The organism is Alloacidobacterium sp. (genome assembly GCF_035631355.1).
In the GTDB taxonomy this organism is placed as follows: domain Bacteria; phylum Acidobacteriota; class Terriglobia; order Terriglobales; family Acidobacteriaceae; genus Alloacidobacterium.
The window spans coordinates 1-40515 of sequence record NZ_DASQIX010000080.1; the positions used below are offsets into that span (position 1 = coordinate 1).

Sequence of the window (40515 nt, forward strand, 5' to 3'; positions counted from 1 at the left end):
GCCCCGATGTCCGTCTGCGCTGGGCGGGTGTTGGTGTGCTCTTAGTGCTGCTTTCCGCTCTCGGATGGTTTGTGTGGCATTACGTGAGCAATCGCGTTGCGACAGCAAACATAGGCGTTCATCAACCGCTCTCCGCATTGGGAAGCAATACTCTAGCAGTCTCCTCGACCGTTCAGGCGAATTCCGGCAACTAATCACTAAAATTCGTTAGCAGGTCTCTTAAAGAAAAACTGGTCGCGCCTGCCGAGAATGGAGTATCCAAAGGCTGGGTGCCAATGAGGAACGCTCCCAGCGCTCTCACGCTTTTGCCCGCGGCAGTTCCCGGCAATTGCGCCTGCGCGAAAACCTGGCGCAGCGACCAGTCCGCGAAATTGGGCCCAGGCAGCAAAGAGTCCCCAATCAGTTTTTTTAGCTTATTGATGATTATCCAGAAGTTGCGAAGTCCTACCGCAACATAAACAGCTTTTGCACGTTTCATCAGGCGGATCTGCAGCTTATTGAAGACCGCCGGATCGAAGATGACATTAGTAGTGGTGAAATTGATCTGATAGCTGTCCCCAATTGAACTGAAGCCGGAAAACTTCTCGACGGCGCCATATTCAATAAGCGCCCCAGCGAGAGGCGGCGGCATCGAGCCTGATGCATAGATGAGCCTCAGTCCCGGTGGACGCGGCGGTGGTGCCCCTCCAACAGGCGCAGGACACGCGGTTTGCTGCAAGCCTATCCCTCCAGCGGTCCAGTTAGGTGGAGAGAGCGGGGTAAACCCGTTCTGCATGGTTTGGTCGTGTTTTGACTGCAGCGTGGTTGCAGCAGACCTAAGCACATCCGCGTAGTTGACGGCGAAGTTCGGATCCAGCGCAGCCCCGACAGCAAGGAAAATGCAAACGCCGTACAGGTAAAGTGGCAGACTATTGACGGGGATAAATACAGTGCCGTCCGCATTCAGCGGGGCGTCCAACTCGCCATATCCCACATCTACCGACGGAGCATTCCAACCGCCCCCCACATCAAGGTAGTAGCAAGTGCTCTCATATTCCCCCACGTCCGTCCAGTAAATCCATGAGCCTGATGGCATATTCCATACGAGGTCATCCTGGCCGCTGAAATCATTCAGCGCCGTAATACACGGGCCAATATAGGAAACGACCTGCGCCGGGGTGGGGTTTGTATTGATGAATGCCGGCAGCGACTGTAACTGGGTCTCAGCTGGACTGATATACCCCTGAAGAGTCGTGTTTCTCTGCAGGATTTGAAATGCAATATTCTCCGCGCTCAACTTCGCAAAATCATTATTGATTGTGGTTTGAATGGTCTGAACAGCGGTTTGAATTTCATCAGGTTGGCCAGAGTTTATAAAACCGAGAACGAGGGAGACGACCGAGCCTATCCCTCCTATAGCGCCAGCGGCGTCTGCTATTGCTCCAGTTATGTCGCTGATCGTGTTTATAGTGCTGTTCTGAACCTTGAAGATGTCGTTCAGCGCGCTGGCAATATTTCCCGAAGGTTGTTGCGGATCGGCCATGACAATACACTTCCATGCGTCATTTATTGGAGAGCCACCAATATGGGGATAAGACCGAGACCACCTTGCAGAGGCTTCAGCGCCTTCCCCAACACCGCCCCGAAAGCTTTGGCAGCGTCGGTCGCCTTCATAGCACAGCCGGCCGTCGGCGAGGTCGTCAGCAAATCCCCGACATTGATCGACGAATACTCAGCTGAAACCTTACAAAAGACCTTGCCGACAAGTGCGACTGGAATCCGACCGGCTTGTGCCCGCTTATCGAGAACAAGACCGTGCTTGTATTCGCCAGCGCCTGAAACGACGCCTGCAACCCCCTTGTCGTATGCTTTGCGGCTCTCCCTCAGCGCGCCGGTTTCATCAATCACAACCACCGTGCCCGGCTCAGGCAGTAGTTTGTCTGACGCGTCGAAGTGCTCCGCGCAGTCAGCACCGGACAGGAAAACGTCCCCGCTCACCGTGATGTCGCCAATCACATGCAGTTTGCTGGCGGGCACGCTGGTTCCAATACCAACCGAACCGCTCGCCGTAACGCGCAGCAACTCATAGCCGTTCAGGATGCCGCCGATGCCCAGGCCGCCGTTGTTCGAGATCGTAAAAAATGAAGTGGGATCAATTTCCAGGGTTACGCCCGAGCTGCCAACCCCGAGGCGCACGAATTTATTGTTGTCCGATCTGCTTATAGCCAGCGTGGACTGCTGATCGCTCGCGCCCTGAGCGTGCAATCTGGTGATTGGGTTGCCAATTCCGATCCCGACATTGCCAGAGTTCTGTACAACAAACCGGCCGTTAGGCATCCCGTATGCGTCGATGCCAAACGTTCCGTTTCCGCCGAAACTAAAATAGTCAGCGCTGTCGCTTGCGCTTGTTCCGCCTTCGATTCGAAGTGCCTTTCCTGCCGGCAAATGCAAGGGGTGGGCTGGCGCAGTGGTCCCGATCCCCACGTTGCCGTTTGTATCGATGCGCAGGTGCTCGGTACCACGGGTCCTAAATGCAAGGGGTTGAGCGTCGGTTGTCCCAAGGAAATTGTTCGCTGGGTTTGTACCAGCATTGCCGCTTAGAGACCAGGCTGGTGTAGCCATAGTGTTTTCCTCCCGATATTTGGAGGCCCATTAGGTGAGTTTGTCGACGGGGTCGTTTCTTTCCGGAGGAACTCCGTTCACTGGAGCGTCGACTCCATCCAACATGACATTGGGCTGCCGAATCTCTTCCAGCACCTGTATCGCTCCACTGATACGCAACATTGTCTCGCGAAGCGACCTGAGTTCGCTTTCAAGCTGCTGCAAACGCAGCTGTCCCTTTTCGTACTCGGCTTTCAACTCAGAGAGTCTTTTTTCTAGTTTTTGAGTCATATGTCCCTGTTTTATGGGGAAGCCCCCATGTTTCTGATTTGTCCAGGGATCTGGGCATTGTGCCCTATAAGTGTGGCCGCTTAGCCTCACCAACGGTCTTCAACTGAGACTGGCCACAATGGACCTATCTTAGGTGGGCTGTCAAGCAAAATTTGGTGCTGGCGAAAGCAGAGAAGCCATTCACTGGACTATTTCCCCGCTGAAATCTCCCTCATCCCCTTTGGGTGAAGGACTTTGCCCTGCTCCGCGCGGTCTAGTACCATTTAAGACCAGATACCTGTGTGCGGCCCTGCACGATCGACGCCGCTTCCCTACTCTGTGAGCAGGCCATTCGCAAAATCCAAGGAGGACTGTTTTGTCCGCACGCGACAAGTTTTTATTCACCTCTGAGTCGGTGACTGAAGGACATCCCGACAAAATCGCAGACCAGATTTCCGACGCCATTCTCGACGCCTGTCTCGAATCCGACCCCTACAGCCGCGTCGCCTGTGAAACGCTGACCGCAACCGGTCTCGTCGTCATTGCCGGTGAGATCACCACGAAAGCCTATGTCGATTTCCAGACGCTGGTACGCGGTGTGGTGGCAGCTATCGGATATGACAACGCGCTCTACGGCTTCGATTCGAACACCTGCGCTGTGATCTCGTCGATCAATAAGCAGTCAGGTGATATCGCCATGGGCGTGGACACGGGCGGCGCTGGCGACCAGGGCATGATGTTCGGCTACGCCACCAATGAGACGGAAGAGTTGATGCCCGCCGCCATCTCGCTGGCCCACAAACTCACCCGGCAGTTGAGCGAAGTCCGCAAGAGCGGCAAGATGCCGTATCTCCGCCCCGACGGCAAGAGCCAGGTGACGGTTGAGTACAACGCTGAAGGCAAGCCGGTCCGCATTGACGCCGTCGTGATTTCGACTCAGCACGCGGAACACGTCTCCAACGAAGAGCTTCGCGCCGACATTCTGAAGCACGTCATCCAGGCAGTTCTTCCAGCCGAGCTTCTGGACGAAAACACCAAGTACCACATCAACCCAACGGGCCGCTTCGTCATCGGCGGGCCGATGGGCGACTCGGGCCTCACGGGCCGCAAGATCATCGTCGACACCTACGGCGGCATGGGCCGTCACGGCGGCGGCGCTTTCAGCGGCAAGGACCCGACAAAGGTTGACCGCTCGGCTGCCTACATGGCGCGCCACATCGCCAAGAATATTGTGGCCGCAGGCCTCGCCGACCGCTGCGAAGTGCAGCTGGCCTATGCCATCGGCGTGGCTGAACCGGTCAGCGTGCTGGTGGACACCTTCGGCACCGGCAAGATCGAGGCCAGCAAGCTGCAGGAACTGGTGCGCGCCAACTTCAAGCTGACCCCCAAGGGCATTATCGAAAGCCTGAACCTGCGCCGTCCTATTTATCGCAAGACTGCGGCGTATGGGCACTTCGGCCGTTCCGACAAGGACTTCACTTGGGAAGCAACAGACAAGGCATCTGCTCTGCGTGAGCAGGCGGGGGTGAAGGTCGCCGTAGCGGTGAAGTAGCTATCAGCAATCAGGTAAAGGGCAAGCCGTCTGGCTTGCCCTTTACCTTTTTCTCTCGAATCTCAGAAGATATCTCTGGAATCGAAATGAGGATGGCAAAAAAAGAAAAATTTGACGGCAAGAAGCGGAGTGCGGCTATAAGTTCCTCAGCCCGAAAATCAGAACAGCATACGGAGGAAGATATGAGTGCTGTTCAGGTTTCGCATCAGGTATGGGACCGGGCGTGGCAGATGGTCGAGGAGCGCAAGCCTGCTGCAGACATGCTTTTTGTATATGCCGTGCGTACGACGGGCGTGTATTGCCGCCCATCCTGTCCCAGCCGCAAGCCGCTTCGGTCATCGGTTGAGTTTTTTGCCACCAACGAACTTGCAGAGCGCGCCGGATATCGGGCATGCAAGCGCTGCGCGCCGGGTGAGGCGCATCCGCAGGCGCACATGCTGACGCAGGCGTGCGACTTCATCGAGCGGAACATCGACAGCACTATCAAACTCGACAAGCTAGGCAAGGTTGTCGGCCTGAGTGCTTTTCATACGCAGAGACTCTTTCGCCGCTATCTCGGCATCTCTCCGCGGCAATATCAGCAGGCCAGCAGAATGGAACAGTTCCGGAATAAGCTGCTTACAAATGACAGCGTGACGACGGCGATGTACGAAGCGGGCTTCACATCGAGCAGCCGCCTGTACGAAACCGCCAATGAACATCTGGGCATGACTCCGACCGAGTACCGCAAAGGCGGCAAGGGTGTGGCCATCCGCTACACGATTGTTGATTCTCCGTTGGGAAAGATGCTGATCGCCGCAACGGACAATGGTTTATGTTTAGTGGCCTTTGGATCGCTGGAAAGCGAGCTTGAAGATGAGCTGGCTTCGCGCTTCTACGCATCCAACAGGAAACGCGACGAAACTAACCTTGGCTCGATGGTGAAGCAGATATTTGCACAGATGACCGAGCACCCTGTAGCGCTCGAGCTGCCGCTTGACGTGCGCGCAACCGCATTCCAACGCCGTGTGTGGGAGGCACTCCGGAGGATACCGCGTGGCCAGACTCGTACATATTTGCAGATTGCGCAGGAGATCGGCCAGCCGACTGCAGTGCGCGCCGTGGCCCGCGCTTGCGCGACGAATCCTGTGGCAGTAGTAGTCCCGTGCCATCGCGTCATCGGCAGCAACGGCTCCCTAACCGGTTACCGCTGGGGAGTAGATCGCAAGAAGAAACTGCTGGAACTAGAAAGCATCCAGGCAAACTAAAGAGGGCCGCCGCTTCAAGCGGCCCTGATTTTTACCGCAAACCGCCGGAAGCTACCAGTAATTCACCCGTGAGCCAGGCTGAATCCGACGAGGCCAGAAACGTTGCAATCGAAGAAATATCGTCCGGTTGACCGATACGGCCAAGTGGAGTTTGCGCCTCAAACTGCTTTTGAAAATCGCTCCCAATGAATCCAGCGGCATGAACACCTTCCGTTTCCACCATGCCCGGATTGATTGAGTTGACGCGGATCTTCTTCGGTCCGAGTTCCTTTGCGAGCGTGCGGGTAATAGCGTCCACAGCGCCTTTGGTTCCCGTGTAAACCGAGCCGTGGGGCGGCGTAAGCGCGGTTACCGCCGAACCGATGTTGATGATGCTTCCGCCGTCTCCGTTGAAGTGTTTCAATGCTTCCTTCGTCGTCAGCAGCAGTCCCAGAACGTTGGTGCTGAAGGTGCGATGGTATTGCTCCTCCGTTACTTCTTCAATCGGAGAAAACTCATATACGCCGGCATTGTTCACCAGAATGTCCAACTTGCCGAAGGCCTTCTTCGCCTCGGAGAAAATGCTCTCGACATCCCCAGTCTTCGACACGCTGCCTTGAACGGCAATCGCCTTGCCGCCCTTGCTTGTTATTTCTTTCACGACGCGCTCCGCGCCTTCTTTGCTGGAGGCATAATTAACCACGACTGCTGCTCCTTCCGCCGCCAGACTTTTCGCGATGCCCGCGCCGATGCCCTTCGAGGCGCCGGTAACAACAGCGACTTTACCTTGAAGCTTGCTCATATCTTTTGCTCCCTTGTCTCGAAATGGTTAGTTTGACATTTCGATAATTGTCTAATTGATGAGCCGAGCCTGTAATAGTCGCAATTCTCTTTTGTTAAATTGCAGCCAGTTGATCGAGGTATGCCTGCCATACCTCGCGATTAAGCGAAAGATTGGCGAATTTCCCTTCGCGCTCAATCTCAATCAGTCCTGCCATCTCCAGTTCCTTGATGTGGTGAGACAGAGTCGCCGCGGTGATGGGCATGCACTCCCTCAGGCCGCTGCAGGGAAGCACTTTTCCCGAAGCGCTGATCTGCTCCAATATCTGGAAGCGGCGCGGGTCGGCAAGAGCTCGTGAAATCAATGTCATTTGACGCGAGCTCAACCGCGAACCTTTGCCGGAAGTCATACGAAAATGTTACAGGACTTTTATCAGCACATCTTCCGTGGGTCCCCTGGAAATGACGGCCTGCGATGGTATTCTCTATAGAGCACCGCGAGGGTCTGCCCCTGACGTTTTGACCAGGTGACTTTGGAGAAAATATGGCGACAACCACCGCAACTTTGCACCACGTAAAGAATCTTGACCTGGCCGACCAGGGACGCAAGCGCATTGAATGGGCAAACCAATCAATGCCGGTCTTACAGACCATCCGCAAGGAATTTATCAAGCACCAGCCGCTCAAGGGCATTCGCGTCGCAGCCTGCCTGCACGTAACCACGGAAACGGCGAACCTGATGATCACGCTGCGCGATGGTGGGGCCGACGTGGCCCTCTGCGCATCGAACCCGCTTTCCACACAGGATGATGTGGCTGCATCTCTGGCGCGCGATTTCAACATCCAGACCTACGCCATCAAGGGCGAGGATAACGACAGCTACTATTCGCACATTCTTGCAGCCATTGACCACAGGCCGCATCTGACGATGGACGACGGCTGCGACCTTGTTCACCTGCTGCACACCAAGCGTCAAGATGCTCTGGAAGGCGTCATCGCCGGAACCGAGGAGACAACCACCGGCGTCATCCGCCTGCGCGCCATGGCCAAGGACGGCGTGCTCCGCTACCCGGTGATCGCCGTAAACGACGCGCTGACCAAGCATCTCTTTGACAACCGCTACGGCACAGGCCAATCGACCATCGACGGCGTAGTGCGCTGCACCAACGTGCTGCTGGCCGGGTCGAAGTTCGTCGTCGCCGGCTACGGCTGGTGCGGACGCGGGCTAGCGATGCGCGCGCGTGGCATGGGCGCGGAGGTCATTGTTACCGAAGTTGATCCGACCAAGGCGCTGGAAGCGGTCATGGACGGCTTCCGGGTGATGAGTATGCACGAAGCAGCCAAGCAGGGCGACGTTTTCGTCACCGTGACCGGCAACAAAAGCGTCATTCGCCAGGAGCACTTCGAGATCATGAAGAATGGCGCAATCATTGCCAACTCCGGCCACTTCAATGTTGAAATCGACATTCCCGCGCTTGAACGCATCGCGTCGTCCAAGCGTGCTACACGCGACTTTGTTGATGAATATGCGCTGCGCGACGGCCGCAAGATTTACTTGCTCGGCGAAGGCCGCCTCATCAATCTCGCCGCCGCTGAAGGCCACCCAGCCTCGGTGATGGACATGAGCTTCGCCAACCAGGCGCTCTCGGCAGAGTACATGGTCAAGAACCACGCCAGCCTGGAAAAGAAGGTCTACGCCGTTCCGCAGGAGCTCGACAAACGCGTTGCGCGGCTGAAGCTCGAAGCGATGAGCATCGGCATTGATCGCCTGTCGCCTGAGCAAGAAGAATACCTGGCCAGCTGGTCCGAAGGCACCTAGTCTTCCGTGTGAAATCCCCAGGTCTCAAAATCGAGACCTGGGGTACCTGTTCCTATAATCGCCTCGATCATTTGGTCGAGGCGTTTCTTTTGTAAGAGTGAGACAGTCCTTGAAGATAGGAGGCCAAAAGCAGGATGATAAATCCATCGGGGCATTTTGACCGGCAACAGCGTCATAAAAATATGGCCTACCAGCGTTTCATCCGCGGCATCCTGGTTCTTTCAAGTACCTGCTTTGTTTTATCGGGAGTTGCCTGCAGCCAGCAACCGGCTGCCCCGGTTGCAAAGCCGGGAGTGCAACTCATCCAGATGAAGGCACCTGACGCGAGTGTTCTTTCCTCACGAAGAGGCTCCTATACCTTCAAAGTGCCCGCCGGGGACTGGACCGACACAGGAGTCACCGTAACGTTGGGCGACCAGCTCGACTTTACTGCAACTGGGACAGTTACAGTTTCCGACGGCCATTCTTCTATTCCCGATGGAAATGCGCGCGGCTGGAAAGATCTGGTTCGCCAATTTCCCCTCAATAGCGCCAATAGCGGCGCGCTGATTGGACGCATCAGCAACGGCGACGCGGCTGTTCCCTTCCTGATCGGCGCGACCAAGCAGATCGACGTAACCACTACGGGCAAGCTGTATCTCAGCGTGAACCTGAGCAGCGACCTCAGCGGTGACGGCAGCTACTCGGTCAAGATGAACCTTTCCAAATCACAAGCGGCGGCAACGTCCGCGGGCGCAGCCATCAATCTGGCCAACGCGCTTTCTCCCGATCTCTTCGCGAATATCCCGCGACGTGTCCAAGACCAGCAAGGCAATTCCGGAGACATGGTCAACTTCGCCATTATCGGCACACAGGACCAGGTGCAGAAGGCGTTCACCGCCGCAGGCTGGACGGCAGTCGATAAGTCGACACAGGATGCCATTGTCCACGGACTGCTGGCCACGCTCTCGCATGAGGCCTATACGGAGATGCCAATGAGCATTCTCTATTTGTTCGGACGTCCGCAGGATTTCTCCTTCGCCCGTGCCGACCCTCTCGCCGTCGCCGCAATCCGACACCATCTGCGCGTATGGAAGTCAACGGAAACGGTAGACGGAAAACCCCTGTGGGTAGGCTCGGCTACGCATGACAACGGCTTTGAGAAGGATCAGCGCAACGGCAACGTGACCCACCACATCGATCCCAACATCGATCAGGAGCGCGATTTCATTGAGCAAAATTTTGCTGATGCCGGTGTAATCACCGCCGCTGCTTATGTCACTCCCTCGAATCCGCTCAAAACGGCGCGTACTGCAACCGGTGGCAGTTTCAACTCCGATGGCCGCATCGTAGCAATGGCCCTGCGCTGACCGCTCTTCGCGCGTGACGCACAAAAACAGGATAGGATGAATGGCTGAACTGATCTGAAAATTTGATCCTATGCGAACTCTTGACCTGCTGTTTGGCCGCCCCGTAGCCACATCAGACGAACGCGCCGAGCAGATCGGCCCTGCCGCCGGTATTCCCATCTTCGGTCTCGACGCCCTTAGTTCAGCCGCGTATGGGCCGGAAGCCGCGCTCACGCTGCTGATCCCTCTTGGAATTGCCGGCATTCACTACATCGTGCCGGTAACTACGGCGATTCTCATTCTGCTGGTGATTCTTTATTTTTCCTATCGGCAGACGATTGAGGCTTACCCGCACGGCGGCGGCTCGTATACCGTGGCCACTGAGAATCTTGGCGATAGAGCAGGCCTTCTCGCCGCGGCCGCGCTCATGATCGACTACATCCTGACCGCCGCCGTCGGCATTTCGGCAGGTGTTGGCGCGCTGATCTCCGCAGTTCCCAGCCTGCAACAGCATACTTTAATCATCTGCCTGGGCATTCTCGCCATTCTCACGCTTGTCAATATGCGCGGCGTGCGCGATACCGGCGTCGCCTTCCTCATCCCGACATATCTCTTTCTGGGAACGCTGCTTATTGTCATCGTTCTAGGCGGTTTTCATGTGCTGCTGCACAAAGGCCATCCCGTACCCGTTGTTACGCCTCCAGCGTTGCCGCCTGTGACAGCCGCACTCTCCGGGTGGCTGCTGCTCAAGGTGTTCTCAAGCGGCTGTACCGCAATGACAGGCGTGGAAGCGGTCAGCAACGGCGTAATGGCTTTTCGCCAGCCGACGACAAAGAATGCGAAGACCGCGCTGACAATCATCATTGCGTTCCTCATCATTCTGCTGGCGGGCATCGCATTGCTATGCCGCGCTTACGATATCGGCGCAACCGACCCTGGCAGCGCAGGCTATCAGAGCGTGCTCTCACAATTGACTGCAGCTGTCGCAGGAAAGGGCGTCTTCTACTGGGTCACTATCGGATCGATCCTGCTCGTGCTTTCGCTCTCGGCGAACACCGCGTTTGCTGACTTCCCGCGTCTCACACGCGCCATCGCACAACGCGACTTTTTACCGCACGTCTTTATCCTGCGCGGGCGCAGGCTCCTTTACTCGCACGGCATCTTCGCCCTGGTGGGATTCACTGCAGCGCTGCTGATTCTCTTCGGCGGCGTCACCGACCGCCTCATTCCGCTCTATGCAATTGGCGCATTTCTTGCCTTCACCTTGTCGCAGGCGGGCATGGTGGCGCACTGGCGCAAACAGGGCAACGCAACAGGCCGCATGATCGTAAACGGAATAGGCGCAATCGCAACCGGTATCACACTGCTGGTAGTGCTGGTAGCCAAGTTCCTTGATGGCGCATGGATAACAGCCATCCTCATCCCTGCGCTCATCATGATTATGAGCCTCGTCCGCAGGCACTACGACCACACCGCGAAGGAAACAGCCAGCCCCGAGCCGCTGAAGATTGATGGCCTGCAGCCTCCGCGCGTGATCCTTCCCATGGACAAGTGGAACCGCATTAGCGAGAAGGGCCTGCGCTTCGCCCTGGCCATGTCTCCTGAGGTCGAAGTAGTCCATGTCGAATGTAGTGACGGAGACGACATTAGCGTCTGCCAGGTGTGGGACAACATGGTACTTCCACCGATCCGCACTGCCGGCCTGCCCGAGCCGCGGCTGACCATCATCAAATCGCCGTATCGTTTCTTCGTCCAGCCATTCGTGGACCACGTTCTGGCGGAGCAGAAAAAATCCGATGACCGCCAGATCGCCGTTCTTGTGCCCGAACTAGTAGTGAAGCACTGGTATGAAAACCTTCTGCACAACCAACGGGCCAATTTGCTGAAGCTCTTTCTGCTGGTAAAGGGCAATGAAAATGTCGTCGTGATCAACATTCCCTGGTATCTGCACAAATAGGCGCTATCCCTTATCACGGAGGCGGCGCATACGTCGCTCCGACGCAATGTAGACCGCGACGCCTGCACCCACTAGAAACAGTGTTGATCCGATTACCTTTGCAATCGCAAGCGGCTTGTTTGGTTCTTCTTCCGGGGGAATAACGGAGAGCACAATCGTCAGCAGGGTCGTAAGTAGGCCAAGCGAAGCCAGCACAATGGCAACCGGCCTGCCTCCCGGGACGCGTATCGTTCCCGCCGCGGCGGGCTCACGCTGCAAACGGAGCATCGAGGCAAAAAGAAACGCGAAGGGAATGAAGTAGGTGATGATCGACATGCTAACAAGCACGTCATACGCACTGCGCACTGTGGTTCCCGCCTGGCTGAGCAGCGCGCACAGCGTTCCGGCAATGCCGTAGGCCCCAATCGCAACCCACGGCGTATGCCAACGCGGATGCACATGCCCGAAAACTGGCGGCAGATAACGATCAATGCCGGCCACAAACGGCAGCCGCGAAGTTGAAGAAAGGAATGTCGCCGCGCCGCCAACACTATTGAGCACGACCAACAGCGCGACAGGTGCGATCAACCATCCCAGGCCGAGCTTCGTACACATCAGGTGAATCGCGCTGGCAAACCCGCTCACGCCGCTGACGGAGGCACTGGGCAAGGCAATCAGCATAGCAATCGTTCCAGCAATGTAGCACGCGGCAATCAGAGTACCGGCGATGACCAGCGAGCGCGGAATCGTACGGCGCGCATCTTTGATCTCTTCTCCCATGAAGGAGCCGGTTTCCACGCCGCCGAATGCAAAGAAGATTGTCGACCAGAAAATCGCGTTCTTCAGATCGGAATGAGGTACAAGGTGTTGCATCGAAAAGCTGGTCGCCGATCCATGACGCATGGCGAAGACCGCGGCCAGCCCAAGCAGAACCGCAACCGGGATCCACGCACCCAGCGAGCAGCAATTGTTCAACCATTTGCCCTGCTTCAATCCCAGAATGTTCAGCAGGATAATCAGAGCGAGCCATCCGAGCGCGAACAGCAGGTAGTACGTGGCATTGTTGGTGAGTTGATCGCCGCGTTTGCCCATCGCGAAAAGTGCGCTGCCTGCGCCAAAGTAGAGCACCGCGGGAAAGTACGGAAGATTGCTCATCCAGTATGTCCACGCCGCAATAAATCCGGAGAAATTGCCGAAGGCACGCTGCGTCCACACATACAGGCCACCTTCCTGGGGATAACGCGACGACAGTTCAAGCACGGATGCCGCCAACGGCACGAAGAAGCACAGGCAGGCAAATATCCAGATGATGATGGTGCTCGGGCCGGCCGCAGCGGCGGTTGCAATCCAGCGAAGACTCAATCCGCTTGCAAGATAGTAGAGAACAAGGTCAGCAACGCCGAGTTCACGTGCGAGCGTGGGCGTGGATGTGGTTGTCTTTTCCGGCATGACTGCGCGCAGCATACCTGCTGAGGACGCGCTAAGACCAGAACTATTTCCGCGCCATGTCCTTTAACACGGCCATCGCGGCATTGCGGCCGTTGATGCCGATCACACTACCGCCAGGATGCGTGCAGGCCCCGCAGAGATAGACGCCCGGCATGGGCGTTCGCGCACTCAGGCGGTTTGACCACATGTATTGTGGCAAACACTCTCCCTGAAAGATGTGGCCGCCGGTTAGACCTACCTTCTCTTCGATATCAGGAGGGCCCAGCACCTGTGCATCGATCACCGCCGAATCCATGTTGCTGCAGAAGCGGCCAATCGAATCGACCGCCAGCTTTCGTACCTCAGCACGGCGGCTGTCCCATGTGCCTTCCCCAAAGCCGTAAGGCACATATTGCGCGAAGACACTCATCGTGTGCTGCCCGTCAGGAACGACGCTGGCATCGTGCACGCTCTGGAAGTACAGCTCGCACCATAGATGTTCCGGAAGACGCCCGACGCGCGCCGCCGAGTAGCTCTCCTTCCATTCAGCCTTCGTGAGCGGTGCATTGATCTGCCCCAGATGGTGCGCTTCGCGCGTTCCCGGACGCGAGGTAAAGTTCGGCAGCTCACTCAAGAGCACATTGAGCTTGACGGTACAGCCCTCAATCGGCACCGATTCGATTTTCGCCTTCCATGCGGTATCGGCGGCATTGCCGAGCATGCCGAGTGTGCGGCGCGGATCAGCGTTACAAATTACGACTGGCGCGGAGATTCGCTCACCACTCTCAAGAAGCACGCCTTCGCCGGGAATGATGCCGGCAACGGAAACTCCTGCAGCCACCACCGCACCTGATTCGCGCGCTGCATCGCAAAAGTAGAAGGAGACCATGCCCATCCCACCTTTTACATATCCCCACATACCCGGCATTCCACCGAGCCGCCCGGATGAGTGATGGAAACGAATTGAAGCCGTCCCCGCGTCGAATGGGCTGGCGTTCGTGCCGATTACGCCTTGCCCGAGATATGCGACCTGCAGGCGCTCGTCTTTGAGATAGTGCTCGACAAACTCCGCCATGGACCACTCGAAGAGCAGCTTCATGGCTTCTTCGTCGTTGCCAATTCGTTCTTCAATCTGCTCCCTCGTCGGCGCATCACCAATCCACACGTCGCCTTCCCCAGATGGACGCAATGCATCGCGCAACCGCCGGATGACGTCACTCATCGCGCGCCAGCCTTCGACATCACATTTGCTGAAGCGGCGAACCTCCTCCTCGCACTGCGCGTCGTCATCCCAAAGCTGAATGCTACTGCCATCAAGAAAAGGCACGAAGAGACCGTTCACCGCAGGTGTCCAGGCAAAGCCGCGCGCCGGCAGTTGCAGTTCTTCCACGATCACCGGATGCAGCAAGCCGGCCAGGTATGCGCACGGCGACATGCGCACTCCGGGAAACGGCTCTTCAATGGTGCAGGCGCCCCCAATGCGTTCGCGGCCCTCCAGCACCAGGACGCGTTTGCCCGCCCGCGCCAGATATGCCGCGCACGCCAAACCATTGTGGCCCGCGCCGACGATGATGGCGTCCCATGAACGCTGAGCCAGTTCTTTAATCGGCGCTGGAAGGCCGATCTTTCCAAGAGAATTTGCCGCAGATGAGAAATGATTGCTGGTCATTGAAATTGCAGCTTACATCAGCGAAAAGCGCTCGCGCACCTCATACCTCGATCCGGCAGGGCCAGTGAAGCTCTGGTAGAGAAGAAATTCCTTGGCCTGGAATGAAGGCAATTTCAGAACTGGAGTCAGCCTCACGGCTCTTTGTAGCCGCGTAAAGTCCGGCGAAGGCCCGCGCCCTTTTCTGCGCGCCAGCGTAATGTGCGGGGCGAAGGCGCGCTCTTCCGGTTCAAAACCGCAGGGCAATAGTGCCTGCTCTATTTCGTCGTGCAGCGCCACGAGCGAAGATGTTACGCCGACAGCGATGTAAAAGACGCCGGCCCGCTCAAAAAAGCCTGGTTCCGAGAGCTGAACGTCAACGACTTGTGCACGGACCTTCCGTAATTGCTCGACAACGCAGGAATAGGTTGCTTCATCCGTCTCGCCCAGGAATTGCAGCGTGACATGCCAATGTTCGGGCTGCGACCAGCGCAAGCGATGAAATGCTTCCCGCAACTCTCGCGTGCGTGTCGCGATTGCCTGCTGTGTTTCATCTGAAAGACCGATGCCTACAAATAGACGCACAGCTTTACTTTACCTGCCACTGAATATCCGGCGACAAGGTTTCAGGCAGCGCCTTCCGGCAAATGAATTTGCCTGCGGCGCACAATCCAGAGCGCAACCCCTACCAGGGCCCATGCTGTACCCGCGATGCGCGCAATCGGGCCAAGATTGGTCCAGATGAACAGGCAGGTCAAAAAACCTGCTGCCGAGATCAGCATGGGAAACCAATGCGTGAGCCTGCCGCTACGCCAGCCCAGCGCCACAGACGCTACATTCACACCCATAAAAGCAAGCAGCGCTCCATAATTGAGCATTTCCGTGCCAAGTTGATAGCTGAAGAACAGCGCGCCTACGAGACAGACGATGCCAATCAGCACAACGTTATTGCGAGGAATGCGGTTCCTGGGATGAATCGCGCCAAAGAAGCGTTTGGGCAGCGCGCCGTCCTGACCCATCGCCAGCAGCAAACGGGCCGCGCCCAGATGCGAAGCCATTCCCGAGCCAAAGTTCGCCAGCAGAAGTGCTGCGTTCACAATCATGAAGAGAATTGGTCCGCCTGCGCGGCCTGAGATGTGAACGTATGCAGTATCGATATCGGGAAAAGCTTGTCCGCGAGGCCAGACTAACTGCCCCAGATAGACCTCGATAGCGGCCAGCACACCGGTAGCAAAGCAGGCCATCACAATAGCGCGGGGGACGCTGCGCTCCGGGTCCTTCGCCTCATCGGTAAGCGTAGAAATGCCGTCAAAGCCGATGTAAGAGAGCACGGCAATCGAAGTGCCGCGTAGAAGGCCGCCGCGCGAAAATGTGCTCGGATCGTAAAACGGATGCGTATAAAACGATGATGGTTGCGGCGGCAGATGAATCAGATAGCGCACCACCGCAATCACTACCAGAATGACGACAAGACCAAGCGCAGCCGCCATGCCCGCATTGATGCGCGCTGAGGTCTCGACACCGTTCAGGTTGAGCAGCGTAAAAAATGCGGCAAAGAAGATAACGAACACAACATAAGGGATTTCCGGAATGATGTTCTGCGCTGCCTTGCTGCACCAGATGATGCAAATCAACGGGTTCAGGACGTAATCCATGACCAGGCACCATCCAGTGAGGTAGCCGAGGCTCGGATGCAGCTCCTTGCCGACGTACATAAAGGCCGACCCGCCATGCGGATAAACGCGGGCCATGCGCCCATAGCTTACAGAAGTGAAAAGCATGGCGACCATTGCGCACAAGATGGCTGTGACGACATGCCCGCGCGCGGCCTGATAAATGACGCCGAAGCTCGGCATCGGCGCCGTTGGCTGAATCAGCACGATACCGTAGAGCAGCAGGTCCCAGAAGCGAAGGCTACGCTTCAGCGTTACCTGTCCTTCGTTCACGGCTGCGGCCTTACTGGACATGCTTTTCCTTCACTCTGCTTGAGATGCAGCGGCCGCAACAGCTTTTCCTGGCGAAAGATGCAACGTCTGCTCAGGAATATTCCATCCCGATACAACTATGGTCGCATTGTCCGGAATAAGCGCAGGCAGTTTGGCGGTCAGCACCTGCGTCTCGCCCGGCATCAATTCCACATAATTATCGGACCACACGATGGGCACAATGTCTTCTCCATGGGCATCACGCGCAGTCACTGCCACCTGAAACGCTAACGCCTTCGACGCATTCTGTAACCGTACCTGTAACAATTTGTTATCTTCAGCCGTTGATGCCTGCGCCTCAATCCGGGTTTTTGGCAGCGTCATCAACTCTGCCATATCGTCATACTGAATTGCAGGCGTGTGGGTGTAGTCCGTCTTGCTCCAGTCAAATGTCGTCAGGGTTGAAGGTATCCAATAGAAGTTGTGGCTCAAGGTCTTTCCAGACACATCTTTCAGCGTCAGATCCACAAAATAGACCTTTGAAGACGTTGGAAAGACATCGTCGGGAATCGAGATCGCGCGCTGCGACGCATCCGCATCGACGGTAAGGCCGGTCTCTTTGTCAAAAACTTTCTTCAAATTGAAGTCGTAGACTTCGGCCGAGACGGTAATGCGCGGCGTCGCCCGATATGTGCTATTCACCACGACGACGCTATGATCGTCATAGGAATACTGCACATGCAGCGGCTCGCACGCCTTCTTCGTGCCATAATATCCGCCGCCAGCGTCAAGATAATAGTCATACAGATGCCAGATGTTGGAAGGCCACGCATTGTTCAGCATCCACTGAATCACGCCCGTCGATGTGTACTTGTTGCGCGAGTAGGCTTCGAACATGGCGCGCTCGCCATCATAGGTCATGGCCTGCGCGATGCGAACGTAGTCCTTCAAATCCTCAGGGCTGCCATAGGTGGCATGCATCGCGTCATCAAAAACTGCCAGCGTCTTAAATTTTCCGCTGCCGTTATGGAATGAGAAGGAGGCGCTGCTGGTCGGCCACATCTGGTCTTGAGGAATGTATTTACGCAGGCTGCTGATGTTCGGGACTGCAGGCCCCGGGCTCGTCTCAGTGTTAAAGCCGTAAGCGCCGCCGTGCTTGTCTTTGTCAACGTACCAATATGACGGAGCAACAAAATCATACGGCCCGGTCATCTTCACGCCGCTATTCCCGCTCACCGTTGTAGGCGTCGCCGAGGCCGAAGACAATATAGGATTCGGCCAGTGCGTCTGCTCTTCTACATTGAGATACATTTGTTCGACATCCGCCGGCGGCGCGTTGTCGCTTCCATTCAGCCACACCAGGAGGCTTGCATGGTGGCGTATACGCAGCATTTGCGACTGCAGCGACGCCTTGGCTACCTGATAGTTCTCCGGCGTCCAGTCCTTCCAGCGCTCCCACCGGTCGCAGCAGCACCATCCCAGCATCACCAGAATTCCCTGCTCGTCGGCGAGATGGAAAAAATCTTCTGTCTCCAGCTTGCCTTCCAGCCGGATCGTATTCAGATGCATGTCACGCACCAGCATGAACTGATCGCCCAACCGTTTCGGATCTTCTCGCAGCAGCATATCCGGCGACCATCCAGCACCACGAATCAGGATCGGCTTGCCGTTCACGCGAAAGAGCCGGAAGCCCTTGTCCGTAAGCTCTGACGTAATCTCGCGAATCCCGAAGCGCACCGACTGCTCATCGGAAATCTTGCCGCCTGCAACAAATCGAAGTGTCAGCGTTTCGAGATGCGGCGTGCCCATCTGATAAGGCCACCAGACAGCAGGATTTTTCACCTGCAACTGCTTATATGTTTCGGGATCGAACACGATCGTCTTGTCTTCATGCGCTGCCAACTTGACCGGCTGCTCGATGTGGATTCCCGCAACTGTACCGGTCACAGTTCCCTTTACAGGCTTCTCCGTCGCATTGTACAGTTCGGCATAGACGGTCAGGTCCGCCTGCTTCAAACCGGCGTCGGTAAAGTGCGTGACCGCCATAGGGGACCGCAACGTCACCGAGCCACTCGTCGTCAGATCGACCGCGCCCCACAGTCCCATGTCCTTGTCAGGTGGGCAAGGGTTCCAGTCCACCCAGTTAATGCCGAGGTCTTTCTCAGTCGGAGCGAATGTCTCTACCGCGACGACGTTCGGTTTACCCACAATAACGCTGTCCGTAACATCGAACTCATAAGTACGATAGGCACCTGCAACCTGCGATGAATCAGCGATGCGCCTGCCGTTGATCCAGACGTCAGCGCGGTAATTGATGCCTGTGAACCGCAGCCACAGCGTACGGCCCTTCGCTGAGGCAGGCACAACAAATTCTTTGCGATACCACCAGCCACAGTGGTACGGGCTATCGTCCGACATCGGAAGCCGCGCAAAGATGCCTCCGATCGGATACGTCATTCCCGGAAGGTCGCGCAGATTCGTCCCGAAGTATGGGTCTTTGAAAAGACCATTAGCAACCTGCACTGACACTACTGTTGCCGGAACTGCTGTCGTATACCAGCCTTCAGGATGATATGCAGTCGCTGAGATGACCTCGCCCGCAGTCTGCAGCTTGCAGGCCGACTGCACTTTCCAGCCATCGCGCAGGGGCATCGCCGAAGAGACATCAGCATAAACCGCCAGCGGCGGCATGAAGAACAACACTAAAGCAGCGAAACATCCCGCCAGCCTTTTCAACATGAAGACACCTTCCCCGGCAACTGTCTTGTTCGGAAATTAAATTGCTGTCAGAACTGTGCCATGCACAGTTTATCTACGCTAAGGAGCATGAGCCACAAGTTCTGTTACACAGTCTCCACCGCGGCAAGGCGAATTGCGATCTCCACTGTCTGGCTGCCAAGCCGCGGATGCTTCGCCGTAAGTCGGACCGTTCCCGCTTCTTCTTTCGCACGCACCCACACTGCGCCTGTGCCGCCAATCAACCCAAACGGATTGTCACCAACCAAGTCGGCAGGCCCTTCCAGAGTGAGTGTGATCGGGTCATTCGCATAAGGACGAATCGCGCCATACTCGTCGGTTACGCGCAACACGACGCGCGTGGTGTCAGCTCCATCAGCGTGTAGCTCGTGATCGTCGGAAGCAATCGAAAACTTCTGATCGACACCGCGGCCAGAGAGCGTTTTCGAGGCCACCTGCTTGCCGTTCAAATATCCATCAATGCGCAAGTCGCCCCACTTCAGCCATGCGCCATGCTCCCCGAGCTTTGTCAGATCCAGACTGAACGGCGCATATTTCAGGTGCTGGAACTGCTCGCGATCGGGGTCAATCTCAGCAATCTGCTTCCAGTCGTTTCCGTACTTGATGAAAAACTTCAGGTGGTCGCAGTTGGAGCAGACCATTGCCACTGTAAAGCGCACAGACTCATCGCCCATGGCCCAATGGAAGGCGGGTTCAAGGACGACCTCCTCCTCGGGATCGCACTGTGACTTGTAGAATCCGGCTGCACATTTCGGCTCGCGAAAAATATCAAAGACGCCGTGATAGCAGATGCGGTCACCCGAACCAAAATCCCAGTGCGTGTTGTAATCGAACGCGCACCAGCCGATACCGCCCGCGTATTGCGGGTTAGAAGCTAGCTGGTCATGTATGCGCGCGTGGCGAATCGTATGCCCTCGCTGCCGCTCGTTCTCGTCAATGGTTTTTGTCGGGAAGGTGTGGCCCACGAATTCTGTATTCAGGTAACGCGGATGGTTCGGCGGCCTCAGCGGCCATCCGAAATCGTTCACGGTGAAGACATCTTCCAGAAACTCCGATTGCTGAAAATTCCGGATGCCGCCTGTCTGCCGCGTAGGGTCGAGCTTGTGCGCCATAGCATTGGTGCGCGTGTAGAAGTCGTGGTCGTCGCGCGACTCGTTGATGCGCACACCCCACAGAACAATCGAAGGATGGTTCCAGTCGCGCCGGATCATGCGGCTGACATTATCGACGGAAATGTCCTGCCAAGCCTTGTCGCCAATATGTTGCCAGCCCGGAATTTCTTCCAGCACCAACAGCCCATACTCATCGCACGCATCCAGAAAGTGGCGCGACTGCGGATAGTGCGACGTACGCACGATATTGCAGTGAAATTGCTTGCGCAGGATGTAGGCGTCGCGCCGTTGCACGCGACCCGGCATCGCCTGACCGACAAACGGAAACGTCTGGTGCCGGTCCAGCCCACGCAGCTTGATGACCTTGCCATTCAGCTCAAAGCCATGATCCGTGAACCACGCGTGGCGGAAGCCAATGCGCCGCGTATCTTCATCGACTAACTGCGAATCGCGTAGCAGGCGCACCTTAACCGAATAGAGTTTTGGATTCTTCAAATCCCAGAGCGTAATTCCACTCTGCTTGCCAAACGCAACCGTGTAGCTCGCTGGCCTAGCTGCAGCCTCTGAGGCCGGAACCTTCTGCGTCGCCTTCGCAACTACCTGATCACCATCGAGCAGAGTAGCTTCCAGTGTCAAAGCATCACGCGACATTTCAAGATGCTGCACAAAACACTGCACGTCTAGTGAAGGACTTCCACTCGGCACGTCCTTCGACTGCGCAAATATATTTGCGATAAATGTCGCAGGCACCACGCGCAGCGACACCTCGCGATAGATCCCGCCAAATGTCAGATAGTCGATCTGATATCCAAACGGTGGAATGTCCGGCCGCTCCGTCGAATCCACATCGACTGCAAGCACATTATCACCGTCGAAATTCAAATGCGGCGTTAGTTCGAACGTGAACGGCGTATAACCGCCTTTGTATTCGCCCAATCTCTGACCGTTGATCCACACTGTCGAGGCGGTCATTACGCCTTCAAAGTCTACAAAAACGCGCTTCCCCTTTGCCTCCGCCGGCAAGCGAAACTTCCTGCGATACAGCGAGACGAACTCATAATCCTTGTCGTCGAATCCATGCCACGGGAGCGGCGCATTCGTGTGCGGCACCACTACGTGATCAAACTTCGAATCGTCGAATCCGGGGTCGTGTCCCCCTTCCACAAATTTAGGGCTGTAGCGCCAACCGCGATTTATTGGGAGCACCATTCGGCCCTCCTCGCTCGCGCTCTCTTGGGCAAATACATTGCCGCCCACCGCTGCGCTCGCCAGCAGAGCACCACTCGTTTTCATAAAGTCCCGTCGATCCATATCCGCCCTTGAATGAAACCGTTCAATCTCTTGGCCACAAAAACAATAAATGATTGCAAGCACAACACGCAGCAAAAAGGCGGCGGAAGGCTGATTCTCCCTACGCCGCGAATTTGTCGCTCTAGCTAGAACTCGAGTCCGGCCGCAAATTGCGCCAGTCGTTTGTTGGTGAGCAGAACACTCGCCTGCTCAAGTTCGGAGCATTGTCCAGAGTCGCGTTGATCGAGTGGGAATCGAAGCGGACGCTGTTGGTTACGTTGAACATCTTCCAATGCAACTGCAATCGCGCGCGCTCGACAATTGCGATTAATTTGTTCAGTCCAGCGTCCCAGTCGTAATAACCATCGCCACGCATCGAATTGCGGGTGCCTGAGAAACCCGGCAGTGTGAAGTCGATGATCCGAAGACTGCAGCCGGATCGGCAAAGCGCTAAGTCAGATGTCCACGTTGAGCAGCGTGCGAAAGGAATCGGCTTTAACCTGCATTGCAAATCCCTGGATATCCCGATTCGTCGGGTAGTAGGCCATTGTTCATCGGGAATGGAAATCCACTCGTCCAATGAAGGATGCCGATCGTCTGCCATCCTCTAATGAGCATGTCAGTCCATCGATTGTCGCTGAAAGGTAGTGCCTGCCGCGTCCCACGGACACCTCCCAAATGTAATTGGCATTGATCTGGTGCCGTACGTCAAAATCCGAAGGCCCATAAGCTGGTCAGGCATCCAGCTGTTCATTACCTGCGCATAGTTTGTCGTTCAGGCGCTCGCCCTGACGTCGTATCCAGAGACGTGTGATACGATTTTTCGCACGCACGGAGATCCCTATGATTCCGTTCTCCCACCGCGGCTTTCTTAAAGGTTCACTTTCCGCGGGTACCCTGGCATGAGAATGATGAATCCGCTCATTGCTATCCTCATATCACTCTTCATCCCGTTCGCTGCTATGGCGCAGAAGGCGATTTCTTTCCTTACGGAAGACGGCGGTGTCATTTTTGCGGATATTTATGGAACAGGCGACAAAGCCGTAGTTCTTGCCCACGGCGGACAATTTAACAAGGAGAGCTGGGCAAAGCAGGCCCAGACCTTATCAACACATGGTTTCCAGGTGTTGGCGCTCGATTTCCGCGGCTATGGCAAATCGCACGGCCCGAGCGACTCCGATCCGGAGAGCGCTCCACTCTACCTCGATGTCCTGGGGGCAGTGCGCTATCTACGAGAAGCAGGTGCGAAAAGCGTCTCAGTCGTTGGCGGCAGCATGGGCGGCGCCGCTGCCGGTGATGCATGCATCGATTCCAAACCCGGCGAGATCGATCGCGTTGTAATGCTTGGCGCCGCACCCAATCAGCCAGCCGACAAGCTTAAATGTCCGGTCCTGTTTATTGTTGCCCGCGATGACACCGACGGAGATGCACCGCGCCTTCCCGGAATTCGCAAACAGTATGAGCACGCACCCCAGCCGAAAAAATTAATCATCCTGGATGGTTCCGCGCATGCTCAATGGCTGTTTCAGACAGATCAGGGCGAACGCGTGATGCGGGAGATTTTGCGATTTCTCTCGCAATAGGCACACCGCCCCAAGCAGTCCACTACGGCCCTGCCGCATTGCGAAAATACCACCTTGCGTCTGCACGAAAAAGAAGCCAGGCAATCCCCGCGAAAATCAGGGAGTGAACAGCAAGTTCATGAAACGCGCCGAAGGCACTCAGAATGACATGGAATGCCATCCATGCAAGCGCGAGCCAACGCGCCCAGTTCTTGCCGCGGAGTATGAACACTCCGGCGAGTATCGCCAAGCCTTCAGTAAGCTCAATCGAGACGCCATCGGGATGGCGCAGTTCGCGGAAGTGAAACACAAAGCCGATGCAGCCTACTGCCAGATAGAGGCAGCCGATGACCAGTACGGAAATAGGGCGTCGATTTGTATTCATGGCAGCATCTCCAGCACGGCATCGCTAGGCTCCAGTTCTACGGCATGTGGTGGCACAGTCGCCCCAGCCACCAGAAGCGCGCTAACCACCCTTACGTAATCTCCTGTGTCTCGATGCCAGCCATTTCCGGAGCCGTAGATTGTCCATGAAAGCGCGGTCCCGGCATAGTCGCGCGATTTCAATTCCAGATTCGGATGAAAGCGCAGAATCTCGCGCGCCATTCCGGCATTGCCATGGAACCCGGCCCAGTGCAGCGCCGTCGCGCCCGCATCTCCGGGCGTATTCACCGGCCAGCCCGCCTCCAGCATCAGGCGCACCGCCTTTGTGTTGTTGTTCTGCGCGGCATTGGGCAGCTTTCGCTTCTCGTCTTCAGACAGCGACCTGGCGGCATCCGGATTTTTAGCAAGAAATTTCTGAAACACCGCTTCATCGCCCAATTCGCACGCCAGCGCCAGTTTCAGTTCCTCCGGCGTGCGCTCCATCAGTAGTTGAAAGACATCTTCGTGTCCAAAATCCCGCGCCACTGTATGCGCAGTGCGGTGCCATCCCAACTGCCAGATATAGATCGTGCCACCTGCGCGCGGATTGCGTTTCGGAAACCATTCTTCCGACACGCTCATCCGGATGCAGGCTGGGTCGTTGTCCAGATGGCGTCGCACAAGGTCCGCATCGTCCAGCGCTGCCGCCATAAGGATGTCGGTCCTGCATCCCCGCGTGACAAGATAGCGGGCCACATCCTGGCGGTCGTGCGGATAGTGCCGCTTCTGCTCCACTCGCAACATGTACTGAGCCGGGGTCGATTCGTGGTCCACGTCGAGCGCGTTGATGTCAGCACCGTGGTCGAGCAGGAACTTCGCAATCTCGACGGTGGAGGCGAAGTGCAGCGGGGTCTGCCCGTCTCCACCCTTTGCGTGCACAATGGACGGGTCCGTCGTGACGAGCTCGGCCAGTTTTGTCATCATCCCCAACCGGGCCGCGGCGTGCGCATCTATGACCGCGCCGCGTTCGACGAGAAAATCCACCATTCCCGGATCGCAATCGTCGAGCACGCCAAATCCCCCCGCCCACCAGTCAGTTCGCTTGCGGATGTCGGCTCCTGCATTTAGCAGCACGTCTATGGTCGCGCGGTCGCCGCGCTGCACGGCGGCATACAGGGCCTGTTGGCCGAAGCCATAGTCAGCCAATGGTTCGTTGATCTTTGCACGCAATTCCGGATGGCTTTCGAGAAGCTGGCGGACGCGATGCGCGTCGCTGTCGCATACGGCGGCCTTCAACGCCTCTGCTGGGCTGAGTCCCTGCGTGATGACGTGCGATTTCAGCTCCGCCCAGGTAGCGAAGCCATACTCATTGGCCAACGCATGTTGCGCATCGGCGAGCTTGCCTTGCGGCATGGTGTGGAGCAGCGCCTTGGCTTGTTTTCTTAGATGTTCAAGGTTGGATTTTTGCGGCAGCGTACGAGACATAGTCTTCTCCTTTTATGGCCCGGTGTCCGCTGTCTCGGGCAAAGAGAAGTTATGTTCGGTGCTTGGAAATGCTTCAGGAGGGATGGTCCCTTTCCGCGGACGGGCTGCAACCTGATTTGCCGCCTCCACTATACCAGAACCAGAGCATCAACAGAGTCATGCGAGAAATTCCACGACTACCTTTCCCAAGGAGCCAACTTCAACCTGAGAATATGCATCAGCAATGTCTGCGGGTGAAAAACGTCTGTCGTTAAGAAGCGGCTTCAGCTGTCCCTCATCGGCCAGTGAGGCAGCCTGAGACAGGATTGCGCCGTGATGAGCTCGATTTTCACCTGTGTGCAGCGGGAGCAGGGTAAATACGCCTGAATAAGTCGCACCGCGAAACGAGAGCGGCGCAAGTGAGTGCGAGCCCCACCCGAGACAGCTTACGACATGGCCGGTGTACCGTTTTACGGCTGCGAATGACGCATCTAGGGTTGCGCCTCCTACTGTGTCATAAACTATGTCGAAACCTGTTCCCCCGGTGAACGCCGCCACATATTCTTCGACCGGAGAAGAACGATAGTTGATAGGCGTAGCGTGAAGGTCTTCCACAAACCTTTTCTTTACCGGTGAGACGGTAGCGAAGACCTTCGCCCCAAATGCGAGTGCAATCTGAATCGCAACATAGCCTACTCCACCCGCGCCTGCATGAATCAGCACGGTCTGGCCTTCACGCACCTTCGCCCGGTCCACCAGTCCTTCCCATGCGGTAATGATGCTCAGTGGAAGCGCAGCCGCCTGCCGCATTGATAGACTCTTCGGTTTGTGCGCCAGCAGGTCGGCATCGGCAATGATGTACTCCGCGAGCGTGCCTTGCAGGCCGCCCACGCCGCCCACCATGCCAAATACTTCATCTCCCGGCTTAAATGCCGTAACGCCGGAACTGACCTCTTCGACGACGCCTGCCATATCGAGACCAAGCACAGCAGGTAGCGGCTGCCGCGCGTGCGCTGCTTTTCCTGCACGTATCTTGGTGTCGAGAGGGTTAACTCCGCTTGCCCATATCCTGACCAGGACATCTTTTGCCTTAGGTACGGGTGAAGCTATGCCTGACTCTACAAAAGCCCCATTGGGTTCCTCAACCAGCCATGCTGTGCGCGCCATCCGGGTTCTTCCTCAGATGAATTTCTATTGTCTGGAAACCGGCCCTGTGGGTCCGTTAACCTTCGCAAGAAACTGTCTCATAGCGAGGGCAATATCATCGATATGCGTCTCCAATGCGAAGTGCCCTGTGTCGAGAAATTGCACCGTCGCATTGGGGTTATCGCGGCGAAATGCCTCTGCTCCAGCAGGTATGAAGTAAGGATCATTCCTTCCCCAGATCGCGAGCATCGGGGGCGTCCACTTTCTGAAGTACTGGTGAAAAGCTGGGTAGAGCTTCACGTTGTTCGCATAATCGAGAAACAGGTCCAACTGAATATCTGTGTTGCCTGGCCTGGCCATGAGCGCTGCGTCCAGCGTATATCCTTCCGGCGCCATGCCACTTGGATCGGAGATGCCCGACGCGTATTCCCTGCGCATGCCCTCACTGTTGAGTCCCTTGCGAATCGCCTCTCGGTTGTCAGGCGTCGGCTCGCTCCAGTAACGCCGAATCGGGGCCCATGCGTCCCCGAGTCCTTCTTCGTACGCATTTCCGTTTTGCGAAACGATGGCCGTTACACGCTCCGGATGAGCCATCGCCAGGCGGAAACCTGTCGGAGCACCGTAGTCGAAAACATACAGCACATACCGGGTGAGACCAAGCGTGTCGGTAAAAGCCTCAATCGTGCGCGCCAGCGCGTCGAAGGAGTATTCATAGCGGCGCTGCTCAGGAACCTCAGTAAAGCCAAAACCCGGCAGGTCGGGTGCGATGACCCGATAACGATCAGCAAGCCGTGGAATCAATTCTCTGTATTGAAAGGATGATGCCGGGAAACCGTGCAGCAAAAGCACCACAGGAGCATTTTCCGGGCCAGCTTCACGATAGAAAACATTTACGCCGTCAGCTTCGACACGATGAATTGAAGTCCCCGGCCAGTGCGTGGTCGTTATCTTGGGGTGCACTTCACCGGAGTTCGTCTGCTTAACGCTGGAGAAAAGAACATTCAGTCCTTCCGCCATCGTTGGGTGCGCCAGCACGGCATCACGCAGCGCGGCGTACGGAAGTCCGGCATGCATCGCCATCTGGACAACCGCCATCACCTCTCCAGCTTCTGCGCCAACCATCGTGAAGCCGAGAATGCGCCCATCATCAGGAGCGATGAGCGCCTTCATAAATCCCTGCATCTCGCTGATCGTGCGTGTACGCAAAACGGCGGCCATGGGAATTTTGGCTACTTGAACAGCAATGCCCTGGCGCTGCGCTTCGCGTTCGGTAAGGCCAATCTGCGCTACCTGCGGATCGGTAAATAAGCAAGAAGGCATCAGCCTGTTGCGGGTGGACCGATTGCCTCCGACGAGATTGTCTCGAATGATTCGAAAATCGTCCAATGAGGCGTGCGTAAACTGCGGACTGCCTGCACATTCGCCAATTGCCCATACATCAGGAGCAGTCGTCTCCAGACGGTCGTTCACTCGCACCCATCCCGCTTCGTCGAGTTGAATACCCGCCAGTTCCAGCCCGATTTTTGATGTATTTGGAGTGCGCCCGGTGGCGACAAGAACATCACTACCGGCAATCGTCCTCTCGCCTTGAGAGGTTCTCACGACGAGTTTGACTTCGCTTCCGGAGCGGCCGGTCACGCTGACGACTTCAGCTGAGGTTGCGACCTCGACTCCTTCTGCGGCAAATAGTCGCTGTACCTCTTCGGCTACATCGGGATCCTCATCGGCGAGAAGTTGTGGGCCGCGTTGAAGGATGGTCACTTTGCTGCCAAAACGGCGATACGCCTGGGCGAACTCTAACCCGACATAGCCGCCTCCGATGACAACCAGATGTTCGGGCAGACGGTCCAGCTCAAGCACTTCGATGTGCGTGAGGGGTTGACACTCCCGCAGCCCCGGAATGGCAGGAATGGAAGCATGTGTACCGAGGTTGAGGAAGATGCGATCGGCGACAATCATTCTTTGGCCGCCGTCGTTGAGGCTGACCGCAAGCGTCCTGGGACCGGTGAATTTTGCTTCACCCATCACGAGCTGCGCGCCAGTCGCCTTATATTTGTTCAGGTGTATCGCGATCAATCCCTCAACCATTTCGCGCTTCCGCCTGCGAACCGTCTCCATGTCAATCGAAACATGCCCAGTATTTGCGCCGAATTCCTTGGCATGGACGGTGAGATTGGCGACCTTCGCGCTCCAGATCTCATTCTTGGTGGGCAGGCAGTTTATATTCGGACACGAACCACCAATCCAACGCCTCTCAATAACCATCGTTGGTTCGCCTGATTGCGCGAGATGCCAGGCAAGATATTTCCCGCCTTCGCCGCTTCCAATAATGACGTTCTGACAGTGTTCGGACTTCATACACACCTTTCAACGCAAGAGTGTTTGTACCTTTTTCAAGAGACTGAATTGTAACCAATCACTGTTGCGTCCTGATGAGTGCAGCTATCAGACTGCGAAGCCCGGCTCGATCACGCTACAATGAATTTCGCCCACTCAAACAGCAGCAGGATTTTCAGGTGCCCATCGAGCTAAGCCCCATCGCAACTTTTTTCTCCGGAATACAAAGATCAAAGCAATCCCGCTTCATGAGCGCCGCGCGCAAGCTTCCGGCCTTTCTTCTCATCGCCCTCCAGGCATTCGCTCAGGCACACAGCCCCGCAGCACCTCCGCCTCCAGGCGTTAAATCGCGCGTCTGCAAAGACCGCGTCGTTCCACAGCTTGTTGATATCACCAAGAAATCCGGCATCAATTTCACACACCTCTCCGCGCCGGAAAAGAAGTACATCGTTGAATCCATGAGCGGCGGCGTCCTCATCATCGACTACGACCGCGACGGCTGGCCTGACATCTACTTCACCAACGCGCCCACTGTCGATATGGCCCTCAAAGGCGAGAAGGCCCGCGGCGCTCTTTATCACAACAACCACGACGGCACCTTCACCGACGTGACCGACAAAGCCGGCATCGCAACACCCTGCTTCGCCATGGGCGGGGCCGTCGGCGATTACAACAACGACGGCTGGCCTGACATCTATGTCACCTGCCTCGGTGGCAACGTCCTTTACAAGAACAATGGCAACGGCACCTTCACCGATGTAACCAAGCAGGCCGGTGTGGCCGACGGACGCTGGTCTACCGGCGCAGCCTTCGGCGACTATGACGGCGACGGATTTGTAGACCTCATGGTTACAAATTATGTCGACTTCAAGCTCACCGATCTGCCCGGTTTCGGCAGCAAACCCACATGCAAATATCGCGGCATCGACGTGCAGTGCGGTCCGCGTGGGCTCAAAGGCGCGGGCGACGCCCTATTCCACAACAATGGCAATGGCACTTTCACCGATGTCTCAAAGTCCGCAGGCGTCAGCGATCCCGACGGCTACTATGGCCTCGGAGTCACATGGTCAGACTTCAACAATACCGGACGCCCCGACATCTACGTCGCCGACGACTCGACGCCGAATTATCTCTACAAGAATGACGGCAACGGCAAGTTCACTGAGATCGGTCTTGAATCTGGCACCGCCGTCAGCAATGACGGCTCCGAGCAGGGCTCCATGGGCGTGGCCATCGGCGACTACAACCACACCGGACGCTTCTCCATCTACGTCACCAACTTCGCTGATGAAAACAGCGCGCTCTACGAGAACCTCGGTAACTACAACTTCCGCGAAGTCTCCTATGACGCCGGAGTCGGCCTGCCTTCGTTACCCTGGATCAAGTGGGGCGACGCGTTCATCGATCTCGACAACGACGGATGGGAAGACCTCATCGCCGTCAATGGACAGGTCTATCCCCAGGTGGATTCACTGCCCTCAGGCGCACGCTACCGTCAGCCCAAGAGCCTCTTCATGAACCAGCGCGATGGCACATTCTGTGACGCCAGTCAGCAGGCCGGGCCCGCTCTGATAGAACCACGCGTAAGCCGCGGCCTCGCCGTCGCCGATCTCTTCAATAACGGCAACATGGACGTGATCGTCTCCGACATCGACGGACCGCCCATGGTTCTCCGCAACGAAGGCATCCATGGAAACCACTGGGTCAGTTTCGAGTTGGCCGGAACCAAGAGCAACCGGCTCGCCATCGGCGCCCGCATCACCCTCACCGCCGAAGGAATGACGCAGACTGACGAAGTCCGCAGCGGTGGCAGCTATCTCTCGCAAAATGATCTGCGCCTGCACTTCGGTCTCGCAGGCGCGACCAAGATCGATTCAGCCGAGATCCGCTGGCCTTCCGGTACAGTTGAGAAACTCTCCAACCTGGCTGCCGATCATTTCTACTCTGTCCTCGAAGGCTCCGGAATTGTCAGCCCGGACAAGATTCGACCCATCAAATGAAACTATTTCATGGATGAAAATCCATGCCAGATATCCACCACCATCTAACGGAATCTTCTGTGTAGACAGGCATGCCATGAGGAAATGGCTGATGGGGTCGATCAGGCGCCTGTTTGATACTTTGCACTATTCATGGATACTTGTGGGGATGGGCATCGGTAGAAGGTTCAGCATAATTAAAATCAAACGTTTGAGTAGAACCAGTATCGTATTTTCCAAAACCCTTCAATGAGTAGAAAAGGTCAGTTTGGCTGCCTCAAGGGGCCTGACTGACACAACCGAGGCAAATTATTTTATAATCTTAAATATCCGGTTAAATAAAACGATTCCATATATTTAGGAGAGATCTAGCTGTTCTTTATAAGAGCATGACTGGACGGATGGATGTTGACTCACTTGACAATCCAATTCTTCAGCGCGCCTAATAGTTCTGCGCGGAAAATTCCACCGCCATAGGCAAGCTCAAACCGTTTACTAAAGGGTTTCTTCTGAGCAATATCAAATTTTATTCATGATTTTTAAGACTCGGCTTATATATAAACTAATAACAAAAGTCTGTCTGCACGTATAGACAGGCTTACAACTTCAATTGTATGCCTTCCCAAACCCGGGCTGGGCAACTTTTGCAGCAAATCAGGAGGCAAATTCAAATGAGACGCACACGAGTTTTTCTCGTGCTCTTTGCGCTTGTCGCGGCGCTTATGCCATGGCGACCCGCGCAGGCACAGAAGATCACTGGCGCCATTACCGGCACAGTCACCGATTCCACCGGCGCGGCAGTTCCCGGCGCAACCGTAATCATCACCAATACGGCAACCAATAAGGTCTACACCGTCACCACTGATGCGCAAGGCGGCTACACACTCGCCGAGCTCCCGGAATCCACCTACCTGGTCGAAGTGAAGGCCAACGGGTTCGAAGACTTTATCACCAAGGGCGCGGTCGTGCACGTCGCCACCACCACCGCCGTCAACGCCCAGCTTAAGCTCGGCAGCGTCAGCCAGTCTGTCACTGTTCAGGCCAACGCCATCCAGGTGCAGACAGATAGCGCAGCACTCGGCGCTGTCGTTGATAGCCAGCAGGTCAAGGAACTGCCGCTCAATGGCCGCAACTTCGTGGAATTGACCCAGTTGCAGCCCGGCGTCTCCGCCGCAAACAACTTCGTTAACACCGGCAAGGGCCTCACCGGCGGTGTGGACATGTCGATCAACGGCAATCCCACCACCAACAATCTCTTTCTGGTGGACGGCGTTGGCAACAACGACGTGGGCTCCAACCGCACCATTCTGATCTACCCCTCGAATGAAGCCATCGCCGAATTCAAGATGCTGCTCAACAGCTACGGCCCCGAGTATGGCCAGGCTTCCGGCGGCATCATCAGCATCGTCACCCGCAGCGGCAGCAACCAGTTCCACGGCAGCGCCTTCTATAATGGCCGCAACAACTCGCTCGACGCCTATACCTTTTTCTCCGCACCAAATGCAGGTCAGGGCTTGCCGCTCAACGGCAAAGACAAGGAGCGTCGTAATGACTGGGGCTACTCCATTGGTGGACCCATCATCAAGAACAAACTCTTCGGCTTCTGGAGCCAGGAGTGGAACCATGAAATCAAGGGCCGTCAGGTCAGCGCCTGCGTTCCCACCACCGCCGAGCGTGCCGGAGATTTCTCAACCCTGGGCTGCAACACTGCAAACTTCCCTGACTTCAGCCATGTACCCGCTTCCGATCTCGCCGGTCCGCACACGCTGAACTCAGTTGATCCTGCCACCGCAACCATGATGCAGATGCTCCCGCTGCCCACTACGCAGAACGGAGCGCTGAACTCCAATGGCCAGAACTGGTCTGCATCGCTGCCGACCGGTCTGTTCTGGCGCGAAGAAAATGCGCGCGCCGACTACGACTTGAACCAAAAGAATCACATCATGGGCCGCTATACGCAGGACACCTGGTCAAACCCGGCCTTCAACGCCGGCTACTGGGGCGACACCGTCTATCCGGCACTGAACAGCAACTGGGCGCAGCCGTCCAAGTCCATCACCGCTCACTGGACGACGACCCTGAACAGCTCTTTGGTCAACGACGCCGCCTTCAACTACTCCAACAACCGCATCGACATCACCGCGGGCGGCACAAACCCCGGACTACTCGCGCAGGTTTCGGCGGCCATTCCGACCCTCTATCCTGAATCGCTGAAGCACGCTTCGCAGGGCGTTCCGTCGGTCAACTTCGGAGCCTATGGCGGCACTACCTCGATGCAGGCTCCATGGCAGAACCAGCTCGACATCTACAGCTTCCGTGACGATGTCTCCTGGATCAAGGGCCAGCACCAGCTCAAATTCGGCGCATTCCTTGGCTACAATGGCAAGAATGAAGATGTGAACAGCGCCACCGGAGAGCGCCCCACAATTGGCTCAGTAGCCACAGCCAGCGGCGGCGTAGACACGAACGACAGCCTCGCCAACCTGGAGCTGACCGGCAACACCTTCAACATCGGCGAGACTTCAACCAACATCCGCGCTCAGCTCCGCTGGCGTGACTATGAGTTCTACGCAGGCGACACCTGGAAGATGACGCCACGCCTCACGCTCAGCTACGGCGCGCGTTACTCGCTCCTGCTCCAGCCCTTCCAACCCAACGACCAGATCACCAGCTTCCAGCCCTCGCTGTACGATCCCTCGAAGCCCGCTTCCGATGCCTGCAACGGCCTCTGGGTGGCTCCCGGTACAGATCCCTGCGGTGCTGCCAACAAGCAGTTCGGTACCAACTTCTCCAGCGGTACGCCTGGACCGAATCGCTCGCTCGTAAAGAATGGCTATCACAACATCGCTCCCCGCGTCGGCGTCATCTGGGATCCGACCGGCGAGAGCAAGACCGTCATCCGCGCCGGAGCGGGCCAGTTCTATCAGCGTGAGCGCGTCTCGCGTTACACACTGGTGGCCAATGCACCGTTCGCCCTCACCACCAGCAACTATCCGCGCACCCTGCACGGCGGCACGCCTTCCAGCCTGTCGGGAACAGCGCAGCCCTCCGGCGGCGAAGACCCGAGCGCGATCCTTCCTAACTCCTGGCAATGGAACTTCACCGTGGAGCAGGCCATCGGCGCCAACACCACATTCCAGCTTGGATACGTGGGCAACCGCGGCATTCACCTGACCGACGTGTATGACGTCAACGGCATCGCACCGCAGAACTGGCTGGCAGCAACCTTCGCCAACAGCGGCGGCGCTACCAACAATCTGCGTCCCTACCCGGCGGGCGGCAACAACGGAACGCTTGTCTACTGGGCGCACAACGGCGCCTCCAACTACAACGGTCTCCAGATGAGTGTGAAGAGCCGCATCGGCAACAACCTCAACTGGGGCGCCGCCTACACCTGGTCGCACACTCTGGCTGACGTTCTTATCGACGACTCCTCGGGCGGCATGGGCCAGAACGCTCGCACCTACTACCCGGATTCGCGTCTCGACTATGGCACTTCAGACGTAAGCCGTCCGAACATGTTCGTCGCCAACGCGACCTACTACCTGCCCAAACTGCAAGGCGCGAACCTGCTGGAGCGCAGCACGCTTGGTGGATGGGAAACCAGTGCCATCATCGCTGCGCAGAACGGCAACAACTTCACCATCTACCAGGGTGCGCATGAAGCCAATCTGGTGGCCGGTGCAACCAGCCAGCTCAACCAGAACGGCGCGCTGGCTGAGACCGGCTTCACCTCGCCGCAGCGTCCGCTCCTTACCGGGCAGAGCTGCAACTCAGGCAGGAACTCAAACCAGGTCGCTAACGGCGGGGCCTTCACGCTGGTCGGCTATGCTCTCGGCACTCTGCCCAGTAACGTCGAGCCGCGCGGCTTCTGCGGCGGACCCAACTTCAACAACACCGACTTCTCGGTTCGTAAGAACTGGGCCGTTCGCGAGAAGATGACCATCCAGTTCAACCTGGACTTCTTCAACCTCTTCAACCACCCCAACTTCGCCCCGGCATCGCAGAGCCCGATCGCGTCAGTGAACTGCGGCGCAGCGGCTGGGACCGACCCGAACACGGGCCACTCGCTCTATAACCCCTGCAGCGCGACAAACAACATTGTCTCCGCGCAGGATCTGACACCTGGATTCGGCACGTCCACCAGCCTGCTCGGCACTCCAGCGCGCCAGCTCCAGTACGGTCTGCACTTCAACTTCTAACCATCGCTCTTGCTGGGAGAGCGTCTCACTGCGGCAGGTTCCTTTTGGGACCTGCCGTTTTCCTTTTTCATACAATGTCTTCCTGAGCGGAGCGAAGGATCTGTTTTTGGGGTTAGCAGTAGCACGAAAACGAGTGCCCCATCTTAGGCGATGTTGTTCGCGTCTAAATGACTGCCCTGAGCTTGCCGAGGGCTGAAAAAGCAAGCAACAACAAGCCGCCATCCTGGCAGCATCCTAGTCTCCGTACGTCGAAATTAGACTCGAGGAGAATCCCCAAATGTCAGATGCCAAAAAATGTGCTCATCCAGCCTGTACCTGCATGACCACGGAGAAATATTGCAGTGCATATTGCGAGGGTCACAAGGACACAGCAGACATAGCTTGCGAATGCGGCCATCCTGGCTGTAAAGCCCAAATCACCTAGACAACAAGCTGCAAGACACGAGAGTCAGAAATCCAGGTCTCGGGCAGACCTGGGTTTCCGACTGAACCATCCCAGGTCTGCGACCCTAAAGCGGGAGCGTCTCGCACAGTCGAAGATCCGCATGATAAGAGAAGAGTCTTGAGAGCAAGACCCGACCCAAGTAGAAGCACTGGCCTTAGCCCCTGGCTTATTATTGTCAAGCCCCCAAACCTCAATTTGTCTTATAACTCACTCATTCTAAAGGCAAAAAACTTTGGCCAACTTGAGCTGTTTTCTGGTTGAAATCGCTAGAATATAAATAGGATGATTTCTGGCGACTGCCGTTTTTAGCGTATAAAGAACCTATTGATTCCAGATACTTTACCGGTAACCGGCGCAGCATGAATACTTTACCGTGATTTTCTCCATTCGATGAGCGTTTTCAAAGACTTAGGCACATGGGGGGTGGCTGGGATTCTCCTCTGCTTCACCCTTTCAGCCCAGACGCCGGATGCGGCAACACAGCAGCTCCAGCAGCTCATCGATTCAGAACAATCAGCCCGGCAATCCGGCGACCCGGGCCAGGTCATCGCCGCAGCTGAAAAACTCACCGAGGCCGCAGGCCAGCAGATGACGGCCACAACGGAGGCCCTTAAGCAGCCGCACCTGGCTCCAGCCCAGAGCCAGCAACTCAATCACCGGGAACAGCAGCTCCGCGAAGTCCTGAGCAACGGATTCAACGACTGGGGCACAGCCGAGGCCCGTCAGAAGGAGTATCAACAGGCGCTTACCCACTTCCAGCAGGCTGAAAAATGGGACGCGGCTACTCCCGGCGTTATGCGCAATCTCGGCACCGCCGCATTTCTCCTGCAGGATTATCCGGAAAGCGTGCGCGCCCTGACAGCCGTCGTGACTCATGACGCGAACGATCAGCGCTCACGCCTGATGCTGGCTATGTCCTTCTTCAGCATGGAAAAGTTCGCTGACGCGGCAAAGAATTTCTCCATCATCCCGGACACAGCCATGCACGACACGCGCTCCGCTTACGCCTGGTCCTTTTCGCTCGCCCGCACGGGCCAGGACATGCAGGCGAACTCAATCATCGACAACCTCGCCGCGCGCGACCTCACGCCCGACGTGCGCATGTTGGTCTGCCAACTCTACAACACGACAGAGAACTACGAGCACGCCGTCCCTTGCTTCAAAAAGCTGGCCGAAGAGAACCCGACGATGCCCCGCGCCAACTTCGAGGCCGGAGCCGCGCTGGTCCACTTCGATCGCCCTGCCGACGCCATCCCCGAGCTGCGCGCCGAGCTCAAGCTGAATCCGCAGGATGTGGACGCGCAATACTACCTGGCCTTCGCCTTGCTGGAGACTTCACAGAAGGATGAAGCCCTGTCGCTGCTGCGGACGGTCATTGCGGAAAAACCTGATCACGCGCAGGCCCAGTATCAAATGGGAAAAGTGCTCCTCGAAGACGGCAAGGTAGATGAAGCCATCCCGCATCTCGAAACCGCAGCGAAGCTCGACCCCTCATCCGACTACATCCATTACCAGTTGCAGGCCGCCTACCGCCGCGCCGGCCGGACCGCAGACGCCAACCGCGAGCTCGAAATCTACAAGCAGATCAAGGCCAGCCATCGCAACACCGGCGCGCCCCACGAATCTACTCGGCCCGCAGCGCCGCCATCGGATCAACCTGTGCCGCCCGCCACGCAGGAGCCAGCGCCGCGACCGCAGCCGTAGTCAACAGCAGTGCTGTAGCAACCGCCAGACTCAAAGGATCGATCGCCCGAACACCAACCAACATGCTGGTCATCAGCCGCGTCAGGGCAAAGCTCAAAACCAGGCCAAGCCCGATACCCCAGCAGGCCAGCTTCGCCGCATGAACGATGACCATCCGCAGAATCGCCTTCTTCTCGGCGCCGAAAGCCATGCGTACGCCGATTTCGAAGGTGCGTTGCGCGACGGAATACGCCATCGTTCCGTAAACACCAAGCATGGCCAGCAGCAGGGCAACTCCGGCAAACGAAGCGATCAGCACTGAGCGGAAGCGCTCTGCGGCAATCGATTCGCCGACCATCGCATCCATCGTGGTGAAGTGCATCGCAATCTGCGGATTGATCTGCTGTATTTTTGCCTGGACAGTGTTCATCAGCGCAAGCGGCGGAACTTTTGTCCGCAGAACGATATTGATGTCCGGCGCGCGTGAGGGATGTTGTGCCATGGGCATGTAAATATTCGGGCCTGGCTGCGAGGCGGGCGAGTCTTGCCGTACATCTCCTGCTACGCCAATAATCGTGATCCACTTGCTCATACTTTCAAGGTCAAGGCCAAGCTGAATCTGCTTGCCAATCGGATCGGCATTACCAAAGCTCTGCTTCGCCACAGACTCGCTGATGATTGCAACTAACTGTCCATCGAATTTGTCCCCCACGCTGAAGTCACGCCCGCGCAGCAGAGGAATCTTCATCGTCGTGAAATATCCAGGCGTGACAACACTGAAATCAGACCAGGGCATGTGGTAGTTATCTGTTGGAACACCCTTCACACTGTATCCGCCATTTGATCCAATAGCGAATTCCGGAAGCCCAAAGATACCGGCTGCACTCTCTACACCGGGCAAGACCTTCAACTGCGCAAAGATGTCCTCATATTTTCGTGCCACCTCCTGTCCTGATTTCAGGTCAAACCCCGGCGCTTCGGCGTTGACCACCAGCAGATTTCCTGGCTGATAGCCGAGATCGCGATCCATCAGCGTCATCATTGTTCTCAGTAGTAGGGCCGCGCCCACTGCCAGGAGAAACGTTGCGGCAACCTCAGCCACCACAAGGCTGTTGCGCAGAACAGGAGCGCTCTTTGCTGTAATGCCGCGCGAACTATCTACCTTCAGCGCCTCTGCGGGATCAGTCTTTGACGCTTTTCGTGCGGGGAAGAGAGAAGACAGGACAGTTGTCAGCAAAGAAAGCGCCAGCGTAAACGCCAACACCCATCCATTTAGATGAATTTCCGCCGCGCGCGGCAGATCGGCAGGCGCCATCGCCAGCAACACGCGAAGGACTGGAACCGCCAGCAGGATTCCCAACACGCCGCCAGTCAGCGAAATCAACAAACTTTCTGCAAGAACAAGCTGCCGCAGCTTCGAGCGCGAAGAGCCCAGAGCCGTGCGCACTGCCAGTTCACGCTGCCGGTCAATGGAGCGCGCCAGCATCAGATGTGTGACATTGACACAGGCAATCAGAAGAATCATTGCGACTGCCGCCAGCAAAAGCAGCAGCATGGGACGTACCGCGCCAGTCAATTCGTCCTGGAGCGGTACCACCGTCACCTGCTTGTTCTTGTTGGACCCCGGATAGGCCGCAGTCAGATGCTGTGACAGCGTCGCCAATTCCGACCTTGCGGCATCTACAGAAACGCCGGCCCGCAGCTTGGCCACAGCTTTGTAATTGTAGGAAGTGCGATCTTCGGCCTCCGGATGAAATGGATAGGTCACCCATACCTGCGTCTTGTCAGGAAAATCAAAGGACGATGGCAGAACCCCGGTAATCTGCAGGGGCTCATTTTCGAAGTTTACGGTCTGTCCTAGTGCCACTTCTGCGCTGCCGAACTGGTCGCGCGCAAACCGTTCGCTCACCAGAGCCGCGCGGCCAATCTCCTGTTCGGTAAATGTGCGGCCGGCGATGGGTACAAGGCCAAAAACACGAGCAAAGCTTGCATCGATGATCGTTACCGGGGTGAATACAGCATGATCATGTAACTGCACACCCTGCAAGCCTTCGTTGTACAGGCTTACCGCTTCCAGACTGTGCGCCTGCGAGCGCACATCCACGGCATCCGGTCCGGTCACGCGAGGGTGTATGCGTCCTTTGTCTGTAAAGTGCGTGTCGAGCGCCATAATCCGGCTGGCATCGGTGTATGGCAAAGGAGCCAGAAGGACCGACTGGACCACGGTGAAGATGGCCGTATTTGCTCCAATACCCAATGCCAGCGTCAGAATTGCCGTCAGCGTAAATGCGGGATGCTTCCGTAATTGACGCGCCGCATAGCGCAGATCTTGCAGCAGGGTCTCCATCGGTCCGAACCTCCGATATATTTTGCAGCAATTCTTCGTCCAGTGCGGGCGCCTGAAAACTTTACTGACGGCTTTTATTTACAGCGTCTTACATAAAATACTCGGCTTTTTGCCGCCCTCCATCGTCCGGAAACGAACTCGGCTGTCCACTGCCGGACAAGGAAACATGCCGCCATTTTCCATCTGCGATACTGAAAACATGGAACTTCGCTTCGCCGATTCAGCCGATCTGCCTGCAATTGCGCAGATTATCAACCAGGCATTTTCCGTCGAGCTTTTCTTCAAAGCAGGCGACCGCATCACGCTCGACGAAGTCCAGCGCCTCTCTAAAAAGGGCCGCTTTATGGTGCTCGAAGAAAACGGCGAAATCCAAGGCAGCGTCTACGTCGAACTGCGCGGAGAGCGCGCATATCTTGGTCTGTTATCAACGAATCCCGCGCGCCAGCGCTCCGGTATCGGCTCACGCCTGACTACGGCGGCCGAGGAATTTGCCCGCGAATCAGGCTGTCGCTTCATGGACCTCCGCGTCGTAAACCTGCGCGAAGAGCTTCCTGTTATCTACGGGAAATTCGGCTATGAGATCACGGGGACAGAAGACGTTGCGCTTGAGGCCGGACAGCGCTTCACCCGGCCCGCGCACTTCATCACCATGTCAAAAGAACTGGGCCACCGCTGAGTTACATCGAAGGCGGAGTAATCACTCCACAGGCAATGCGGGCGCCTGCGTTCCCGGCCGGATCGCTCATCATGTCATCGGCTTTCTCATGCACGACAATCGAAGTTCCACCGTTGGCAAAGACCGAATTTGGCGCACTCGGATCGAGCGTGATATCCGGCGCAAAGAAGCTCTTCTTTACCGTGCCATCCGCGCCAGCGATAAGGTTCAGCGGCAGGTCGCCATTGTGATGCCCGTCTGGGTTCTTGATGCCATGCTTCTTACCCGCCGGATTGAAGTGTCCGCCAGCAGACTTGAAGTCAGGTGGGTCACACTTGGCGTTCTGGTGGATATGAATGGCGTGCTCGCCCGGCGGCAGATTCTGAAGCGCGATCCTGATCTCTACCGCAGATTTCTTCTGCGACAACACCGCCGTGCCCGCATCTTTGCCGTCCGCAGTCTTCAGATCGACCTTCACCTGTTTGGGGGCCTTCTGCGCCAGCATCGGCATAGCGCTCAGGCTTGCAGCAGCGGCCAGCAACACAACCTTCGGTAAATAGCTCATCAATACTCCTTGTCAGCGGACAAAATGCACTTCGCTGCCCGCAAGCAAGAATATCCTATCCTCCTTACCTGGCCTGAGTTCACAACTTTTTGCAATTTGTTGCTTGTTTGTGACAAATC

General features: G+C 56.6%; 29 protein-coding genes. 11 read left to right on the forward strand and 18 right to left on the reverse strand.

Going from position 1 to position 40515, the window contains the following annotated elements; all coding sequences use genetic code 11:
• A partial coding sequence (locus VEV40_RS14875; RefSeq protein WP_324833421.1) for a hypothetical protein occupies window positions 1–194 on the forward strand: 194 nt, incomplete at its 5' end.
• Here VEV40_RS14875 and VEV40_RS14880 read toward each other — a convergent pair.
• The 3 genes from VEV40_RS14880 to VEV40_RS14890 are packed head-to-tail and all read right to left on the reverse strand — an operon-like array spanning window position 191 to window position 2871.
• A complete protein-coding gene (locus VEV40_RS14880; RefSeq protein WP_324833423.1) occupies window positions 191–1522 on the reverse strand; it encodes a hypothetical protein in 1332 nt (443 codons plus the stop codon). The genes VEV40_RS14875 and VEV40_RS14880 overlap by 4 nt on opposite strands.
• A gap of 23 nt (window positions 1523–1545) precedes the next feature.
• Window positions 1546–2601 carry a hypothetical protein gene (locus VEV40_RS14885; protein WP_324833425.1) on the reverse strand — a complete coding sequence of 352 codons (1056 nt, stop codon included), beginning with the start codon at window positions 2599–2601 and terminating at the stop codon, window positions 1546–1548.
• Window positions 2602–2631: 30 nt separating this feature from the next.
• Window positions 2632–2871 (reverse strand): hypothetical protein, encoded by a 240-nt coding sequence (locus tag VEV40_RS14890; RefSeq protein ID WP_324833427.1) that lies wholly within the window; start codon window positions 2869–2871, stop codon window positions 2632–2634.
• 355 nt (window positions 2872–3226) lie between these two features.
• On the opposite strand from VEV40_RS14890, the gene metK reads away from it, so the two are divergent.
• Window positions 3227–4402 (forward strand): methionine adenosyltransferase, encoded by a 1176-nt coding sequence (gene metK / locus VEV40_RS14895; protein WP_324833429.1) that lies wholly within the window; start codon window positions 3227–3229, stop codon window positions 4400–4402.
• 182 nt (window positions 4403–4584) lie between these two features.
• Complete coding sequence (ada, locus tag VEV40_RS14900; RefSeq protein ID WP_324833431.1) at window positions 4585–5649, forward strand: bifunctional DNA-binding transcriptional regulator/O6-methylguanine-DNA methyltransferase Ada; 1065 nt, start codon at window positions 4585–4587, stop codon at window positions 5647–5649.
• A gap of 31 nt (window positions 5650–5680) precedes the next feature.
• Here the strand turns inward: ada and VEV40_RS14905 are convergent, their stop codons facing one another.
• Window positions 5681–6430: a glucose 1-dehydrogenase gene (locus tag VEV40_RS14905; RefSeq protein WP_324833432.1), complete on the reverse strand. Its 750-nt coding sequence runs from the start codon at window positions 6428–6430 to the stop codon at window positions 5681–5683.
• 94 nt (window positions 6431–6524) lie between these two features.
• Window positions 6525–6779: a helix-turn-helix domain-containing protein gene (locus tag VEV40_RS14910; protein ID WP_324833433.1), complete on the reverse strand. Its 255-nt coding sequence runs from the start codon at window positions 6777–6779 to the stop codon at window positions 6525–6527.
• A 173-nt stretch (window positions 6780–6952) separates the two neighbouring features.
• Between VEV40_RS14910 and ahcY the strand changes: the two genes are divergently transcribed.
• The 3 genes from ahcY (at window position 6953) to VEV40_RS14925 (ending at window position 11512) form a co-directional block, all read left to right on the forward strand.
• Window positions 6953–8227 carry an adenosylhomocysteinase gene (gene ahcY / locus VEV40_RS14915; RefSeq protein WP_324833434.1) on the forward strand — a complete coding sequence of 425 codons (1275 nt, stop codon included), beginning with the start codon at window positions 6953–6955 and terminating at the stop codon, window positions 8225–8227.
• A gap of 134 nt (window positions 8228–8361) precedes the next feature.
• Complete coding sequence (locus VEV40_RS14920; protein ID WP_324833435.1) at window positions 8362–9576, forward strand: LssY C-terminal domain-containing protein; 1215 nt, start codon at window positions 8362–8364, stop codon at window positions 9574–9576.
• A gap of 70 nt (window positions 9577–9646) precedes the next feature.
• Window positions 9647–11512: an APC family permease gene (locus VEV40_RS14925; RefSeq protein ID WP_324833436.1), complete on the forward strand. Its 1866-nt coding sequence runs from the start codon at window positions 9647–9649 to the stop codon at window positions 11510–11512.
• A 3-nt stretch (window positions 11513–11515) separates the two neighbouring features.
• Here VEV40_RS14925 and VEV40_RS14930 read toward each other — a convergent pair whose 3' ends face one another.
• The 7 genes from VEV40_RS14930 to VEV40_RS14960 all read right to left on the reverse strand — a co-directional run bounded on the left by VEV40_RS14930 (window position 11516) and on the right by VEV40_RS14960 (window position 22024).
• On the reverse strand, window positions 11516–12955 hold the full coding sequence (locus VEV40_RS14930; protein WP_324833437.1) for an APC family permease: 1440 nt from the start codon (window positions 12953–12955) through the stop codon (window positions 11516–11518).
• Between the two features lie 28 nt (window positions 12956–12983).
• A complete protein-coding gene (locus VEV40_RS14935) occupies window positions 12984–14588 on the reverse strand; it encodes an NAD(P)/FAD-dependent oxidoreductase (protein ID WP_324833438.1) in 1605 nt (534 codons plus the stop codon).
• A gap of 12 nt (window positions 14589–14600) precedes the next feature.
• On the reverse strand, window positions 14601–15149 hold the full coding sequence (thpR, locus tag VEV40_RS14940; protein ID WP_324833439.1) for an RNA 2',3'-cyclic phosphodiesterase: 549 nt from the start codon (window positions 15147–15149) through the stop codon (window positions 14601–14603).
• Window positions 15150–15190: 41 nt separating this feature from the next.
• A complete protein-coding gene (locus tag VEV40_RS14945) occupies window positions 15191–16531 on the reverse strand; it encodes an APC family permease (RefSeq protein ID WP_324833440.1) in 1341 nt (446 codons plus the stop codon).
• Between the two features lie 9 nt (window positions 16532–16540).
• A complete protein-coding gene (locus tag VEV40_RS14950) occupies window positions 16541–19228 on the reverse strand; it encodes a glycoside hydrolase family 2 protein (protein WP_324833441.1) in 2688 nt (895 codons plus the stop codon).
• A 104-nt stretch (window positions 19229–19332) separates the two neighbouring features.
• Window positions 19333–21669, reverse strand: coding sequence for a glycoside hydrolase family 2 TIM barrel-domain containing protein (locus VEV40_RS14955; protein ID WP_324833442.1), 2337 nt, complete (start codon window positions 21667–21669; stop codon window positions 19333–19335).
• Window positions 21670–21790: 121 nt separating this feature from the next.
• The gene (locus VEV40_RS14960) at window positions 21791–22024 is read right to left on the reverse strand and encodes a hypothetical protein (protein WP_324833443.1); all 234 of its coding nucleotides are present in this window, start codon (window positions 22022–22024) and stop codon (window positions 21791–21793) included.
• A gap of 532 nt (window positions 22025–22556) precedes the next feature.
• Here VEV40_RS14960 and VEV40_RS14965 point away from each other — a divergent pair.
• A complete protein-coding gene (locus VEV40_RS14965; protein WP_324833445.1) occupies window positions 22557–23231 on the forward strand; it encodes an alpha/beta hydrolase in 675 nt (224 codons plus the stop codon).
• A 22-nt stretch (window positions 23232–23253) separates the two neighbouring features.
• Here the strand turns inward: VEV40_RS14965 and VEV40_RS14970 are convergent, their stop codons facing one another.
• The 4 genes from VEV40_RS14970 to VEV40_RS14985 form a co-directional block, all read right to left on the reverse strand.
• The gene (locus VEV40_RS14970; protein WP_324833447.1) at window positions 23254–23595 is read right to left on the reverse strand and encodes a hypothetical protein; all 342 of its coding nucleotides are present in this window, start codon (window positions 23593–23595) and stop codon (window positions 23254–23256) included.
• Complete coding sequence (locus VEV40_RS14975) at window positions 23592–25058, reverse strand: ankyrin repeat domain-containing protein (protein ID WP_324833448.1); 1467 nt, start codon at window positions 25056–25058, stop codon at window positions 23592–23594. The genes VEV40_RS14970 and VEV40_RS14975 overlap by 4 nt, the downstream gene beginning before the upstream one ends.
• 156 nt (window positions 25059–25214) lie before the next feature.
• Entirely contained in the window at window positions 25215–26204 is a 990-nt protein-coding gene (locus tag VEV40_RS14980; protein ID WP_324833449.1) for a zinc-dependent alcohol dehydrogenase family protein, read from the reverse strand.
• A gap of 24 nt (window positions 26205–26228) precedes the next feature.
• The gene (locus VEV40_RS14985) at window positions 26229–28541 is read right to left on the reverse strand and encodes an alpha/beta fold hydrolase (protein WP_324833450.1); all 2313 of its coding nucleotides are present in this window, start codon (window positions 28539–28541) and stop codon (window positions 26229–26231) included.
• Window positions 28542–28768: 227 nt separating this feature from the next.
• Here VEV40_RS14985 and VEV40_RS14990 point away from each other — a divergent pair, with 227 nt between their 5' ends.
• From VEV40_RS14990 to VEV40_RS15000, 3 genes are all read left to right on the forward strand, one after another.
• The gene (locus VEV40_RS14990; protein ID WP_324833452.1) at window positions 28769–30520 is read left to right on the forward strand and encodes a CRTAC1 family protein; all 1752 of its coding nucleotides are present in this window, start codon (window positions 28769–28771) and stop codon (window positions 30518–30520) included.
• Between the two features lie 650 nt (window positions 30521–31170).
• Complete coding sequence (locus tag VEV40_RS14995) at window positions 31171–34701, forward strand: TonB-dependent receptor (RefSeq protein ID WP_324833454.1); 3531 nt, start codon at window positions 31171–31173, stop codon at window positions 34699–34701.
• A gap of 835 nt (window positions 34702–35536) precedes the next feature.
• Complete coding sequence (locus VEV40_RS15000; protein ID WP_324833455.1) at window positions 35537–36850, forward strand: tetratricopeptide repeat protein; 1314 nt, start codon at window positions 35537–35539, stop codon at window positions 36848–36850.
• On the opposite strand, the gene VEV40_RS15005 is transcribed toward VEV40_RS15000, so the two are convergent.
• Window positions 36771–39176, reverse strand: a complete 2406-nt coding sequence (locus VEV40_RS15005) for an ABC transporter permease (RefSeq protein WP_324833457.1) — start codon at window positions 39174–39176, stop codon at window positions 36771–36773. The genes VEV40_RS15000 and VEV40_RS15005 overlap by 80 nt on opposite strands.
• A gap of 166 nt (window positions 39177–39342) precedes the next feature.
• Here VEV40_RS15005 and VEV40_RS15010 point away from each other — a divergent pair, with 166 nt between their 5' ends.
• Entirely contained in the window at window positions 39343–39852 is a 510-nt protein-coding gene (locus VEV40_RS15010) for a GNAT family N-acetyltransferase (protein WP_324833459.1), read from the forward strand.
• Window position 39853: 1 nt separating this feature from the next.
• Here VEV40_RS15010 and VEV40_RS15015 read toward each other — a convergent pair whose 3' ends face one another.
• Window positions 39854–40396: a superoxide dismutase family protein gene (locus tag VEV40_RS15015; protein WP_324833461.1), complete on the reverse strand. Its 543-nt coding sequence runs from the start codon at window positions 40394–40396 to the stop codon at window positions 39854–39856.
• Between the last annotated feature and the right edge of the window lie 119 nt (window positions 40397–40515).

What these genes read in the sequence shown, in the direction of transcription:
- VEV40_RS14880 (WP_324833423.1), bottom strand. Translation starts at nt 1,522, where the DNA reads ATGGCCGATCCGCAACAACCTTCGGGAAATATTGCCAGCGCGCTGAAC.
- VEV40_RS14885 (WP_324833425.1), bottom strand. Translation starts at nt 2,601, where the DNA reads ATGGCTACACCAGCCTGGTCTCTAAGCGGCAATGCTGGTACAAACCCA.
- VEV40_RS14890 (WP_324833427.1), bottom strand. Translation starts at nt 2,871, where the DNA reads ATGACTCAAAAACTAGAAAAAAGACTCTCTGAGTTGAAAGCCGAGTAC.
- ada (WP_324833431.1), top strand. Translation starts at nt 4,585, where the DNA reads ATGAGTGCTGTTCAGGTTTCGCATCAGGTATGGGACCGGGCGTGGCAG.
- VEV40_RS14905 (WP_324833432.1), bottom strand. Translation starts at nt 6,430, where the DNA reads ATGAGCAAGCTTCAAGGTAAAGTCGCTGTTGTTACCGGCGCCTCGAAG.
- VEV40_RS14910 (WP_324833433.1), bottom strand. Translation starts at nt 6,779, where the DNA reads ATGACATTGATTTCACGAGCTCTTGCCGACCCGCGCCGCTTCCAGATA.
- ahcY (WP_324833434.1), top strand. Translation starts at nt 6,953, where the DNA reads ATGGCGACAACCACCGCAACTTTGCACCACGTAAAGAATCTTGACCTG.
- VEV40_RS14920 (WP_324833435.1), top strand. Translation starts at nt 8,362, where the DNA reads ATGATAAATCCATCGGGGCATTTTGACCGGCAACAGCGTCATAAAAAT.
- VEV40_RS14925 (WP_324833436.1), top strand. Translation starts at nt 9,647, where the DNA reads ATGCGAACTCTTGACCTGCTGTTTGGCCGCCCCGTAGCCACATCAGAC.
- VEV40_RS14930 (WP_324833437.1), bottom strand. Translation starts at nt 12,955, where the DNA reads ATGCTGCGCGCAGTCATGCCGGAAAAGACAACCACATCCACGCCCACG.
- VEV40_RS14935 (WP_324833438.1), bottom strand. Translation starts at nt 14,588, where the DNA reads ATGACCAGCAATCATTTCTCATCTGCGGCAAATTCTCTTGGAAAGATC.
- VEV40_RS14945 (WP_324833440.1), bottom strand. Translation starts at nt 16,531, where the DNA reads ATGTCCAGTAAGGCCGCAGCCGTGAACGAAGGACAGGTAACGCTGAAG.
- VEV40_RS14950 (WP_324833441.1), bottom strand. Translation starts at nt 19,228, where the DNA reads ATGTTGAAAAGGCTGGCGGGATGTTTCGCTGCTTTAGTGTTGTTCTTC.
- VEV40_RS14955 (WP_324833442.1), bottom strand. Translation starts at nt 21,669, where the DNA reads ATGGATCGACGGGACTTTATGAAAACGAGTGGTGCTCTGCTGGCGAGC.
- VEV40_RS14960 (WP_324833443.1), bottom strand. Translation starts at nt 22,024, where the DNA reads ATGCGTGGCGATGGTTATTACGACTGGGACGCTGGACTGAACAAATTA.
- VEV40_RS14965 (WP_324833445.1), top strand. Translation starts at nt 22,557, where the DNA reads ATGATGAATCCGCTCATTGCTATCCTCATATCACTCTTCATCCCGTTC.
- VEV40_RS14970 (WP_324833447.1), bottom strand. Translation starts at nt 23,595, where the DNA reads ATGAATACAAATCGACGCCCTATTTCCGTACTGGTCATCGGCTGCCTC.
- VEV40_RS14975 (WP_324833448.1), bottom strand. Translation starts at nt 25,058, where the DNA reads ATGTCTCGTACGCTGCCGCAAAAATCCAACCTTGAACATCTAAGAAAA.
- VEV40_RS14980 (WP_324833449.1), bottom strand. Translation starts at nt 26,204, where the DNA reads ATGGCGCGCACAGCATGGCTGGTTGAGGAACCCAATGGGGCTTTTGTA.
- VEV40_RS14985 (WP_324833450.1), bottom strand. Translation starts at nt 28,541, where the DNA reads ATGAAGTCCGAACACTGTCAGAACGTCATTATTGGAAGCGGCGAAGGC.
- VEV40_RS14990 (WP_324833452.1), top strand. Translation starts at nt 28,769, where the DNA reads ATGAGCGCCGCGCGCAAGCTTCCGGCCTTTCTTCTCATCGCCCTCCAG.
- VEV40_RS14995 (WP_324833454.1), top strand. Translation starts at nt 31,171, where the DNA reads ATGAGACGCACACGAGTTTTTCTCGTGCTCTTTGCGCTTGTCGCGGCG.
- VEV40_RS15000 (WP_324833455.1), top strand. Translation starts at nt 35,537, where the DNA reads ATGAGCGTTTTCAAAGACTTAGGCACATGGGGGGTGGCTGGGATTCTC.
- VEV40_RS15005 (WP_324833457.1), bottom strand. Translation starts at nt 39,176, where the DNA reads ATGGAGACCCTGCTGCAAGATCTGCGCTATGCGGCGCGTCAATTACGG.
- VEV40_RS15010 (WP_324833459.1), top strand. Translation starts at nt 39,343, where the DNA reads ATGCCGCCATTTTCCATCTGCGATACTGAAAACATGGAACTTCGCTTC.
- VEV40_RS15015 (WP_324833461.1), bottom strand. Translation starts at nt 40,396, where the DNA reads ATGAGCTATTTACCGAAGGTTGTGTTGCTGGCCGCTGCTGCAAGCCTG.